Here is a 51174-nt window from a genome sequence, read left to right on the forward strand (position 1 = left end):
CCTCCAGCATGCCGGCCTCCATCGCATCTGCAAGGCTACGACCCATATGGATCGGAGCCGCCATGGCCTGGGCCTTGGCGGCTTCGCCCTTGCAGATGGCGTCGTCCTGCTGGAATTGGGCGACGGCTCCGGCGTCGCTGCGTCCGTCGTAGCGATCGAAGCGCATGGCGGTACGCGGGACGCAGGCGCTGGCGACACAGGCCAGCATGATGGCGATCACAAGAGACGGCCAGCGGTTGCGCCTGGGTTCTAGGCAAGACGTTGTCGAAGACACGGATGTGATCTCTATCGTGCAAAGGGGTCATTGATCGTCGCGACGCCAGCTGGCGGGCTTGGCGAGGGGACGAGAGGCTCTCATCTGGGGTGACGGCCTTGGGAAGCCTCGCGAAAGCAGCGGCCTGATCCCGAGATGGCGGGCTTCGCGCCGCTTGGCTTCGGCGATCGCGGCCAGATCCCGAGCGGTCTTCGCTCCGGGCGCGCGATGACAGCAGTCACGGCCGAGAACGCGCCCGTCCTCGATGGAAAGCTCTCTCGTCTTGTCGAGGATCAGCGCTTCCGGGATGACGTGGTCGAACTCGACGACCTTGCCGGAGACGTTGAGGCCGCAGCCTTCGCAGCGGATGCAGCCACGCGCGTCCATGGCTCGCTTGAGCATGGCGACCTTCTGGCTGCGGGTGAACTCGCGGCGCCCATCCATCAGGCGGCCTCCAGCCGGCCGTAGGCGGCGACCTGCGCGACGATCCGATCGAGTTCCTCGTTGAACTGTGTAACGGCTGTGCTGATCTCGGCGATGAACGCTTCGTCGCGATGGGCTCGGGTGATCATGATCGGCAGGCCTGGCCAATAGATCGAGAGATCGATCCAGTCGCGCTGGGCGATCCAGAGCTGTCCCTGACACTGCGCCTTGTGCTCCGGCGGGAACTCGCCCTTGAGAAACGCCTCGATCAGGAGATGCGATAGCTTGCTCTTGATCTCGAGCAGGCCGTCCTGGCCGATCAGCGCATCGGGTGAGGCGTCCGCTCGCCCGCGTCGCAGGAACCCGATGGTCTCGCAATCCAGGCCGGTGACGAAGCTATAGGCGCTGCGAGCCTCCTCCTCCATCAGCTTGCCGCGTTCCATATGCGCTGAGGTGAAGCCCTCCATCACCTCGCCGGTCAGCCGTTCGCCGGCGAGCTTGTAGAGATAGGTCTGCCGGGTTCGGCTCTCGGTACCGCCGCGTCCCTTGCTCAGGATCGATGCGAACTCTGAAGCTGTGGGAATGCCGAGGCGCGCTTGCGCCCATTCCGGCGTTCCCTAGATGCAGTTGATGATCTCGAGCATGATCAGGCTCGTCCCTTCCTGGCGTTGAGCATCACCAGCGCTTGCCGGAAGCGGCGCGCCGGCAGTTCGGCAAAAGCCTTGATCTTGAAGAAGCGCAGCAGGCCCTCGCGCTCGCCGCCGACCTCGTCGATCAGCGCGAGAAGCTCCCGGGTTTGCTGGCGAGTGATGGTCTCACCGGCTCCTACGGCCTTGCCGTCATCGTCGTCCGCGGCCGCGAGCCCCAACGCTGCCTTCAGCGTCATCCGCTGCAGATAGGTCAGCGTCGATCCGATCGCCTGGATCGCGTTCTTCTCGTCGCTATGATCGGCGCCGGCGCTAAGACTGTTCTCCTCACTATGACCGTCACGGTGCGAGATCACGCAGGTGATGGTCACCCTCTCGCCGTCACTGTTCGAGCGGAAGCGGTAGGCCAGGCCGTGGCGCGCCAGGACCGGGCCGACCGCGCGGGCGATCTCGGCCAGATCCTCATAGCGATAACGCTTTGCTCCGATACTGGCGATCTGGGTCTTCGCGATCACCGGGAGTTCAGCCTTGGCGGCGGCGAGGGCTGCCTCAAAGGCGCGGCGTGCGTCCTCTGCGTAGCTCCGCTCGTGTAGACCGATCAGCTGGGACAACACATGTTCGTCGACACCGCGGTCGAGTGCGGAACTCAACAGGCTCAACGGGGTGATCATAGGGGGAGGGCGCAGCTCGGTGAGCCGAGTGCCTGCGGAGGAGCGCCTAGGGCGCAAGGTGCCCGTCATCGTTTGGTCCCTCCGATGACAGATGCGGTGCGCGCTGATCCGAACCGCCAGGCTCGGTACGCCTGGGCGAGCTCGGCCGGGCTGAGCCGGGAGGTCGAAGGCAGGGGTTCCAGGGGCATTTCGCGAGAGAGCGCCTGCGAGGACATGAGCGGGAGAGGCAAACTGCGGTGCATCGCGACCCCCCTCAGTGCAGCTGCTGATGGGCGAGGGCGGTCGCGGGAGCCGTGCTCGGGGAGGTGATCGCCGCCCCCTTGCTGACATGGTCGCGAAGCAGCAAGGCAGCGCCTGAAGGCGTCAGGGCCTGAAGCCATTGAAGCGCCGCCAGCTCGGCCCTGGCTTCCGCCCATCCGCGCTTAAAGGACTGAGACAGATGCTCGCGTCGTTGGGCCCGGCTTTGCAGCCCTGAAATCCGAGGGCCGGCCTGCCGCATGGCGTAGCGCAGGATGCCCGGCTTGTAGAAAGTGAACTTGTTCTTGAACTCCAGGATCAGGGTCATCATCGTCCTCCAGCGACGAAAATCGTCGGTGACGGACGGTTCCCTTCCTATGGCGCCTCCAGTCAACTGAAATAGTCGACACTCGACGAAAAGCGTTGATCAGGCTATGCCGGCATCATGATCACACCCGCCCAATGCCGCGCCGCCCGCGCGCTCCTCGATTGGAGCCAGCAGGATCTCGCCAAGGCCGCTCATCTCGGCCTCTCAACCATCCGTGACTTCGAAAAGGGCAGGCGCGTGCCGACCCATAACAACCTGCGCGGGATCAAGCTCGCGCTCGAGGAAGCAGGTGTCGAGATCGGGGCGGAGAGATCAAGCGTCGGGCTAAAAACGTGACCTTGGCACAAAATCCGGGTCCCAAAACACGGCTAAGTTGAGTGGCCAAAGTCAAATGGAGCTGCTGCCCGCGGTACGGAAAAGCTTGGTCGAGCTCGACCGATCGCATACGGCCAACTATAAGCCACGCGAACGCCCGGCCCTGCTTCCGGCGGCGTTGATCCGCTTCGATGAGGCTATGGAATGTGCGGCATTTTTGGCTCGGTCGGCTTCGAACCTGATCAGCAGCGGATCGATATCGTTGCCCATCGCGGCCCTGACGGTCGCGGCTGGGAGGTCTTCGACAGCGCGAAGGGCCCGGTGGCGCTTGGCCATCGCCGCCTCGCGATCATCGACGTCTCCGATGCCGGCTTGCAGCCGATGTGCGATGCGTCGCGCCGTTACTGGCTCGTCTTCAACGGCGAGATCTATAATTACGTGGAGTTGCGCGAGGAGCTGGGGGCGAAGGGCGAAATCTTCGTCTCCGAATCCGACTCGGAGGTGCTTCTGCGCGCCTACATGCTCTGGGGCGAGGATGTGCTGCCGCGGTTGCGCGGGATGTTCTCGTTCCTGATCTGGGATGAGCGGGACCGGAAGCTCTTTGCGGCCCGCGACCGCTACGGCATCAAGCCGCTCTATGTGGTGACGACGCCGCGTGGCGTGGCGTTCGGCTCCGAGATCAAGCAATTGCTCGGCCTGCCCGGCGTTTCGGGCCGGATGAATGTCGCCCGAGTCCATGATTTTCTGGCCTCTGGCATTTCCGATCACACCTCGGAGACGATGTTCGAGGGGGTCAGGCAACTACGCGGCGGCGAGTGCGTCATGATTGACGCGAGCGGGCATGGCCCGGTCGCGGTCAATCCGCGGCGCTGGTACCCTGCGGCGGCGGGCGAGCTCTCGATTTCAGAAGGCGACGCTGCGGATCGTTTCCGCGAGCTGTTGACCGAAGCCGTTCGGTTGCACCTGCGATCCGACGTGCCGGTCGGCTCCTGCCTCTCGGGCGGCCTCGATTCCTCGGCGATCGTCTGCCTGATGTCCGGTATGATGGGCTCGGGAGCTGGAGGCGCGCAGGTCAACACGGTCTCGGCCTGCTATGCCGAGAAGAGTGTCGACGAAAAGCCGTTCATGGACATGGTCGTTTCCCACGCCCATACTGTGCCGCATTTCGTTTTCCCGAAAGCTGAGGATGTCTTCCAGCGCGCCTCCGACATCACCTGGCATCAGGACGAGCCTTTCGGTTCGACTTCCATCTTCGCGCAATGGTGTGTCTTCGAGGAAGCGCGTCGCGTCGGCGTTAAGGTAATGCTCGACGGGCAGGGCGCTGACGAGCAGCTATCGGGTTATCACGGCGGCTTTTCCTACTACATGGCCAGCTTGACGCGGCAGTGGCGGTTTCGGCAGTTGCTGCGCACGATGGTCGAGCGCAAGCGCTATCACGGCACGCCGGTTTCCGAGCAGATGCGCCTTCAGTTGCTGCGGCTGTTGCCGCCCGGCGTGATCGGCAGGCTGCGCCGCCAGCATCGGGCGCTGGCCGAGCATGATTGGCTCGGGACGGCACTCCTGCGCGAGTCCGGCAATCCGCGGACCGCACTGCAGCTTGCAAGTGATGAGCTCGGCCTCCCGCCGGTGACCGATATTCGTTCCCTGTGCATGACGCTCACTTATGGTTCCAACCTCGCCATGCTGCTGCACTGGGAGGATCGCAACTCCATGGCGCATTCGATCGAGGCGCGGGTCCCGTTCCTCGACCACCCCCTGGTCGAATTCAGCCTGGCGCTGGGCAACGACCACAAGATCGTCGGCGGCGACACCAAGCGGGTGTTGCGCCGAGGGATGAAGGGCATCCTGCCCGAAGCCGTGCGCGAGCGGCGCGACAAGCTCGGTTTCGCGACACCGGAGCAGATCTGGTTCCGGGGCCCCTTGCGCGGCCTGGTCGAGGACGGCATCGAGAAGACCTTGGCGCGCTATCCCGGGCTGATGAATGCCAGCGGTGTCAGGTCGTTGGCCAAGGAAATGTTCGAGGGCGTGCGCCCGCTGGATTTCACGCTCTGGCGAATCGTGAATCTCGGGATGTGGGGCGAGCGAACCGGGGCGACGCTCTGAAAGTGTCGTTGCGGCTAATACGCGACCACGCTATCGCTCGCGTTGACCGGCGCGAGCCTCGATCGTCGACCAACTGCCGATGTGGCAGTTCCGTGGAGTACAGCCTTGCAGCTCTTGAGTCCGAATTCGCCCACTCTCGTGCTCTGCGCACACCCTGATGACGAGATCGGTTGCGGCGCGCTGGTCAGCATGCTGACTGAGCGTCAGCAGCCGGTTCATTATTGCTATTTCTCGAATTGTGCGGAGAGCACAAAGGCGCTCGGGTTCAACCCGGATCTTCTGATCGAGGAATGCTACGAGAGCTGCTCGGAACTCGGAATCGAGCGTGAGCGCATTCAAGGGTTCGATTTCCCGGTGAGGCATTTTCCGCAGCATCGCCAGGATATTCTCGAAACGCTGGTTCGCTTGCGCAAGGAGATCGATCCAGGGCTAGTGTTGGTCGCCAGTCGCGACGACATCCACCAGGATCATGCGACGCTGACCAATGAAGCTGTCCGTGCCTTCAAGCATTGCAGCATCATCGGGTATGAATTCCCGTGGAACCATATGCACTCGCATCTCGACATGCTGGTCCGGGTTGAGCAGAGGCATATCGAAGCCAAAATTCGGGCTTGGAGCCGCTATAAGACCCAGTCGGTTCGTGCTTATCACGGTGAGAAAGTGCTGGAATCGCTCGCCAGGGTTCGTGGCGTGCAGGCAAGCACCGAATTCGCGGAGAGCTACGAAACAATTCGCATCTTCGTCTGATGGGCAGATCTGAGCGGCAGGGCGGCATGACGATCACGGTACGGAATGTGGCCGATGCGCTCGGCACTCTCGTCGCCCGCGTAGCCGGCGACGAAAGTCGGCCGCTGAGCGCGGCGCGTCCGGCGAATGCGCCGCAGGCGGGAGCCCTGACCTATCTCAAGCCCGGCTTCGTCCGAATCGACGAAGTCCGGGCAAGCTTGATCGGTACGGGGTTGATCTGCTCGGCAGCTCATGCCGATGCGTTGCTGGGGGACGACATCAGCTGCCTCGTTACCGATAATCCGCGGCTCGCATTCATGCGGGCCGTGCGGCAGTTCTTCTCCCGGCCGCGTCCCGCACAGGGCATTCATCCGCGTGCGGTCGTCGATCGGACGGCGCAAGTCGACGACACGGCCAGCGTCGGGGCCAATTGCTTCATCGGCGCAAACTGCGTCGTCGGGGCTCGCTCGATTCTGTACCCTAATGTGACATTGCTGGACGATGTACGCATCGGCGCGGACGTGACCGTCAATAGCGGCACGGTGATCGGGGCGGACGGCTTCGGCTATGAACGCAACGAGGATTTCGAGCTGGAGAAGTTTCCCCATATCGGCGGCGTCGTCATCGAAGACGATGTCGAGATCGGGTCAAATACGTCGATTGATCGCGGCACACTCGGCGATACGCTGATCCGCTCGGGTGCTCGCATCGACAACCAGTGCCATATTTCCCACAATGTGGTGATTGGGCGCCACGCCGCGGTGATCGCGCAAAGTATGGTGGGCGGCAGCGCCGTGGTGGGGGACCAGGGTTGGCTGGCGCCCGCAGCGATCGTCATGAACCAGGCCAAGATCGGTGCACGTGCGACCGTCGGGCTTGGCGCTGTGGTGGTGAAGAACGTGCCTGACGGAATGACCGTCATGGGGTCTCCGGCTGTCCCGGCCGACGAGTTCAGGGCGCAACGCGCGGCCTTGAAGAAGTTGCTCGGCTGAGAGCACGTCGCGGCAACTGACGAAACGGCTTCGGACATGTGTGGTATTTGGACTTCGATCAATCTGGACGCATCGCGCGCTGCGATTGACATCATTGCGCACCGCGGCCCCGATGGTGACGGCTGGCGCGACTTCGCGACTCCGGCCGGACGGCTCTCCTTCGGCCACCGCAGGCTTGCGATCATCGCAACCGGCGCGACCGGGCTTCAGCCGCTGGAACATGAGAATGGCCGCTTTTGGATCGTCTTCAACGGCGAAATCTACAACTACCGCGAATTGCGAGAAGAGCTCGCCGATTACGGCAGGCATTGTCGCACGCTGACCGACACCGAGGTCATTCTGGCCGCTTATGCTTTCTGGGGCGAAAGTTGCCTGCAGAAGTTCAACGGCATGTTTTCCTTCGCGCTTTACGACAAGCAGGAATGCCGGCTGTTGCTGGCCCGCGATCGCTTCGGGGTGAAGCCGCTTTACCTCTATGAGACCGAGCAGGGTTTCGCGGTCGCCTCCGAGATCAAACAGTTCTCGACATTGCCTGGTTTCAGGGCAGTCCTCAATCGGCCGAGGCTGCGGGATTTCTTCCTGTCCGGCGTCATCGACCACACTGCCGAAACATTCTTCGGCGGGGTCCGGCAGTTTCGGGGTGGCGAGTTCGTTCATCTCGATCTCGGCAGGTGGCAGCCCGGAGAGCGGCTCGCCGTCAAGCGCTGGTATCACATGCCGACTCCGGACACCGTTGCGCCATCCCTCGACGAGGCTGTGGAGCGCTTCGATGCATTGATGCGTGATTCCGTCAAGTTGCGGCTCCGTGCAGACGTCTCCGTCGGGTCCTGCCTGTCGGGTGGGCTGGACAGCTCCACCATCGTGTGTCTCGCGAACGAGGTCCGAGGCGGCGATACCGGTCTTGGCCATCACACCTTTACCTGTGCCTTCGACGATCCCGGCCTGGACGAATGGAGCTATGCCAAGGCTGTGATCGAGCAATGTGGCAATGAGAGTCATGTTGTTCGCCCGCAAAGTGCCGATCTGTGGAGCGCGGTCGATGACATGATCTGGCATCAGGACGAGCCCTTCGGTTCGACCTCGATCTTCGCGCAATGGTCGGTGTTTAAGGAAGCTCATGCCCAGCACATCACTGTGATGCTCGACGGGCAGGGAGCGGATGAGACGCTTGCCGGTTATCACACGACCTTCGGAGCGGTATTGGCGGGGCATGTCGAACGTGGCGACATGGGGTTGTTCTGGAGCGACCTGAAGGCGATGCGGCGGCGTCACAATACGACGGTCGACAGGTTGATGCTCCTGGCGGCCGCATCGGCGCCGCAGTTCCAGCCGCTGCTTCCCCTGGTCCGAGCCTTCACCAATAAGGTCGAGGCGGAGCCCATCTGGATCACGGCCGCTTTGTTGAACGACGACCTCGCATCCTATCATGCCGCGACAAATGCACCGCGGCCAAAGCATGCGACGCCGCTCGGTCATCTGTGTTCCGAGCAGCTTTTGAATACCAGCGTTCCGATGCTGCTGCATTTCGAGGACCGGAACTCGATGGCGCATTCGATCGAGGCGCGCGTGCCGTTTCTCGACTATCGCCTGGTAGAGTTTGCGATCGCGCTCGGCGGACTTCACAAGGTTGTCGATGGCGAGACCAAGATTCTGTTGCGGCGGGCGATGGAGAACGTTCTCCCGAAAAGCGTGCAGAACCGTCAGGACAAGCTAGGCTTTCCCACGCCCGAACAACGTTGGTTCCGCGGCGAGCTGAAGGAGCAGGTTCGTGCCGAGTGCCGGCGCACGATCGAGCGTTTCCCGGATATTTTTGATGGGGCGAAAGCGTTAACTATGGTCGATCGCGTGCTCGACGGAAGCCTGCCATTCTCGACCTCGCCCTGGCGGATCCTATGCTTCGGGCGTTGGGTCGACAGGTTCGGCGTCGCCGTCTAAGGGCTTCCGATATTTTGCTGTCACTCGACAAGCCTGATGCTATCGGATACGAGATCGCGCCTGCAGCGGCAGCCTTTTCTCTGATTTCTGGGACGCTTCCGAGCTCGGACGTTGAACCGGGCCAGCTTGCATTGGATAGAGGAAAGCCTTGAATCTCGTCCTAGATCCTTTCCGAACGATCTGGCGGCATCGCTCGATCCTGTTCGGAACGTTGCTGTTGGAGATGCGCAGCATCTATGCCGGCTCGGTGCTCGGCATGTCGTGGATTTTCCTGGCGCCGCTGTTGCTGATGGTGATCTACGCGGCGGTTTATCTCTTGATCTTTCGCGTGCGCCTGCCCGGGTTGCAGCCTGTCGACTACGTCTTCCTGACCTCGACGGGGCTAGCCGCCTATACGACCTTCGGCAATTCGCTCGCGGCTGGAACCAATGCGGTGTTGAAGAACAAGCAGGTGCTGGTGAACGCCGTTTTTCCGGCCGAGCTACTGCCGGTCCGCGCCGTCTTGACCGCTTGTCCAGCGCTGGTTTTCGGCATGACGGCGCTGATGATTCTGGCGCCGATCTTCGGTCAGGGCGGCTGGAAACTGGTCCTGGTTCCAGTGCTCGTCCTGTTCCAGATCATGTTCATGTGCGGCATCGCGTGGGTGCTGTCGCTGCTGACGATCCTCGTCCGGGACATCCAGCACATCCTGCAATACGTCACGACGGTGCTGCTGATCATTACGCCGATCGGGTACACGGTGGAGATGGTTCCGGCCGCTCTGGCTCCGGTCGTTCGGCTGAACCCGCTTGCTCACTACGTGCTTGCCTATCAGGCTCTGATCGTCTTCGATCGCTGGCCGAGCCCATGGCATCTGTGCGCCATCGCGACGCTCGCGCTGACCACCTTCCTCGCTGGCTACTGGATCTTCCAGAAAGCCAAATTCGCATTCTACGACTATGCCTGATCCCGGCGCGATCATCCGGTTGCGCGAGACCGGCAAGGATTATCCGCTTTACGAGAATCCAGGCCAGCGCGCGCTCGATCAGATGGGCTTCTTCAGCCGTCTGCCTCAGGTGTTGCGCCCCAAGATCAAGCTCCACCATGCTCTCGCAGGCGTTTCGATCGATATAGCTGCCGGGGAACGCGTCGGTATCGTCGGCCGCAACGGCGCCGGCAAGACAACCCTGCTCAAGCTCATCACGGGCAGCATCGCACCGACTCGCGGCCAGATCGAGATCAAGGGAGAAGTGCATTCGCTGTTGCAGACCGGTCTCGGCTTTGACCCCGAGTTTACGGGTGCGCAGAACATCCGTGCTTCGCTGAACTACAACAAGCTGCCGCCGGCCGCGCTGGAAGAAGCCTATGCTGATATCGTCAGTTTCTGCGAACTCGGCGACCATCTGCTGCAGCCGTTCAAGACCTATTCGGCGGGCATGTCGTCTCGACTTCAGTTCGCCGCTGCAACCGCGATCCGGCCCGATATCCTCGTCATCGACGAGGTGCTCGGCGCAGGCGACAGCTATTTCCTTCAGAAATCCGCCAAACGGATGGAGGCACTTGCCCTGTCCGGCTGCACGCTACTGCTAGTCTCCCATGCTACCCAGCAGGTGCTTCATTTCTGCGAGCGTTGCATTTGGATCGAGGAGGGGCATGTGGTCATGGATGGCCCAGCCCTCGATGTCTGCAACGCCTATGATGTGTTCCTGGAACGGCGGACGCTGGCTTACAAACTGGATTTGCCGGTGAAGCAGTTCGATCTCTTCGCCGACCGGAAGTCAGCGCGGGATGGCGCTGTGGAAGCCGGCGAGAGCGTTTCGGTGGATGCGGGACAGGCAATGCTGACCCGGCTTGGCGATGGCCGGGAAGTTTTCCGATGGCCGGCCAATTCAGGCGTCAAGATCGACCGGCTCGGCCTGGGTGACGGTGCCCGGCAGAAGGTGGATTTCACGCCCGGCGAGAGACTGGAGATCGATATCGACCTCATCGCGGAGGAGGCCGGTCATTTCGCCTGTCGCTATTTGGTGACTTTCTGGTCGCCGCGGGGCGTGAGGATCGGGCGCATCGAGAATGATGTCGACCGTTTTTCCCTCGATATCGGGCAAATGCACCATGTGCGTTTCACGATCCCGGCGTTGCCGCTCACGCGTGGCGAATATCTGCTGTCGTTTTCCGTGTACGACCTGCAGCTCGAGCGCTCCAGCCGCCATGGCGCGGATGTTCGTTTCGATGTTTTGGCTCACGCACTAAAGCTGCGTATCAATGAAGAGGACGAGACCTCCTATCTCATCCATCACTCGAGCGCCTGGTCGGCTGTTTCGAGTGGGTCAGATGGGACGGTCTCGGAACAGGTACCTGCGTCTCCATGAACATCATTCCGGACTTCATCGCTCGTCGGCTGGTCGGCAATCGTGCGCATTGGCCGAAGGTCGTGCGCTTGTCTGCTTGGCTCAATAGGGTCGGCCTGTATTTCCTTGCGCAGGCTCGAATCAGCCTGCGGCTGATTTATCCAGACGGCCGATATACCTCGGATCATGATTTCATCGTGAGTCAGTATGCGCTGCAGGACAAGATTCGCGCGGTCCTAGCTCGCTATAGAGCCGATGGGAGCGCCTACAAGTATTTCTTCGGTCAGCCTTACCAGGGAATGGGAATGGCTGGAATATTCGGGGATCGTCTGACCGATTATCGTTTTGACGACTACGAGCTGCGGAGGTTCATTAGGTCTGGTGACCGCGTGCTCGACATCGGCTGCAACTGCGGCTTTATCGGTATCCTCGCAAGCTACCGCACTGCCTGCCAGACGACAGGAATCGATATCAATCCCTACATGATCGAGATCGGGCAGCTTGCTGCAGAGCATTTGCGGGTTGCCGATCTTGTAGAACTGCGTGCAGGCCGCCTGCAGGATTACGATCCGGGGCCGGTCTTCGATGTCGTGTTTTCCTTCGCGACCCATTGGACTGACGACAACAACTATCGCGTCTCGATCGACGATCACATGGCCCGTATGGCGAGCTATCTGAAGCCCGGCGGGATGATGATTTTCGAGACACATTGCAACGACGTCGGCAATCCAGAGTTCTATGCGGCGATGGAAGGTGCGAAACGCCTGTTCGCGTTCGATGGTTTTCATAAGATGACGGACAGTGACACGCGCGAGCTTTACTTGATGCAACGCAGGTAGGTCGATGCTCGGCTCGCTGATCGACAAGTTGCGTGGCCGCTTCCGTTCGCGCGAGCGGTGCGTGGACTTCTATTGTTCGACCTGGATCGATGAAATCTGGGTACGCAGTTCGGCTCTTGCCGCGCGAAGGGCGGGTTTTGCTACGCGCCTCATCGTCTCCAACGACCGCGATGGCTGGCCCTTAGATTTCGCGGCTCGCTATGCACGCGCGGGCATCCCGCTTGAATGGGCGCCGAGCGTTGCGAGCCTGCAGGCGTTGGCTTGTCGTGTCGTGGTGACGGCGTCGAGCGGCATACCGCGCGGCTATTTCGGGGAAAGCCTCGTGCGCCTTATCCACATGCCGCATTCGCTGGCGAGCCTGCACGTCATTTACGAACCGAATGCGTTCGACGGCTGTGACACGCTTTTCGCTGCGGGGCCGCACCATGCCCGCGAATTCGAGATCCTCGGCCGTGCGAACGGTCTGGGCAGCCGTCTGAGTTTCCCTGCCGGCTACGGCAAGTTCGACGTGATGCGGGAGGAGGCACCAGCCGTCGAGACGCCTGCGGGCAAGCATGTGCTGATCGCGCCTTCCTGGGGCGAGAACAACCTGCTGAACCTCATTGGGCTGTCGTTGACCGAGCACCTTGTCGGGGCTGGCTGGAACGTGACGCTGCGCCCGCATCCCAGCTTCTTCTTCTCACCGGACGGCCTGCTCGACTCCATTCTGGAGCGGTTCGTCGAAGATCCGCGCGTGAGTGTGGAGAGATCCACCGGAGGCTCCGCGGCGCTCTGGACAGCCGATGCGCTCGTCACGGATTATTCAGGTTTCGCTCTGGAATTCGCTGCGCTGCGACAGCGGCCCTGCCTGTTCGTCGATGGGCCGCGCAAGATACTCAATCCCGGCTGGGGGGCGCTCGGGCAGCCTGCCGCGGAAATCGACTTTCGCGAGCGCCTTGGCCTCGTGGTTGAAACCGGCTCGCAAGCCATCCTCGATGGCCTTGGACGTCTTGCCGCAGCGGGCTCGCTCGGACCAGACGTTCTGGCCGATTTTCTGTATGAAGAGCCTCGTATCGGCGAGCGGGTGCTGGCGCTCCTCGCTAACGACATTCCGGAGGTCAACGGATGAGCCAGTCCGCACCACGCGCCGTGATTCTCGCTGCGGGCTTTGGCTCACGGCTGCGGCCGCTGACCGACAACCATCCCAAATGCCTGACCGACCTGTTCGGGCGCTCGCTTCTCGCGCGGCAGCGTGAGGTGCTGGCGGGAGCAGGTGTTGACGAAGCCACCATCGTCGCCGGGCATATGGCCGAGATGCTGCGCCTGCCTGGGCTCGATCACGTCGTCAACGCGGATTATGCCCGCACCAATATGGTCTCCTCGCTTTTTGCCGCGCGCCATTTGCTCGACGGCAAGCGCGACCTCCTCATCGTCTACGGCGATATCGTCTTCGAGGCGCGCGTCCTGGCAAGTCTGATGGCTGCGCGTCACGAGATTTCGGTGGTGGTGGATCGTGGCTGGCACGCCCTCTGGTCACTGCGGATGGAGGATCCGCTTGCCGACGCGGAAACGCTGAGGATCGGGCCGGACGGTCGTCTTGCCGAACTGGGTGGCAAACCGTCGTCTCTTGCCGATATCGAGGGCCAGTATATCGGCCTGATCAAGCTTACGGCTTCCGTTCAGCCCAAGATCTGCGCGTTCTATGACGGGCTGGATACCCTGGGCCCCTACCTGGGCAAGGACAAGGCCAACATGTTCATGACGACCTTCGTCCAGTTGCTGATCGAGGCACAATTCGATGTAGGTCCTGCCTTTACCAGCAACGGCTGGCTCGAGGTCGACAGTCTTGCCGATCTGGAAGCTTACGAAGCGGCGTATCGCGAGGGGCGCCTAAGGTCGATCTATGATGCGTGACGGCCTCGTAAGCCGCAGTGCGGAGCTGCTGCAAAGATCGATAAGGGCTTTGCCGGTTCCTCAGGGGAGCGAGGGTTTTGCGACGGAGGTATTCATCGCGGGCCTTTCGCCGGATTCGCTCGACCCGGTTCAGGTACGGACCATGGAGAAGCTGGCGAAGAAGGTCGAGGTCGCTCGCAAGCTGTGCCGCGGGTATGCAGGAGAACTGGGCAAGCCGCTCGAAATCGCGCCAATCGCACCGGAATACGTGGAAGTCCTAGCTGCAGCATTCCTCCATCACGGCCTGTCCCGCGAGGACTGGAAGTGGATCAACACGGTGCTGAAGCTCGACTGGGGTATCTTGACGACACCGGAATTCCGTCTGCCGGAAGGCTTGGCGAAGCTGCTCGACGATCTGCTCGGAGAGCACCGATGAAGACTCTCGACCTGTGTGTCATCGCGGATCGCTTTTGCGCGACAAGCCGGACCTATCTGACCTATCTGGCTGCCAACGGCTACAAGGTCCGCAAGATATTACTCGTAGATTTCATCGGCCCTCACGAGCCTACCCGTGGGCTGGCACTGCGGTGGGGGCGCTTCGTGGCGAGCCTTCGCAAGCAGCGAATCCGCTTGCCGGATCGCGACCACGCGCCGGAGTTCCGGGAGCTGTGCGAAAAGGTGCAGGCGAGCCTGCCCGTGAAGGTTAAGTATTTCGAGCCTTTCGATTTCGCCGCCCATGCCGAGAAGCTTGAGCGTTTCGTTGCCGAGAACTTCGACGATCCGGACCTTCATCGCCGCTTGGCGCGTGAGGGGCGCTCGGTATTTCTTTATACCAACGGTGGCCGTGTGCCTCCGGCGGTGCTTGAGCAGGCCGGACAGCGCATCCTGCACATTCACCCGGGAGTCGTGCCGGAGGTTAAGGGGTCGGATTGTCTCTTCTGGTCACTTCTGACGCGCGGCAAGCCTGGCATGAGCTGCTTCTACATGAACGCCGGCATCGATACGGGTGACATCATTCTGACGCGCGAGTTCGAGGCGCCGCATTTCCCCGCTTTGGCCGGCATGTTCGCGCGTGAGCCGGATCTTGCCTACCGGGCTCTGCTGCATGCCTATGACCCCCACCTTCGCGCCATGACGCTACTCGATGTCGTCGCCGCAGCGGGCGGCGCTCCGCTCGATGGTTTGGCGAGCGTGCGTCAGCAGCCCGATGCCGGGCGCTCCTTTTTCTGGATGCACCCGCGGCTTGTTCGCCATGTGCTGACGCAGATATCGGAAGGCACGTCGGCATGAAGACTACGCAGGCTGTCATATTGGGCGCCGGGCGCCCGCTGGGTGGTGTGACGCCGTCGGCTCGCCGGAAGGCTGGGCCGGGGATGAATGCGCTGGAGTGGCAGCTCGCTGCCCTGCGCTCGATGGCAGGCAGCGTTGAATTCGTTGTTGGCTATGGTTCCGACGACGTTGAAGCTCCATTGTCCGTGAAGCTCGTGGTGAATCGGAAATGGCAGAGCAGTGGAGCGGCGCAGTCGCTGTTCCTGTGCGGCCTTGCTCCCGAGCATGACTTGCTGATCTCGTATGCTGATATCCTTTATCGACCGCGAGTGCTGAGCGCCCTGACGGATGCGGGCGATGCAATCGCGATTGCCGTCGATAGCAGCCATTCCGCACCACGCCGGAAGAACCGCGAGATCGTCGAACTCGACGGACACGGTGGGTTGAGGCGTTTCGCGTTGGCTGCCAACGCCGATGGGTCATCGGCGCAAGAGGTTGATCTCGTCGGATTGGCCTGGGTTCCCCTGGCGTTGGTTCCGGCGATCAGGGCCCTGCGCGAGCGCAAGCCGAAAAGCCTGCAGCGTGGGCATCTGGGAGCGCTGTTCGAAGAGCTCCGCATCGCGGGCATACCGATGCGCCTGGTCGATGTTGCAGGTGATTGGACGGATCTTGACGATCCGGGTGCGCTGGCGCGGTTCCTGTTCGGATCCAAGGCGCAGACACTCGCCCGTTTGGGGACGCGGGTCAGACTCTCGCGCGTAGCGCCGCAGGTCAGCTTCCGCGTTCGCCGCTGGCAGCACGAGCCGGCAGCGGTTGTCGCCGAAGTCATGCGTACTTTCCCTGAGCAGGTCCTTGCCGTCCGATCGAGCGCTGTCGGCGAGGACAGTTTCGAAGCCAGCCAGGCAGGTAAGTTTCGCTCTTGCCTCAATGTCGCCAGCAACCCTCCAGCGCTGGAGGAAGCAGTCAGCTCGGTGATCGCCTCCTACGACGATGCGCCGGAGCATCAGGTGCTCGTGCAACCGATGGTGGCTGACGTGGTTGCCAGCGGCGTTATCTTCACTCGGACGCTCGACCAGGGCGCACCCTATTACGTGCTCAACTACAGTCTGGATTCGCGGACCGACATCGTGACTGGCGGCGGCGACGAGACCCGCATCGCCTATGTGCATCGCGGGCTAGAACGTATCCCGCAGGAGCCGGCTTTCATCGCGCCTCTGCTGGCCGCGACCCAGGAAGTCGAACATCTCCTCGATCTCGACACGCTCGATCTTGAGTTTGCGATCAGCTCCGACGGCGTGGTCCATCTGCTGCAGGTGCGGCCGCTGGCCGTTCAGCACGATCGCAGTCGTGAGGACGACACCCGCCTGAATGCTGAACGCGACGCCTCCTTGGCTCTTTACGACGAGCTTTCGCGGCCGGTTCCCCCGGTGCTCGGCCAGCGATCGATCTACGGCGTCATGCCAGACTGGAATCCTGCCGAGATCATCGGAATCGTGCCGCGTCCGCTTGCCGCCTCGCTCTACCGAGCGCTGGTGATGGACGATGCTTGGTCCGCACAGCGGCGCGAATTCGGCTATCGGGACCTGCGAGGAGTCCCGTTGATGCGGCTATTCGCTGGCCATGCTTATGTCGACGTGCGAGCCAGCTTCAATTCATTCGTCCCGGCAGCGGTGCCCGATGCATTGGCGGCGCGCTTGATCGAGGCAGCCCTGGAGCGCCTTTCAGCCAGGCCCGAAGCCCACGACAAGGTCGAATTCGAGATCGTGCCGACCTGCCTGGATTTCGACTTCTCGCGATGGAACGAGGCCCTTTTCCATCCGGCCGGCTTCGGTGCGGATGAGATTGCGGTTCTGCGGGCGGCCTATGCCGATATCAACGCGAATGCGCTGCGCGTCGAGCAGCAGGCCTGGGTGGCCATCCGCCGTTACGAGGCAGAGCTCGATGCCGCCATGCCCGGCGGATTCCCGCGGCTGGACGCTTTGCGCGGGATTCTGGCACGCTGCCGGGTCGAGGGAGTTCTTCCTTTCGCGCATCTGGCACGCTGCGCTTTCGTGGCCATAAGCCTGCTCCGCACCGCTGTTACACGAGGAATCCTCACCGCGGAGCGCGTCGAAGAGCTGCTCGGCTCGATCCGTACGGTCAGCCATCAGCTCGCCGACGATGCCGGGGCCACGGCGAGCGGCGCGATGTCGTTCGATGATTTCGTTCGACGCTGCGGCCACCTGCGCCCGGGCACTTACGACATCACATCGCAGAGCTATGCCGAGGCGCCGGAGCGCTATCTGCGCCCCCTCGTCGATGTGCCGCATGTCGAGACCGCCGATGACGGCTTTGCCTGGACCAATACAGAACGCGCGGCGCTTGCGAGCGCCCTGCCGGAGATCGGCCTCGATATTGCGCCGGATGCGCTGCTCGATTTCATGCGCCACGCCATAACGGGCCGGGAATATGCGAAATTCGTCTTCACGCGTGCGCTGTGGGCGGTGCTGGAGAGCATCGCGGCTTACGGAGCACGGCACGGCCTCTCGCGAGAGGAGTTGTCTTTCCTCGACTACGGTGACATCGAGCGCGTTCTCCTCGGCGTCGATGCGGGCCCAGAGGCGCTGCGCAGGATTGCTGCGGCGAACAAGGCGCGCGCGCGCATTCATGCCTCGATGATCCTCCCGCCGCTGATCGAGGCGCGCGGGGATTTCTATGCCTTCGTAGCGCCGCAGGTTCGGGCCAACTTCGTCGGTTCAGGTAATGTGTCGGCGCCGCTTCGCGTGCTCGACGAGACTGGACATAGCAAGCAGTCGCTGGAAGGAACGGTCGTGCTCATTCAACGCGCTGACCCCGGCTATGAATGGCTGTTCTCTCGCCGGATTGCCGGTTTGATCACAGCTTTTGGCGGCGCCAATTCCCATATGGCGATTCGATGCGCCGAATTCGGGCTGCCGGCCGCGATCGGCATTGGGACCGAGCACTACCAGCGGCTCGCGAAAGCGCGACAGGTGGAACTCGATTGCCAGAAGCAGCAGATTTTGGCGATATGAGTTTGTTGCAGCGCCCGCTCATCGTCATCACGCAGCGTGTCGACGTTGTTCCAAGCTATGGTGAGCGCCGCGACGCGCTCGATCAGAACTGGTTCTCTCTGCTGGACGCCGCCGGGTGCGACGTCGTCCCTCTGCCCAACCATCCGGCAACGGCGCTTTCTCTTGCCCGGCGGCTGAAGCCCGCTCTGGTTATTCTCAGCGGAGGCAATGGCGTCATGCCTGACAATGCCGGCTATGCCCCTGAGCGGAACGCGACGGAGACGGCACTGCTCGATTGGGCAAAGGAGACGGAAACGCCCGTCCTGGGGGTCTGTCGCGGCTTCCAGTTCATGAACGTCTATCTGGGCGGAACGCTGAGCCCGGTGTATGGGCACGTCGCTTGCTCGCACGCGACGCGTTCGCGCGCAGGTGCCTTCGCCGAGGTGAATTCGTACCACGACTACGGTATTGTTCGTGCGGGTCTGGCTGCCTTGCTGGAGGAAGCCGCGACGGCGCCTGACGGAACCATCGAAGGTGCATATCATCGGACGCTGCCTTGGTTGGGGATCATGTGGCATCCTGAACGTGCTATTCCGGATGCAGCCGGAGTTAAGTGGTGGTTGGCCAGCCTGGTCCGCGAGGCCGCGTCAACACGCAGGATTTCGTTCCCGTGATTCAATCAGGCAGATCAATTGCGATCAGCGCGCGCGGCGTAACGAAGCGCTACAAGATGTTTCGCAACGCGCGTCAAATGGTTGCCCATCAGTTTGGCCTGCGAGACCTGCCGTTTTTCACCCGTCGTGAAGTTCCGGAATTCACCGCGCTCGCAGGCGTTACTTTCGATCTTGCCCGAGGGGAGCGCATCGGGTTGATTGGGCGCAACGGCGCCGGCAAGACGACGTTGCTGAAGTTGATAACCCGCAGCCTTGCGCCAACCGATGGTTGCATTGACGTTCATGGTTCGGTGCAGGCACTGATGTCGACGGGTATCGGCTTTCACCCCGAATTCACCGGCCGGCAGAACATCGACGCGACCTTGCAGTATTACGGCCTTCACGGCGATGCTTATGCCGCCGCGATTGATGACGTCATTCGGTTCGTCGAGCTTGGAAAATATCTTGACCAGCCATACAGCACCTATTCGCTCGGGATGCAGTCACGCACGCAATTTGCGGTCGCAACGGCTTTTCATCCCGACATCTTGCTGATTGATGAGGTTTTGGGGGCGGGCGACGGCTATTTCGCCGCCAAGTCAGCTGATCGGATGAAGCGGCTGATCGGATCGGGCTGCACGATGATCATGGTCTCGCACTCCACGGATTTGATCGAGCAGTTCTGCGAGCGTGTGATCTGGCTGCGTGACGGGCATGTCCATCGCGATGGAGAAGCTACGCCGATCCTGGCTGAGTACGAACAGGAAATGGCCGATCTCGCGAGGGCAGGCGCCGGTGCCAGGGCTGCGGCACCGAAGAGCCTGAATCCCTTCTCGCTCCCCGCGATGCTCAGGACTGATTTTGTCGAGCAGCACGTGCGCGCGGCCGAGCCCATCAGCGAACTTTCTGGTGAGGGCGTCGTCGAAAGGCTCGGGGGCGATGCGGAGATCCATCGCTTTCCCGGTCAGCCTGGTGTGCGGATCACAGACGTCTCTCTTTCTCGGGCAGGGGAGGAGAGTGGAGGATTGCAGGTCGGCGAGGAGATCAGGGCGCGAGTTTGCTTGGCGGGGCCAGTTGGGACGATGACTGCGCTGCGCTGTCATCTCTTGGTCTATACGCTTTCCGGGGACAGGCTGGCGAGGGCGAGTGGCGAGGTTGAATGCAGCTTCGACAAATCCGGGGCGGGAGCGGTCGAAGGATTGATCGGGCCGCTGCAGATCGGGCCAGGCCAGTTTGTCGTATCCGTGCTCGTTGAGGATGCACAGCGGCCTGCGTTGTCCGAGAGCGCAAGATACGATTTGTGGTCGCGCTGCGCTGCATTGAGCTACGCGCCGACGAATGAGAGCGATCCACCGCTGATCCTGTTCGATGGGTTTGTGCAGCAAGGCGCTTCGGAACTGGAAAAGACCCGGATGGCGGGAATGGTCTAAGTTGCCGTCTCGGAAGGTGGGCAGAAGCTCCCGGGCAGGAAACGCGATGGAGCGTCGAGTCGCACTTGAACTCAGGCTTCGGGAATGAGCGGGAACAATCCGGGCCTTTCTTGCTAACGAATTCTACTGGCGTAAGACGCGCCATCACGCTGGGTAAGAGGACGAAACGATGTGCGGACTGGTGGCGGTGTTCGGCCCGCAGCCGCTTGAGGCTGGAACGCTGGGGGCGATGCGCGACCGGCTTTGGCATCGCGGCCCGGACGATGCTGGCCTGTGGCTCGGCCGAGCGGGCGAGCATCATGTCGGCCTGGGTTTCCGGCGGCTTGCGATCCAGGATTTGTCTCCGCACGGGGCTCAGCCGATGGCGGCCGCCGAGGAGCGTGTGAGGATCGTCTTCAACGGAGAAATCTACAACTTCGTTGAGCTCAGGAATGAGTTGAAGGCACTTGGCCATTCCTTCCGCTCGACCGGAGATACGGAGGTGCTGCTGGCGGCCTATCTCGAATGGGGTGCGGGCTGCCTGTCGCGCTTCAACGGCCAATTCGCCTTCGTTCTATGGGATGAACGGAGCGGGACTGCCCTGATCGCACGTGATCGTTTTGGTGAGAAGCCGCTTTACTTCACGCGCCTGAGCGGCGGCGGAATCGCCTTCGCATCGGAGATGAAGGCGCTGTTTGCCCACCCGGATATCCGGCCTGAGGTGAACTGGGAGCATATCGGCAAATATACGCAGGGAATTGCCGACTACGGCAGCGAGGCAACCTGCTTCGCCGGAATCGAGCAGTTTCTGGCAGCCCATGCGATGCTGCTGAGGCCTGATGGCTCTGTGCTGAGCTACGAGCGTTACTGGACGCCGCAAACCCGCGAACGCCAGAAGGGGCGCAAGACCGAGGATCTGGTCGGCGAGTTCCGCGAGCGCCTGGCCCGCAGCGTGGCGATGCGGTTGCGGGCGGACGTAACGGTTGGTGCGTGCCTGTCGGGTGGGTTGGATTCCTCCAGCCTCGTCGCGCTGATGGCGCGCGAGGAGACAGGGCACCGCACGCAGTTGTTGCATACGATCTCGGCGCGATTTTCGCAGGATCCGACCATCGACGAAGGTCACTATGTCGATGAAGTTCTGAGCAAGACCTGCATCGCCGGCAAAGCGGCAGAGCTTTCACCTGGTGATTTGGTGGCTCAGTCGCGGGCTCTGCACTGGCATCAGGAAGCCCCAATGATGTCGGCCTCAGCTTATCTGGAGTGGGCGGTTCACCGTGCGGCCCGGGCCGACGGGTTGACAGTCATGATCGATGGGCAGGGCTCGGATGAGCTGTTGGCCGGCTACTCCTACTATTTCGCCATTCGCCAGAACGATTGGATGAATACCGGGCAATGGGCCCCACTCGCCTGGAATACCTGGCTGATGTCCTCGCGTCTTAAGCGGGAGGCGGCCAAATACGAGGATGCAGCGCGCCGATTCAGTCCGCAGGCGGGCAAGCCGATCTCCTTCTATCTGCGCACGGCCCTGGCGAACCAGTGGCGCCAAATGCGAGGCCAGCCATTGCTCGAGCAACCGCTGCAAGCGCCGAAACCAGGCGTTCCGGCGCCGGGAGGCGGCAATTATCTCGGCTATTACGTAGCGAACGGCCTGCTCTATGCAACGATGCCCAATCAATTGGTGGTCTCGGACCGCAATGGCATGGCGTCGAGCGTGGAGACGCGATTCCCGTTCCTCGATCACGACTTCGTCGATTGGTGCCTTGGCTTGCCAGAGGAGGTGCTGATCCGCGGAGGGTGGCTGAAATGGATACTGCGGAAAGCGCTATCAACGGATCTCCCTCCGTCCGTCGCCTGGCGGGTGGACAAGGTCGGTTTCCAGGCTCCGCAGGATGCCTGGTTACGCGGTGAGTTGAAAGATTGGGCCTATCACCTGCTTTTCGAGGGGCCATGCACTCAGCTTGAGCAATACGACAGAGCCGCGTTGGATGCGATCTGGGCGCGCCATCAGGCGGGTGAAGATCTGTCCTGGTCGCTGTGGATCTGGATCAGCCTGAGCGAATGGCTGGCGATGACGCAGGAAGGTGTCTGGTCAGCCGGGTTGGCGGGGCGACAGCCCTCCGTAGGATCGGTTGCAAACATGGTTCAGGCCGCGGGATGATTACGATCATCGATTACCGGATGGGCAATCTCGGCTCCATCTGCAACATGTTCCATCGGCTCGGCATCAAGGCGCGCGTGAGCGCCGACCCGGAGACCATCCGCGCATCGGATAGGCTCATGCTTCCCGGCGTCGGCCATTTCTCCAATGGTGCGCGCCAATTCGCAGAAACCGGTCTGCGCGAGGTGCTCGAGGAGAAAGTCGAGCGTGGCGGTACGCCGCTCCTGGGGATTTGCGTCGGCCAGCAATTGCTGGGATCGGGCAGCGAGGAGGGTGAGGGAGCTGGCCTCGGCTGGATCGCGGGCCGCTGCGTCCGTTTTCGTCCACAGGATGGGGCCAAAGTCCCGCAAATGGGTTGGAACTATGTGCAGCCGGCGCGCCCCCATCCCGTGATCGCGGATATTGGCGACGAGCCGCGCTTTTATTTCGCCAATTCTTTCTGGCTGAAAAGCGAGAAGCGCGACGAGGTCCTGCTTGAATCCATTTACGGCGGCGAACGCTTCACCGCTGGGGTCGCGCGCGACAGCATCGTCGCTTTTCAATTCCATCCGGAGAAAAGCCACCGCTTCGGCATGCGCATCCTCGAGAACTTTGCGAAATGGAGCCCATGACCGCCGAAGCTGCCTTGCCGCCGCTGCTCCTGCCGAAGCGGCGGCCGCGCGTCATCCCCACCCTGCTGCTGAAGGATGGGCTGCTCTACAAGCCTGTTCGTTTCAAGGCGCCGAAATATGTCGGTGATCCGCGCGTTGCAGTGAAGATATTCAACGACAAGGGGGCGGACGAACTCGTTCTCGCCGACATGACGGCCACCATCGAGCGACGCGAGCCGGACTACGAGCTGATCAAGGAAATCGCTACGGAAAGCTTCATGCCGATCGCATATGGTGGCGGCATCAACAGTTATGATCAGGCCGCGCGAATCCTTGAACTCGGCGTCGAAAAAATCGTGCTGAATACGGCTCTGGCCAGCACCCCGGCGCTCTCTGAAAAAATTGCCGGTGTTTTCGGCGCGCAGAGCGTGATCGGTTGTCTGGATTGCCGAAAATCCCTGCTCGGGGGCTATTCTGTCTATGTCGAAGCTGGGCGGCGGCGAATGGGCGGCAAGCCCGAGGACATTGCCCAACGGATCGTCGGGCAAGGCGTGGGCGAGATCATGCTTCAGTCGATCGATCGCGAAGGCACGGGGCAGGGCTATGATCTGGCGCTCGTGCGGCGCGTGGCTGGGGCGGTGGACGTGCCGGTGATCGCCCTTGGTGGAGCAGGCAATGTCGACCATTTTCGCGATGCGATTGGAGCCGGCGCGGCTGCCGTGGCAGCCGGCTCGATGTTTGTCTTCACCGGGCCGCACCGCGCCGTTCTCATCACTTATCCGCCGGATGAGCAACTGCACCGCGCCTTTGGAACGCGATAGGCTTGACCTCCCGAACAACTTCTTCGATTGCTCGCCCCCTGCGCTCGCCCAGCCGGGGCGTTCAGCTGCTTTCTGGTGACCGACGTGGCTCGTAAGTCCATCTGCATTTTTTCGCTGTCCACGATCGCGGATGATCCGCGTGTGCGGCGCCAGGGCCAGGCTTTTCACGATGCGGGTTGGGACGTTGTTGCCGTCGGCATCGGCACCGCCCGGTCGCCGGCCCCTTCATGGCGAATCATCCAGGCTGACGCACTGGTGCCCGCTGCCCGTGCGGACAATGAAGCCATCTCGACGGAGCAACATGCGAGCGCTCCGGCTCTCGCCCCGGAAGGACGCAAGGCAAAGCTCGTCGCTTTGGGCCGCAGGCTGATTCCCGAACGCCACCGGTACCTGCTTCGGCCTGCGATCCGCACAGGGTTTGTCCTGGTCAATGCTTCATTGAGGACCATAAGGGCGGCGCGCTCCGTTGTGCGGAGCGCTGCGGAGCTCATGGCTGCGCGCAACCGGCAGTCCGCTCGAAGAATCGGCTCGTCGGCATTGCAGGCACAGGGTGCTGCAACTGCCGTTGAGGCCATGGCGCCATTGCCCGCACCGATGGATGCGGATGCTGCCGAGCGCGCCTATCTCGCCGTCTTCGAGATTGCGCGGATGTATGAAGCGGGGCGGGGGATAAAGGCGGACTTCTATCTCGCCAATGACTGGCACATGCTGCCGGTGGTGCGTCGTCTCGCCCAGGAACACGGTACCCGCTTCGGCTACGATACGCATGAATATGCGGTCGAGGAGTATCGCTACAAGCCGGACTTCTTGACCACCAAGGTGCCGATGGTCCGCGCGATCGAAGCGCGCGGTCTGAAGGAGGCCGCTGTCACGACCGCAGTCTCTGCCGGTATTGCCAGGGATATGGCGGCGTTGCACGAGGTCGAGCGCGTGCCTGTCGAGATTCGCAATGTGCCGAACCGAGTCTCAGATCTCTCGCCGTTAGAGCCGACGCGCAAGCGCATGCGCGTTTACTTTCACGGAATCATCACCTTCGATCGTGGCCTTGAAGAATGCATTCGTTCGGTTCCGTTGTGGCGGAATGAGTTCGTGTTCCAGCTGCGCGGTCCGATTCGGCCCGAGTTCATGCCCGTGCTCAAGTCCGAGATCGTTAAGGCGGGGGTCTGGGACAGGGTCGAGATTCTGCCGGAGGTGGCGATGGTCGATCTCGTTCACGCCGCCGCCGAGGCCGATATCGGGATCTCGACACCGCCCTCCACGTCGAAACACAATATCTACGCGCTGCCGAACAAGTTCTTCGAGTATATCCAGGCCGGCCTGGCCATGTGTGTGGCAGACCTGCCGGACATGCAGCGGATCATGGCGCATTACGATCTCGGCGTGCCGATCCGGGCGGTGACACCGCAGGCCATTGCCGACGCCGTGAACAGTTTCACGCCCGAGATCGTCGACCGCTTCAAGGCCAATGCCCGTAAGGCTGCAGCTGAGCTCAATTGGGAAGTGGAGCAGGCTCGTCTGGTCGATCTCTACGAGCAGGCGCTGAAGACCAGCTGACGGTCAAAAATGTTTGGGCCACCCCCTGGGGCGGCGTGGCAGCGCTCGGCCGGCCGCGCGGAGCCCTGCCCCTGACGCTCGGCTCGGTCTGTTTTGCCGCTCTGCTGCGGCTTCTAGGCTGGCCAAGCCGTAAGCTGCGACCATCCGTTCCTGCTCGCGCTCCCAGCACAGATCTCGCGCCAGCGCTAACGAAGCATGTTTTGCCGCATCGATGGCCGGGCGGTCGAAGCTATTGATCGCCGTTGCGATCGCCTCGGGAGTAAACTCTTCGATAAGGCGCCCGATGCCGGTCGCGCGTACTGTCGGGGCCAGATCTGGGAAATCCATAACGACGAGAGCGAGCCCCGCCATGACGTATTCGAAGAATTTGTTAGGCGATACAAATTGCCTCTGACGCGAGAAGTTCATGAGTGCCAGATACCCGATATCGGCACGATTGGCTGTCATCACGATCTCGTCGAACGGCACCGGCGGTTCGATGGACAAGCGATCTTCGACACCGAGTTCGGCCGCCAGCGTCTTGAGCGTCTCGATGTAATCTTCTGGCCCCGGCCCGCGAATGGTGAGCCTGAACTCGGGTCGCCATAGCGGCAAGCTGCGGATGCCGACTTCGAGGTGGCGCGATCCATTGACCAGGCCGTGATACATGACCTCGATGACCTCGCCTGTCGGATGGAAGGGGTGCTCATTGTAGAAGGGGGTCGAGCGGATGACGGTAGGCGCCACCGGCAAGGCGTAGTCGATCTGAATTTGGCGGCTGATGCCTTCGCTGACGGCGCTGAGCGCTCGTGCTTTCGGGAAGTAGTCCCGATGCAGGGCCTCGATCATCGGCCGTGTGACATGGCTGAAATAGCGCTCTTCGGCCGAATTTCGTTCGAAATGATACTGTTCTACCGCATATTCGTGGATGTCGACCACGAAAGAAGCTTGCATCCGCTCTGCGAGCGGTCCCGCAAACGGCATCGTCATATAGTCATGTGCGATGACCAGATCGGCTTGCGGCACCGCGCCTGTCACCTTGTCGCGGATAAATGCGTTCTGGGTCGTCGCGAAGAATATCTCGTGGGCTTCCGCGGAGGAGAGTTGTCGTGGCCGCTCGAGTTCGTAGAGGGTCTCGGCCAGCGAGCGGCGCGCGCTTTGGACGTTGGCGTCGGCCACAGTGCCGTTCTGGCGCCAGCGGTGCGCCAGTCTGCAGAGTTCGGTCCAGATGGTGCGTGCGCTGCGCGCGCATGGCTGTGCTGCGCGCCAATAGATAAAGGCAGCCAGCTTTGCGAGGAATGAGCGACCGTTCTTCGCTGCAGGGACGACGGGTTCTGCAGGGGCTTCGGACGCTGCCGTTTCGGGTAGGATGACCGCAGGCATCGTGATGTCGTGGAAATCCCAGCTCTCCGGCACGGGAAGACGACCGGGAAAGCCCACCACCGAAACCTGCCAACCGCGTTCCTGAAACGTGCGAATCTGCCTCAGAACCCGCGGTTCCTGTGTGACATAGGTTGCCGAGACGATGCAGACGCGCACCGCGTTCAGCGCTTCACGGCGCGCAGCAGGCGGCGCAGCACGCGCCAGGCCAGCCGGAACGGCAACTTCGCCAGGATGCGAATCCAGAGCCAGGTGGACTGTGCGCTCCGGCTGATCCATCCGCCCGTTCTCCTGAGGAGCACGCGGCGCGGCTCTCGCAGCAAGTCGAGATTCTGCAGCGCCCAATGATAGGCCTTGTCCGGGAAATACTTCTCGTCGCTCTCGAAATCCCAATAGGTTTTCGGAGGCTGGGCCAGGATGCCGCGGTATTCATCCTGGCTGATGCCCAGTTTCTTGAGCACGAACTCCCGATCCGTTGCCGCGATGTCCTCGTCGATGGGGGGCTTCTGCAACGTGGCGAGAGCCTCCTCCCGTGTCATGCGGTTGTCGTTGATGAGGCAGGACAGGTGAGGCCGGCGCTTGTCGGCACCGAATTTATCGATGAGATACTGTGTCTGATAGAAGCGCGTATAGATCGACTCGTGATGCTTGTCTCCATAGGAGACCCAGCCCAGCTCCTTCTTCATCAGCTCGATTGCATCGAATTTGTTGTATTCGATATAGTTCAGGACATAGATCATTCGCATTTCGCGGATGTATGGCCAGTAGATCGCGTGCTCCCAGAACGTGTAGTGTGGATAGGAGCGGATTTCGCTTTTGCCGAATTGATTGTGCAGGGAACGGATATAGCGCCAGTCGCCGTGCCCCGATGACCAGGTACGCGGAACCATCTGTTCGGTGGCAAGGTTCGAGCCGCCGATGATAAAGCGAACGTCGTTTTCGATCGCGGTTCGGTAGAGGATGGCACCGATGGCGTGATCCGTCGGAATCTCGCAATCGGTGACGCCTGCCCTTACGAAGCTGGCTTGCAGATCCTTGAACTGATTCCAGTCCAGGACGACCGTATGGAGATCGATGCCGAGTCTGGTGACGATATTCTCGATGTTCCGGACGGCAATCTCTGTATTCCAACCATTGTCCATGTGGACAGCCAGCGGGCGCAGGCCGAGCTTCTTGACGAGATAGGCGACGTAGGTGCTGTCCACGCCTCCGCTCAGACCGATGATGCAATCATAGCGCTTGCCCTCTCCCTCCTTGCGGACGGTGGCTGCGATCTCTTCCATCTCCCGCCAGCCGGCGGCATCCCGCTTGACGTAGGTCGCGATCTGCTTGTCGTAGGAGTGGCAGTGGTGGCAGACGCCGTGCTCATCGAAGGTGATCTCCGGGTCGCTCGAGTCCATCACGCAGCGTTGGCAGATCTGATAGCGGGTTTGACGCTCCTCGCTGGGGCGATGGGCGGGAGGCTGATAACGGGTGCTGATCTCGGTGCCAAAATGGGTTGCCGAGTAGCGATCGAACATGTCGATCAGCTTCTGGCGCAAGGTCGGCTTCTCGAAGGACGTCATGGCAGGGTCAAATTCTCGGGAGCGCGCAGCGAGGGTATCGAACCCGATACGCGAATGCGCATTCGTACGACAGAGGAAACCGGCTTTTGCGATGGGATATCTGACGCGCTCAGGGCGGTCAAACGCAACGCAACGCGTCTTCGACGGTGGGGCCATGCGCTTCGTCGAAAGGCGACCGGGTTGCGGCGCCGGTTGAACTCAAGCGTCATCATGAATGGCGATCTGATAATCGATTGACAAGTCTGGGTCGTCGCGAGACCACTCCGCCCGGTTGCATGGATCGGCTGCGCTCCCAGCTGACTGCAGGCGCATGCCTGTCCCGAGGGTTATGTTGATGACGGCTGGTACGGCTACGCGGATGCCGCGTATCGGATTGATTTGCGTCTCCGCGATCCCGGACGATCCGCGTGTGCGCCGACAGGGTGATCTCTTTCACGCGCGAGGCTGGGGGGTCGTTGCGGTAGGGCTGCCGGGGGCGCTGTCGAGCCCGCCGGAATGGCCCTGTCACGCGATTAGTGTCGAACAAGCAACGACGCCGAGTGACACGTCATTGGAGCTCGGAGGGAAGGGCGGCTGTGGTTCTGCTCCCCCGGTGCCGCGGTCCGCGATTCATCGCACCGCTGCGCGGGTGCTCAGGTCTGTGGCTCACCGTACCAGACGCGCTAAGGATACGGCTCTGGTCTACCTCAACCCCAGATACGCGGAGACGGCTTATTGGGCTCTGCATAGTCGTTTTGAGCAACTCTATGCGCTGGCTCGCAGTGAACGGGTCGACATCTGGCTCGCCAATGATTGGACGGCGCTGCCGATCGCACGGCGGCTTGCGGCGGAGCAGGGGGTTCCCTACGCCTACGATACGCATGAACTCGCCGTCGATGAATACGCCCAGCGCATGATCTGGCGGTTGACGCAGCGCCCTGTCATCGCTGGGATTGAACGCGAAGGCATTGCTGGGGCTGCGGTAACGAGTTGCGTTTCGCAAGGTATCGTTGATCGCTTGCACGGCCTCTACGGTCTGTCGAAGAAGCCGCTGTTGATCCGCAACATGCCACGTTACGAGCCGCATGCGCACAGGTCCTGCGGTGATGCGATCGAGGTGCTCTACCACGGCGTCGTCAATGTCGGGCGCGGGCTCGAGGCCTGTATCGACAGCGTCGCACTCTGGCGTCCGGAGTTTCGGCTGACGATCCGTGGACCGGGACCGGGCGAATATCTTGCGGCGCTTGCAGCCCGGATACAGAAAGCCGGCCTTGGCGAGCGGGTCGTGCTGGCGCCGCCCGTGCCGATGATCGACTTGGTGGAAGAAGCCGCCCGCTTCGATGTCGGTCTGTTCGCCCTGCCCGGTCATTCGAAGCAGAATCTTCACGTTCTGCCGAACAAGTTCTTCGAATACACCATGGCGGGGCTTGCGCTCTGCGTCTCCGACTTGCCCGAGATGAGCGCATTGCTGCGGCAACATGAGCTCGGCCGTTTGATATCTGATGTGACGCCGCGAGCCATAGCGGAGGCGATCAATGGCTTCGATCGTGACGAGATCGACGCCTGCAAGCGACGTGCGCTCGAGGCGGCGAAGACGTTGAACTGGGAGGCGGAAGCGGATCGCCTTTTTGCTGCGATCGAGGAGGCGGTATCTGTCGCGAGGGCGAAAGCCGCAGCGTAGTCGCCTTCGTAGCTCCCGAAGCACTCAAGCTATTCGATCGAAGGCGTCACGGCTTTCGACACGAGCGCCAGGAGTTTGGTGCCTTCGCCCTCGAAATTGAGATCGCGTGCCCGTACAAGGGCTGCGCGTTTATGGGCGTCGATCTGAGCCGGGCCGAGGCGCGCCAGGCAGGTGGCGATCACCTGTGGCGTATCGCTTGACAGCAATACGCCACAGCCGGAGATCTCGATTGTCTTACGAATCTCCGGCAGGTCGCTGCTGATCACCATGAGCCCCGCCTGCATGTATTCGAAGATCTTGTTGGGCATCGCGAAGCGCGCATGCGTCGTGCTGTTCGACAGGAGGAAGATGCCGATATCGGCTTGCGCAGCGGTGGATATTAGTTGATCGGGCGGAACCGCCGGTTCCAGGGCAATGCGCTCTCCGAATGGAGCGGCAAGATTGCGCAGATGTTGGTCGAAACCGCCCTGGGCCGGGCCGCGGATCACGAGCCGAAATTCAGCCGGCCAAAGCGGAGCGCTTTCGATCAGGATTTCCAGGCCGCGGCGGGGCACCACTGCGCCATGGTAGAGCACGGTGACGGGGCGCGCGGTCGGGCGGAAAGCGGTCTCCTGCCAGGCGGGTGTGTTGGAAATCACGGTCGGCCGCGTCAAGCCATAGCGCTGGGCGAGCGCATCGGCGATGCCATCGCTGACCGTCGCGACGGCATCGGCTTCGCGGATATAGCGATCCTCGATCCTCACGACATGCTGCCGGGCGAGAAGGCGCCAGCGCCAGCTATCCGCGAATTCCTCCGGGGCGAATTCGTGACTGTCATAGATGATGCGGGCGCCGCAACCGCGCTTGGCCGCGAAGGCGAGGGGGAGCGCCCGCCAGTCATTGGCGATAACCAGGTCGGGCTTGAAGCGGAGCAGGTCGCTACGTGTCGTCAATCGGCTTGGGGACAGCCAATAGAGGAGGTCCGCGCTGGCCGGGACAAGGGAAGCCGGCGCCTGACGGAGCACCATGCCGAGGCGGACGCGCGTGTCGCTGCCTGGGCCGGGGATCACGGTGACGGGGGCAGGCGGTACGGCGGGCAAGGGAGCTTGCGCGAAGATGCGTACGTCATAGCCGGCGCCGACAAGCAGCGCCGCATGGCGCAGCACGCGCGAATCGTGCTGCAGAGGCGAGACGCAGACGAGCGCAATCCGTGTCATGGCTGGGGCCGGATCCGTTCGGTGGAAGGCGCCGGCTTGGGGGCGAGGGCAGTCATGTCGGCGCAGCCGTTCCCTCGGTCCACTGTTCTGACGTTCTTGAGCAAGATCGGTTGGCGCTATCACTTTCCGGGCGCAATGCAATCCTGATTTGCAGAATATGCGCCGAAGGTGGAGGATGTCTCAAGAAATCCACATCGAGCAGAGGCTCAAATCGCGCTCGTGATTTACTGTGAGATGACCGAGCGTAGCAAGCGATCGATCTCCTGACTGCGATGGTGCCAGCTCGCCTCGCGAGCGACATAGGCCGCGCCGTTGCGGCCCAGAATCCGGGCTTTTTCGGGGGCGTCGGCGAGGCTCTTCACGGCAGAAGCGATAGCTGGCGCAACCGCTGGCGGCACGATCAGACCGGCCTCGGCATCGCGGACGAGATCGGTCTGGAACGGAAGGTCGCTGGCGATGACGGGAACGCCGCATGCCATGGCCTCGAACAGCTTCAACGGTGCGACGCCCGATGACGAGCGACCGTCTTGGTTTTCGATGACGCACAGCGATGCCAGGGCGCCGCGCACGATTGCCGGAACGGCGTCGTAAGGCTGCCGGCCCAGCCAAAGCAGCTTTCGATCGGCGAGCGCCTGTTCGACCTTGCCGCGCTCGATGCCATCGCCGACGATCACCAGCCGCAGATCAGCTGGCCAGCCTGGCTCCTTCAGGGCGGCCAGCATGGTGCCGATGCCGTGCCAGGCGACGAGGCCGCCGACGAAGATCACATATCGGCCCTCGACCGGGCTGGGCGCCCCTTCCGGCTTGAACAGATCGGTGTTGGCGCCGTTTGAAACCAGAGTGACGCGGCGGTGCCCGGCAAAGGTCTCGACCCAGTCCACGAGCCCGGGCGTCACCGCGAGCAGATGTGCGGCGCGCCGATATTGCGTGCGGTAAAGCCAGGAGAAGAGCGGGGAGAGCGGCTTCAGCCAACGGTAGGTCACGCCGATATCGGCGGGCGTACCATTTATCTCGTGAACCACCGGAATGCTGTGCCAGCGTGCCCATAGCGTCAGCGGCAGCGCCATGAAGTGCGAGCGGATGAAAACGGCGTCGAACTCGGGCAAGCGTTTGCCAAGTTTGATCTGCGTACGGCCATAACCAAGGAGACGGCGCAGGAGCGAGGAGCGTGTGCTCGCACCACCGCTGCTCGTCGCAAACAGCTCGACCTGCCAGCCGCAATCCCGCAGGCCGGCAATGATCTCGTCGATATGGGTCTGCGATGCCTGGCCCGGCCGCGGCGTCTCCAGGGAGAGATAAGCCAGCCGCAGCGGCCGGCTCATGCGACCGCGGCAGCCGGTTCGGCCAAAGCCTCGAGCACCGCCGCGATGATATAATCCTGCGTCTCTTCGTCGAGATAGGGATGCATCGGCAGCGCGACGACCTCCTGCGCGACGCGCTCGGAGATCGGCAGGCCGTTTCCGGCGACGGGATAGTGCTTGTAGGCGGTCTGCTGGTGCAGGGGCTTCGGGTAATAGACCGTGGTCGGCACGCCCTTGGCCTTCAGCGCCGCCTGGAAAGCGTCGCGGCGGTCGGCGGCGACGCGGATCGTGTATTGGGCCCAGGTCGAGACGCAATCGGCCATGACATGCGGCGTGACCACGACATCCTTGAGCGCGGCGGTGTAGCGCTGCGCCACCACCTGCCGCTTCTCGATCTCCTCGGCATAGACCTTGAGCTTCTCGATCAGCACGGCCGCCTGGATGGTGTCGAGCCGGGAGTTCACGCCGACGCGGACATTGTCGTATTTGTACGAGCCCTTGCCGTGGAAGCGCAGCGACATCAGCAGCGCGGCATGCTCGTCATTGTCGGTCAGGATCGCGCCGCCATCGCCATAGCAGCCCAGCGGCTTGGCCGGGAAGAAGCTGGTGGTCGCGAAATCGCCGATCGCGCCGGCGACGCGGCCGTTGTAGCGCGCGCCATAGCCCTGCGCCGAATCCGAGATCAGGATGAGGCCGTTCTGCTTGCAGAAGGCTTCGATCGGCTCGTAATCGCAGGCCTGGCCGAAGAGATCGACGCTGATCAGGGCGCGGGGATTGAGCTTGTGCTGCTTCGCGGTTTCGAGCGCGGCGCCCAGGCTCTTCGGGTCGATATTGTAGGTCGCTTCGTCGATCTCGGCGAAGACCGGGGTCGCGCCCATCCAGGCCACGACCTCGGCGGTCGCCGCGAAGGTGAAGCTCGGGCAGATCACCGCATCGCCGGAGCCGATGCCGAGAGCTTCCAGCACGAGGATCAGTGCGTCCGTGCCGTTGGCAACGCCGATCGCGTGCTTGGCTCCGCAGAAGGCGGCGAGCTCGGTCTCGAACTGCTGGACCTGCTGGCCGAGGATGTAGTTGCCGTCATGGACGACCTTGAGGATCGCCTCGTCCATGGCCTTGCCGATGTGCTGGCGCTGGGCCTTGAGGTCGATGAACTCGATCACAGGACGTTCGCTCATCAGGCAATCTCCTCCAGAAGCTCCGGGCCGGTTTCCCGGTAGCGCGCTCCGGTCAGCGGGCAGGTCAGGTCGGGTCCGAGCTTTTCGCCGGCCTTGCTCATCCAGCCGATCCGGCGCGCCGGCACCCCGGCCATCAGAGCATAATCCGGCACGTCCTTGGTCACCACCGCGCCGGCGGCAATGAAGCAATACGCCCCGAGCGTATGTCCGCAGACGATGGTCGCATTGGCCCCGATGCTCGCGCCGCGCTTCACCAGCGTGCGGCGGAACTCGGCCTTGCGGTTCATGAAGGCGCGCGGGTTATTGACATTGGTGAAGACGCAGGATGGGCCGCAGAACACGTCCGCCTCCAGCTCGACGCCGTCATAGAGCGCGACATTGTTCTGGATCTTGCAGCCGTCGCCGATCGTGACCCGCGGTCCGGCCATGACATTCTGGCCGAGCACGCAGTCGCGGCCGACCGTGGTCTGGCCCAGCACATGCACGAAATGCCAGACCTTGCTGCCGGCGCCGAGCGTCGCGCCCTCGTCGACATAGGCGCTCTCATGGACGAGCGCGCCGGGAAAGCGCGGGTCTTCCCGCATCTGCGACGCGCCGGCCATGTTCAGCCCTTGATGTATTTCGCGGCAAAGGGGTGCTTTTCGCCGCTGGTGACCACAGGCAGCTGGCGGAACTGCGAGACGACTTCGATCGAGAAGCGCACGTCCTCCAGCCCGTAGCCTTTGCCGGCGAGGATCTCCTCGTAGCTGCGGGTGTGCAGATCGGTGAAACCGTCCGAGAACTCCACCTCTTCGCCATCGACGGTGATTGAGCGGAAAGTGGTCTTCTGACCCTTCACGCCATCGGGCAGATCGTCCGAGTCGACCGAGAGGAACCAGCGCACATCGGCCTTCTCGTAGGAGAGCAGGCCGCCGGCGCGCGCGCCCTCGCGCAGATTGGCGGTCTGCGATTGCAGCGGGCCGAAGACGAAGGCCAGCATGTCGAAGAAATGCACGCCGATATTGGTCGCGACACCGCCCGACTTCGAGTCGTCGCCCTTCCAGGAGGCGTGGTACCAGCGCCCACGCGAGGTGATGTAGGTCAGGTCGACGGAATGGCGCTGGTTGGAGGCCGCGACGCGGTCACGCAGCGCGATGATCGCCGGGTGCAGGCGCAGCTGCAGGATGGTGTTGACCTTGCGGCCGGAGTCGCGCTCGATCTCGATCAGCCCATCGATGTTCCAGGGGTTGAGGACGAGGGGCTTCTCGCAGATCACGTCGCTGCCGGCGCGCAGGCCGAAGCGGATATGGGCGTCGTGCAGGTAGTTAGGCGAGCAGATGCTGACGAAATCGATGTGCTCGCCACGGCGGTGCAGCTTGTCGACATGCCGGTCGAAGCGCTCGAACTCGGTGAAGAAATGGGCCTGCGGGAAATGGCTGTCGATGATCCCGACGGAATCGTTGGGATCGAAGGCGACCTTGAGGTCGCCGCTGACGGCCTTTATGGCCTTCATATGGCGCGGCGCGATATAGCCGGCGGCACCGATCAGCGCGAATGACGTCATGATGTGGTCTCTGGCGTTTCCTGGGGCGTCCCGGCTCAGGCCTTGACGATATTGTCGCCGGTCAGGCCGGCCTTGGCGCAGGCATTGCGCGTATCAACGACGAGGCGGGCGGCAGCGACGAGCGCCTTGTAGTCGACTGCGTCATGGTCCGTCGCGATCAGCACGGCGTCATAGCCCTTGATCGTCTCGGGTGAAAGCACGGCCGAGACGCGGCCGGTCAGGTTGGCATGCTCGCGGGTCGGCGGGATCACCGGCACATGCGGATCATGGTAGTCGGCCTTGGCGCCGCGCTCCTCGAGCAACTCGATCAGGCGCAGCGAGGGGCTCTCGCGCATGTCGTCGATGTTCTTCTTGTAGGCGATACCCATCACCAGGATCTTCGCCTTGCTCAGGCCACGGCCCTGCTGGCGGTCGAGCGCCTCGGCGACGCGGTCGATCACCCAATGCGGCATCGCCGTGTTGATCTGGCCGGCAAGCTCGATGAAGCGGGTGGTGACGTCGAACTCGCGCGCCTTCCAGGTCAGGTAGAACGGGTCGATCGGGATGCAGTGCCCGCCGAGGCCGGGACCCGGGTAGAACGGCATGAAGCCGAAGGGCTTGGTCTTGGCGGCGTCGATCACCTCCCAGACATCGATGCCCATCTTGCCGTAGATCACCTTGAGCTCGTTCACGAGCGCGATGTTGACGGCGCGGAAGATGTTCTCGGTCAGCTTGACCGCCTCGGCCGTGGCCGAGGAGGAGACGGGAACAGTCTTGACCACGAGGGCGCTGTAGACCGCGTTGGCGAGCTCCAGCGCATCCGCACCGTCGCCGCCGACGACCTTGGGGATGGTCGAGGTGCCGAAATCCGGATTGCCGGGGTCCTCGCGCTCGGGCGAGAAGGCGAGGTAGAAATCGACGCCGCTCTTCAGGCCGGTCTTCTCGAAGATCGGGCGCATGATCTCGTCGGTCGTGCCGGGCCAGGTCGTCGATTCCAGCACGACGAGATGGCCCTTGCGCAGGCGGGGCGCGATCGCACGTGCCGTCGCCTCGACATAGCTGAGATCGGGTTCGCGATGCTTGGTCAATGGCGTCGGCACGGCGATGATGATGGCATCGACGTCGCGGAGTTCGTCGAAATCGATCGTGGCCCGGAAGCGTCCTTCCTGGCGAGCCGCAGCGATGGCCTCGGTCGGGATATGCTTGATGAAGCTCTCGCCGCGATTGATCTGGTCCACGCGCTTGGCGTCGATGTCGAAGCCGACGACCCTGAAACCGGCTTTGCAGGCGGTCAGAGCCAGCGGAATGCCGACATAGCCGAGGCCGATGATGCCAATCCGGTAGTCCTTGGTGGTAATGCGCGCGAGTTGCTCGGTCAGCTTCTCCGTCCTGTCGGAAACAGGCGACGCAATCGGCGATGAGGACATGACCGGCTTTCTGAGTGAGATGGCGCCGTGGAGCGCGGCAAGCAGCGTTTGCCGGTGGCTTTGCCGCTGCCTTAGAAAGATGTCAACCAGCGACAACCATCCGATACGGCGAAGCGATGTAAACGTTGCTGAACGATCGGCCCAGTTTCAACAGCGCGCAGTTGCTCCCGTGGTATCCGAAGTTCAGCCCTTATCCGGTCGATTCGGGCTGAAACGTCGATTGCTTGATGGCAATGGCGATATGGTCGTGACTACCAGCGCGACCCACGGGCAGGCCGGAGAGGGCGGCAGCCACGACGGTTGCAGGTACTTTCCCAGACGCGCCCGTTCCCGTCGATGCAGCGGCTCGGGTTGCAGTCAAAGCCTTCTCCGCCATAACCACCACCCCACTGGCGCGGCGGGGGAGGCGGAGGAGCGCCATAACCTGGCACGCCGCCGTAGCCTCCCCCGCCATATCCTCCACCGCCCCCGATGCGGCCGACAGGTCCGCTGCTTGGTCGGCAGCCATAGCGATCGCACGTCGATTGCGTGTAGACGCCGGTCCGAGGATCGATGCAGCTTGCCGCCGTGCACTGGAGTTGGACCTGCGTGACGCCGGAATCGACCTGCATCGCGGTAATTGGCAAGGCGTTCGCTTGCGCCGCCCAGAATGCGAATACCGCAAGGGCGATGGCTCGCAGAAATGATCGCATGGTCGTGACTCCTTCAGCACCGAAGATACGCGTGCGATTCTGAACAGTTCCCTGCTGAAGATCGAGCATGCTTCATATATGCAGCCTTGTCCCGACGAAGCAGCTCTGCCGGTAGCCGGGTGGACAGCCTATGATGATGCCTACTTTGCTCGGCGGACGATCGCGGAGCGGGGTTCGCTGTGAGAGGACTGCATGAGTTTCCGCAACATCCACGCTCACGGTCTCGTTCGCATCGCTTGCGCTGCGCCGCGCTTGAAGGTGGCCGATCCGGCCTTCAACGTCGCCGAGACCATTGCCCTGCTGCGGCGGGCGGAAGAGGGCGGCGCTTCGCTCTGCCTGTTCCCGGAGCTCGGCATCAGCGCCTATGCGATCGACGACCTGCTGCAGCAGAACGCCCTGCTCGATGCGGTCAAGGAGGCCTTGGCGCGGCTCGTCGCGGAAAGCCGGAGTATGCGTTGCATCGCAGTGGTCGGCGCGCCCTTGCGGGTCGATGGGCGGCTGTTCAATTGCGCGATCGCGATCCATCGCGGCCGCATCCTCGCGGCCACGCCGAAAACCTATCTGCCGAACTACCGCGAATTCTATGAGCGCCGCCAGTTCGCTTCGGGCGAGCGGGCTGCCGCGCTCTATATCGAGCTCTGCGGCCAGGAGGTGCCTTTCGGCACCGACATTCTGCTGACGGCGACCGACATTCCCGATCTCACCGTCCATATGGAGATCTGCGAGGATGTCTGGACGCCGATTCCGCCCTCGTCCTATGCCGCGCTTGCCGGCGCGACACTGCTGCTCAATCTCTCGGCCTCGAACGTCACCATCGGCAAGTCCGATTGGCGTCACGCCCTTTGCAAGGCCCATTCCGGCCGCTGCATCGCGGCTTACGCCTACTCTGCCGCGAGCACGGGTGAATCGACCACCGATCTCGCCTGGGACGGGCAGGCGATGATCTACGAGAACGGCGCGCTCCTGGCCGAGGCTGAGCGTTTCGCCGCAGAGCCGCAGCTCATCCTCGCCGATATCGATCTCGAACGGCTGGCGATGGACCGCATCCGCCAGAACACCTTCGGCGACAGTGCCGATCTCAACCGTGACCGGCTCGGCTTCCGCCGCATCGAGTTCGCGCTGGAGCCTGATCGCGACAGTGATCTCGGCCTTGCCCGCGAGGTCGATCGCTTCCCCTTCGTGCCCAACGACGACGCAAGGCTGAACGAACTGTGCTTCGAGGCCTACAACATCCAGTCGCATGGCCTGCGCAAGCGGCTGGAGAGCACGCGGTTGGAAAAGGTGGTGATCGGCGTCTCCGGCGGCCTCGATTCGACGCAGGCCCTGATCGTCGCGGCCCATACCTTCGATGCGCTCGGCCTGCCCCGCGAAAACATCCTCGCCTATACCCTGCCGGCCTTCGCCACCAGCAAGGACACCAAGGACAATGCCTGGCGCCTGATGCGGGCGCTCGGTGTCAGCGCCGAGGAGATCGACATGACGCCGGCCTGCCGGCAGATGCTGGTCGATATCGGGCATCCTTTCGCCGCGGGCGAGCCCGTCTACGATATTACATTCGAGAACGTGCAGGCCGGTGCGCGCACCTCCGTGCTCTTCCGTCTCGCCAACCGACATAATGCGCTGGTGATGGGCACGGGCGATCTGTCGGAGCTGGCGCTTGGCTGGTGCACCTATGGCGTCGGCGATCACATGTCGCACTACAACGTCAACGGCTCGGTGCCGAAGACGCTGATCCAGCATCTGATCCGCTGGGTCGCCCAGTCCGGCCGCTTCGGGGCGGAGGCGTCGGACGTCATGCTCGACATCCTCGCGACCGAAATCTCGCCGGAGCTGGTGCCGGGCGACGGCGACAAGCCCGCGCAGAAGACCGAGGATTTCGTCGGCCCCTATGCGCTGCAGGATTTCAACCTGTTCTACACGACGCGCTACGGCTTTAGGCCCAGCAAGATCGCCTTTCTCTCCGAGCATGCCTGGCGCGATGCCGGGGCAGGGGACTGGCCGCCGAACATGGAGGCGGCCAAGCGCGTCGCCTATGACCTGCCGGTGATCAAGCGCTGGCTCGGCGTCTTCATCCGCCGCTTCTTCGAGACCAGCCAGTTCAAGCGCTCGGCCGTGCCGAACGGTCCGAAGGTGTCGTCCGGCGGCTCGCTCTCGCCGCGCGGCGACTGGCGCGCGCCGAGCGACGCGTCGGCCGCACCCTGGCTCAAGGATTGGGAGCGCATCCCGGACTAAATGCCGGGAGGCTCTTGTCGCCTTCTCCGCGAACGTATTACCGTAACCGCGTTCTCAGGGCGGGGCGAAATTCCCCACCGGCGGTATGCGGCCTCGGCCGTGAGCCCGCGAGCGCCCTCCTTCGGGAGGGGTCAGCAGATCAGGTGCGAGGCCTGAGCCGACGGTCACAGTCCGGATGAAAGAGAACGTGTCCGCCGTCCGCGCCTTCCGGCGCGGCGCTGGCTCGTGATCGCCTTGGGTGACGTGTCTGTCGCGAAAGGAGATCACCATGACACTCGCCCGTTACGCCTTCATCAAAGCCGCCTGGCACGCCGATATCGTCGATCAGGCGCTCAAGGGCTTTTGTGAGGTTATTCCCGCCGATCAGGTCGATGTCTTCGACGTGCCTGGCGCCTTCGAGATGCCGCTGCTGGCCCGCGACCTCGCAAACACGGGTCGCTATGCGGCCGTCGCCGCAGCGGCGCTGGTTGTCGATGGTGGCATCTACCGCCACGAATTCGTCGCGCAGGCCGTGGTCGATGGCCTGATGCGCGCTGGCCTGGACTCGGGCGTGCCGGTCCTGTCGGTCTCGCTGACCCCGCATCATTATCGCGACGGCGCGCATCACGGCGACATCTACCGGGCGCATTTCGTCACCAAGGGTCGCGAGGCCGCGGAGGCGGCGTTGATGATCTTGCGCACCCGCGCGCGCCTCGCCGCCTGATCCGGTCGAAAGGCGACAGCTGCCCGGCGAAAGGCTCGCCACTCAGCCGGAGCATGGTCAAGCCCACGAGAAAGCCCGCGGCTTGCGCCGCGGGTTGATCCTGTCGAATGTCCGCGGTGCAGCCGCTCGCGCTCAGGCAATGCCGAGCAGGCGGATGAGCCCGAGGCTGATGGCCGTCAGCGCGATCAGGGACAGGGTGACCGCCGCGGTGACCCGCCCGCCGGCACGGGCGACGACACGGACGTCCACGCCCAGGCCCAGGGCCGCCATCGAGATGATGGTGAAAATGCCAGCGGTCTTGGCGATCGGGGCAAGCATGACCTCCGGGATCAGGCCATGGCTGCGCAAGGCCGCCATGCCGAGGAAGGCGATGATGAACCAGGGCACGAGCTTGTTGACGGCCAGCCGCCGCGAAGCCGGCCGAGCGCCGCTTGCCTCGGTGTCTTCCCGCAAACGATGCCCCAGCACGGAGAGCGCAAGCACGACGGGTCCCAGCATGAGGACACGGACGAGCTTCACCAGGGTCCCGATCTGGACGCTCGCCGCCGCAACCGGCGCGGTCGCGGCCAGGACCTGCGGAACGGCATAGACCGTGAGGCCGGCGAGAACGCCATACTGGGTCTCGGTCAGGCTCAGGATCGGAACCAGAAGCGGCAGCCCGAGCACGACCAGGACGCCGAGCACCGCGGTGAAGGCGATGGAGGCCGCGACATCCTTGCCGTCGGCGCCGATCACCGGCGCGACGGCGGCGATGGCGGAATTGCCGCAGATCGAATTGCCGCAGGCGACCAGAACGGCCATGCGCTTCGGCAGCCCGAGCGCCCGGCCGAGCAGGAAGCTGGAGACGAGCGCCATCGCGACCACGACCGCGATCCCGGCGAGCAGGGCAGGCCCGGCGGCGATGATCATCGCCACGTTCAGGGAGGCGCCGAGCAGCACGATGGCGATTTCCAGAACCATCTTCGCCGAGAAGGCGATGCCCGGGCGCCAACGATCGGAGGGCGTCCAGACGGTACGGATGGCCGTGCCGATCAGGATCGCCAGCACCAGGGCCTCCAGCCAGGCGCGGCCTGTGGCGAGGGCTTCGAGATGCTCCAGCCCGAAGGCGACGGTGCTGATGCAAGCGCAGAGCGCGAAGCCGGGCAGGATGCGTCCCGCGCTCCGCAGAAGAGAGCTGGACGGTGCGGGCAAGGGAGCGGGGGAGTGGATGGACATAGGAGAACCTTCTTCTCCTCCGACCTAGTCGGAGAAGGATTATGCTGTCCATCGCATTATGCTGATTGCTCTGTTCGAGTGGGTCGAACGGTCGTGCAGAAAAGCCTTACACAACGAGGCCTTTGAGCAGTCTCCGTGTGGTAGCCTCGGAGAGCGACATGCGCGATATCTGGCAACGCCCCTTGCAGGCCATGTTTCACGCTGCAAGGGAAGTGGACTGAGTATTTCTGCAGTCTAACTCTGTAAGCATTTGATTCTAAATAATTTTTACAAAAAAGCGCGGGCCAACCTTTCGGGTCTGCACGTTAGCCCGCACAACAAAAAGCCCGCGGCGTGAGCCGCGGGCTGATCGTTTCGGGCTTTGGAAGGCTCAGGCCGCGATCGCGGCCGGGTCCTTCTTCTCCCATTCCTCGCCCCAGATCATCACGGCATGGCCCGGCGAGACCTCGCGGTACTGGCGCACCGGCGGGACGTAGTCGGCGGGACGGACCGGGCTCTTGATCTCGTCGTTCGAGACCGGGCGCTTCTGCAGGCGTCGGGCCGGATCGGCGATCGGCACCGCCGCGAGCAGGCGCTTGGTGTAGGGATGCTGCGGGTTCTGGAAGATCGCCTCGCGCGGGCCGATCTCGACGATCTCGCCGAGATACATCACCGCGACGCGATGGCTGACGCGCTCCACCACCGCCATGTCGTGCGAGATGAAGAGATAGCCCAGCCCCATGCGGGCCTGCAGGTCGAGCATCAGGTTGACCACCTGCGCCTTCACCGAGACGTCAAGCGCGGAGACCGCCTCGTCCGCCACGATCAGGCGCGGCTCGACCGCGAGCGCACGCGCGATGCAGATGCGCTGGCGCTGGCCGCCCGAGAACTCGTGCGGGAAGCGGTTGGCCATGTCCGGCTGCAGGCCGACGCGCTTGAGCAGGTCGGCGACCTTGTCGCGCGCTTCCGAACGGCTGGCGAGGTTGTTGATCAGCAGCGGCTCGGCGACCGCCGTGCCCACGTTCATCCGCGGGTTCAGCGAGGCGAACGGGTCCTGGAAGATCATCTGCATGCGCTTGCGCTGCTCGCGCAGGTCATGCTGGCTGAGCTTGAGCACGTCGACGCCGTCGAGCAGCACCGAGCCCGCGAGCGGCTCGATCAGGCGCATCACCGAGCGGCCGGTCGTCGACTTGCCGCAGCCGGATTCGCCGACCAGCGCCAGCGTCTCGCCGGCCATCAGGCTGAAGGAGACGTTCTCGACCGCATGCACCCGGCCCTTGACCGAGGAGAGCAGGCCGCCGCGGATCTCGAAGCGCGTGGTCAGGCCGGCGACTTCGAGCACCGGGCGTTCGGCCGCCTTGACGGTATCGGGAACCTCGACCGGCACGTCGGACTCGCCGGTATTGCGGTCGACGACCGGGAAGCGCATCGGGCGCTCCTTGCCGATCATCGAGCCGAGCCGCGGCACGGCCGAGATCAGCGCCTTGGTGTAGGGCTTCTTCGGGTTGCGGAAGATGTCTTCGGTCGCGCCGGTCTCGACCTCATCGCCATTGTACATGACGACCGTGCGGTCGGCGATCTCGGCGACGACGCCCATGTCGTGGGTGATGAAGAGGACGGACATGCCTTCCTCCTCCTGCAGCGTCTTGATCAGCTCCAGCGTCTGCGCCTGGATGGTCACGTCGAGCGCGGTGGTCGGCTCGTCGGCGATCAGCAGCTTCGGCTTGCAGGCCAGCGCCATCGCGATCATCACGCGCTGGCGCATGCCGCCCGAGAAGCGGTGCGGATATTCGTGAAAGCGCGACTTCGCCGCGGGAATCCGGACCTTCTCCAGCAGGCGGATCGTCTCGGCCTCGGCTTCCGAGCGCGACAGGCCGCGATGCAGGATCAGGGCTTCCGCGATCTGGAAGCCGATGGTCAGCACGGGGTTCAGCGAGGTCATCGGCTCCTGGAAGATCATCGCGATCTCGTTGCCGCGGATATGGCGCATATCCGCATCCGGCAGGGTCAGGAGTTCCTTGCCGTTGAGCTTGATCGAACCCTCGATCTTGCTCGACTGCGGCGGGGTCAGGCGCATGATCGACAGCGCGGTCACGCTCTTGCCGGAGCCGGACTCGCCGACGACGGCCAGCGTTTCCTTCGGCTTGATGTCGAAGGAGATGTTGCGGACGACCGACTTCCACTTGCCCTCGACCCGGAAGGAGGTCGTGAGGTTCGAAACGGTCAGGATCGGTGAGGTCATGTCTAGCCCTTCCCTGGATTAGATGACGCGACGCGGGTCGAGCGCATCGCGCAGGCCGTCGCCGATGAAGTTGATCGAGAGCACGGTAAGGAAGATCGCGGCGCCTGGGAACAGCGCCCAGTGCGGGGCGGTGTCGAGCTGGTCCTTGGCGTCGAACAGCAGACGTCCCCAGGTCGGGATGTCCGGCGGGAAGCCGAGACCGAGGAAGGAGAGGGTCGATTCGGCGATGATCGCCGAGGACACCTCGATCGTCGCGGCGACGATGACCGGGCCGAGCGCGTTGGGCAGGATGTGGTTGAACATCTGGCGCGCCTTGGTCGCGCCATGGGCGCGGGCCGCCTCGACGAATTCCTTCTCGCGCAGCGAGAGGAACTGCGCGCGCACCAGACGGGCCACCGGCATCCAGCGCAGGCCGCCGATGACGACGACGATCAGCACGAAGACGCCGCCCTCGACGCCGAACACCGCCTTGAGCTGCTCGCGGAAGAGATAGATCACCAGGAGCAGCAGGGGCAGCTGCGGCAGCGACAGGAACAGGTCCGTCACCCACATCAGCACGGGGTCGGCATATTTGCGCGACATGCCGGCGAGCGCGCCGATGATGACGCCGACCGTGGTCGCGACGATCATCGCCGCGAGGCCGACGGCGAGCGAGATGCGCCCGCCATACATCATGCGCGCCAGGATATCCTGGCCGAGATCGTCGGTTCCGAACGGGTGCGCCCAGGACGGGCCTTGAAGCTGCGCCGAGAAGTCGATGTCGTTGATCGCCACCGGCCAGAGCCAGGGGCCGACGATGACGCCCAGCACCAGCAGGCCGAGCACGACCGTGCTTGCCATGGCGAGCTTGTGACGGCGGAAGCGCCGCCAGGTTTCACGCGCCGGCGAGACCGATACGGCGGCCGCGGCGGCGCCTCCGGCCGGATTAGCCGAAGGAGATGCGAGGGTCGAGCCAGCCATAAAGAAGGTCCGCGATGAGATTGAACATAACGACCAGGCAGGAGAAGACGAAAGTCACTGCCATGATCACCGGGGTGTCGTTAGCGAGGATCGCGTCGATCAGAAGCGATCCGATGCCCGGAATACGGAAGATTTGCTCGGTCACGATGGCGCCGCCGAACACGGCCGGCATCTGCAGCGCGACCAGCGTCACGACCGGGATCAGCGCGTTGCGCGTGATGTGCCGGAGCGTGACCTTGCGCTCGCTGAGGCCCTTGGCGCGCGCCGTGGTGACGTAATCGAGCCGGATGACGTCGAGCACGGCCGAGCGGACATAGCGCGTATAGGATGCCGCCTGGAACAGGCCGAGCACCATGATGGGCATGATCGCCTGGCGGAACATCTCCCAGTACCAGCGCCAGCCCGTCGCCGCGACGTCGGAGCGGTAGACGAAGGGGAACCAGTCGAGCGTGACTGAGAAAAGCAGGATGAACAGCAGGCCGGTGAAGAAGGTCGGCAGCGAGAAGCCGACGAAGGCGAGCGTGTTGGCGATCTGGTCGAAGACCGAATAGGGCCGCGTCGCCGCATAGATGCCGACCGGCAGCGCGATGCACAGCGCCAGGATCTGCGAGGAGCCGACGACGAAGAGCGTGGTCGGGACGCGCTGCAGGATGAGCTGGTCGACATTGATGCGGCTGGCGAAGGAGAAGCCCCAGTCGCCATGCGCCATGTTCGACAGCCAGCGCAGATAACGCACGAAGATCGGGTCGTTCAGGCCGAAGCTGGCGCGGATGGCCTCGCGCACCTCGGGAGGCACGTTCGGATTGGTCGCCATTTCCGAGAAGGGGTCGCCCGGCGCCAGCGCCAGGATCGTGAACAGGATCACGCTGATCCCGAGCAGGCTGGGGATGGCTATCAGCAACCGCCTCAACAGATATGTCGCCATGAAGTCGTCCTGTGCGCGGCCAGGCCGCGGTCAATGCGAAGAAGAAACTGCCGGCCTGCATGGTCGGGTGAGCGACAGCGGTGCAGGCCGGCAGGTCATCGTGCTGCCGCGCGCCGGGGCGCTCGGCAGGAGCGGTCCTTAATGATCAGGTGCGATACCAGCTGGCAAGGTTCCAGGTGTCGCAATCCCAGCCGGAAGTCTGCGGCTTGAGGTTGTTCGCCGCCGCCACGACGCGTGGGCGCGACAGGATCGGCAGCAGGATATTGGCCTCGCAGAAGATCTCGTTGACCTTGATCAGCAGCGCGGCGCGCTTCGCCGGATCGAGCTCCGTCTTGGCCGCGTTATAGGCCTTGTCGGCCTCGGGATCCGAGTAGCGGGAGACGTTGCGGCCCAGCCACTTGTTCTCCTTGTTGCAGATCTCCCAGGACACGCACTGGTTCAGGAACAGCCCGGTATCCGGCTGCGTCTGCGTCGTCGTATACATCTCGATGTCGCAGTACAGCTTGGTGTAGGTGTCGGGATTGGCGACGTCCGACGAGAAGAACACCGAAGCGGTGACCGACTTCAGCTCCAGATCGATGCCGGCGCGCTGGCAGGCCTGCTTGATGATGGCCTGGGTCTTCTGACGCGGCGCGTTGATCGAGGTCTGGTAGACGTATTTGAGCTTCTTGCCGTCCTTTTCGCGGATGCCGTCGGAGCCCTTCTTCCAGCCGGCGTCGTCGAGGATCTTGTTGGCCTTGTCGACGTTGAACTCGTACTTGAGCTTCTCCGACTTGAAGCGCTTCGGCTCGTTGGTAAAGCTCGCGGTTGCGGTGCCGCCGCGGCCGTAGATGAACTTCTGGATCGATTCGCGGTCGATCAGCAGGTTGATCGCCTGGCGCACGGCCGGGTCCGTCAGGGTCGGGTGCTTGGTCTTGACGCTGGAGCGCTCGCCATCGACCTCGGTCCACGGATCCGTCGTGTTCAGGATGATGAACTCGATATCGCCCGCCGGCGCGGTGAGGACGCGGCCGCGGCCGCCGGCTTCCATGCGCTTGAGGACCTCGTCCTCGACCTGGAGATTCCAGGCGTAGTCGTATTCGCCGGTCTGGAGCACTGCGCGGGCCGCGGAGACCGCATCGCCGCCGCCCTTGGCTTCGACCGTGTCGAATGCCGGCTTGTTCTTGACGTGGTAGTTCTCGTTACGCGTGCCGGTCAGGATGTCGCCCGGCTTGAAATCGGCGAACTTGTAGGGACCGGTGCCGACGGGCTTCAGGTTGGCCGGGGCTTCGCGCGACTTGGCGCCCTTGTACTCGCCGAAATGATGTTTCGGGATGATCATGCCGGCGACGCCGACGAAGGCGTCGGCCCAGAACGGCGTCGGCTCCTTGAAGATCACCTTGATGGTGTGATCGTCGACCTTCTCGACCTTGATGTCCTTGTAGGAGCCGGTCGTATAGGCGGCGGTTGCCGGGTCGGCGGCATATTCCCAGGTGAAGACGGCGTCGTCGGCCGTCAGCGGCTTGCCGTCATGCCACTTCACGTCCTTCTTCAGCTTCCAGGTGACGGACTTGCCGTCAGCGGCCAGGCCACCGTTCTCCTTGCTGGGGATCTCGGCCGCGAGCTGCGGGATCAGGTTGCCGTCCTCGTCCCAGCCGGCGAGCGGTTCGTAGAAGATGCGGGACGCGATCTGGTCCTTGGTGCCCGAGGCGAAATGCGGGTTGAGCAGGGTTGGGGCCTGCCAGAGCAGGATCTTCAGGGCGCCGGCGCCGCCGGCCTTGGTCGGCTTGTAGTCGTCGGCCGGCTGGGCCATCGCGACGTCGTTCCAGACCAGAATCTGGCTGGCGAGCGGTGCGCTGATGCCCACCGCCATCATCTTTTGCATGAAGGAGCGCCGCGACAGCGCACCATCCTTCACATCCGCGACCAAGCCGCGGATTTCCTGCTCTTTCATCGAAGCCTCCACCGATAAGACAAAATTCATCCCCGGCGCCTTCGCGCCGTGTTCTCGTTGATGCCTCAGCAAGGCATGTGCCAACGAAAGCGTCAACTGTGCAGCGCGGGACAGATGCGCGCCTGCCGGGTTCCAGAACACCGGTCATTGCATGAATGTGCCGCATTTTACTCAGCGGTTGCAACATTATGCTGGTCGAGCGGAGAAGACGACAGTTTTCTTTCCGTTGAGAATGTTGCGCAGCTCCAAAAAATGGAGGCCCGGCCCGGCCGCTCCCCCGCGCGAGGCGGTGGTTTCGCAATGATCCGTTGAGGCGGATTCTGTCATGCACGCGTGGCGGGCATTGGGTTTGACAGGCCGATGATCGCCTCGGCTTGACTCGGTCATGCCGAGAATGGAATATTTATTCCAACTAGCGGGAGGTCTAAAAAATTCCTGCCGTTTCGCGTCGGGAGGCGGGTCGTTGTCGCAAGCTGGTTCGTTCGGCCGTGATCTTCACGGCAGGGTTGCCATCGTTACCGGGGGCAGCCAGGGGCTGGGCGAGGCGATCGCTCGCGAATTTGCCTCACGTGGTGCGCGCGGGCTCCTGCTCACCGGGCGCAATGCGGCGCGGGGCGAGGCCGTTGCGGAAAGCCTGCGCGCTGCGGGCTGCGATGCGCGCTTCCATCAGGTCGATCTTGCCGATCTCGATGCGGTCCGGCAGGTCGTGCCGGCGGCCGAGCAGGCCTTCGGCCATCTCGACATTCTCGTGAATGCCGCCGGTGATACCGATCGCGGCACGATCTTCGACACGTCGCCCGCGCTCTACGAGCGCATCATGGCGGTGAATCTGCGTGCGCCCTTCTTCCTGATTCAGGGCACGGCCGATCTGATGCGTCGGCAGGACGTGCCCGGCGCCGTCGTCAATATCCAGTCGATGTCGGCCCATGGCGGCCAGCCTTTCCTCTCGGCCTACAGCGTCTCGAAGGCGGCCCTGGCCGCGCTGACGAAGAATGCGGCCTATGGGCTCCTGAAGCACCGCATCCGCGTCAACGGCCTCAATATCGGCTGGATGGCGACGCCGGGCGAGGATGCGATCATGAAGCTGCGCCACGACGCCAAGGATGGCTGGCTGGAGGAGGCCAATGCCTCGCAGCCCTTCGGCCGCCTCATCGATCCGCGCGAGGTTGCCAAGGCGGTCGCCTATCTCGCTTCCGCGGAGTCGGGGCTGATGACCGGCTCGAATATCGATTTCGACCAGACCATTCTGGGCGCACACGACTAGCCGGCGGATCAGAGCCGCATCGGCCCCCTTCTAATAGAGACGCGACGACGGGAATGACGAAGACCATGAAGATCGGATTGCTGGGCGCCGGCCGCATCGGGCGCATCCATGGGCTGAACGTCGCCGCGCGCGGCGATGCCGAGCTTGTCGCGGTCACCGACGCGATGCCGGAGGCCGCCGCCTCGCTGGCCGCTGCTGCCGGCGCGAAGGCGACGACGACGGAGGCGATCCTGGCAGATGCCGCGATCGACGCCGTGCTGATCTGCACGCCGACCGACACCCATGCCGACCTCATCGAACAGGCGGTTTCCGCTGGCAAGGCGGTGTTCTGCGAGAAGCCGGTCGATCTCGATACGGCTCGCATCCGCCGCTGCCTCGCGACGGTGGAAAAATCCGGCAAGCCGCTGATGATCGGCTTCAACCGCCGCTTCGACCCGAATTTCGCCGCGCTGGAGAAGCGTCTGCGTGCGGGTGAGGCCGGCGCGATCGAGATCGTCACCGTGATCTCGCGCGATCCCGCGCCGCCGCCGGTCGATTACGTCAAGCGCTCGGGCGGGCTCTTCCGCGACATGATGATCCATGATTTCGACATGGCCCGCTTCCTCCTGGCCGAGGAGCCGATCGAGGTCTTCGCGCTCGGCTCGGCCCTCGTCGACAAGGCGATCGGCGAGGCCGGCGACGTCGACACCGCCGCCGTGATCATGAAGACGGCTTCCGGCCGCATCGCCCAGATCTCCAATTCGCGCCGCGCCACCTATGGCTACGACCAGCGCATCGAGGTCCACGGCTCCAAGGGCATGCTGCGTGCCGGCAATATCCACGAGACCACGGTCGAGATCGCGACGGGGCAGGGCTTCCGGGCCGATCCCGTGCAGAACTTCTTTCTGGAGCGCTATGCCGCGGCCTACCGGGCCGAGCTCGATGCCTTCATCGCCGCCTGCCACGGCAAGGCTGCAGCCTCGCCGACCGGTCTCGACGGCCTGAAGGCGCAGATTCTGGCCGATGCCGCGACCGAATCCGCGCAGACCGGCAAGCCGGTTCGTGTCGACCTGGGAGCGAAGTGATGAGCCCGGCCGAACGCGATCTGCGCTATTACGCGGCGCTCGGGCTCGCCAGCGAGGCGAGCCATCTGGCGCTGGGCTATTTCACCAGGCGCGAGTCGCTCGGCATCACCATGAAGGGCGTGCAGGACTGGCTGACCGTCGCCGACGGCAAGGTCGAGGATTTCCTCCGCCGCCGGCTCTCGGAGCTCTTCCCGAATGACACCGTCATCGGCGAGGAGGGCGGCGGCCAGGCGTCCGATGCCGTCTGGATCCTCGATCCGATCGACGGCACCGCGAATTTCGCCCATGGCGACCGCAACTGGTGCATTTCCATCGGCTTCCTGGTGAACCGCAAGCCGGAGATCGGCGTCGTCGCCGCGCCGGCCCTGGGGGAGGTCTATGCCGCCCGCCGCGGCGCCGGCGCGACCCTGAACGGCGACCCGATCAAGGTCTCCGGCGCGACCGATATCGCCCGTGCCTCGGTCGAGCTCGGCTGGTCGACCCGCATCCCCGCGCAGAACTATCTCAAGGTGATCGAGCGCGGCTATGCGGCGGGCGCAGCGATGAAGCGCGGCGGCTCGGGCACGCTCGGCCTCTGCCATGTCGCCAATGGCTCGAGCGACGCCTATGGCGAGCTTCATATCAATGCCTGGGACGTCGCCGCCGGCATCGCCATCGCCGGCGAGGCGGGCGCCCATATCAACGATTTCTTCGCCGGCGAGGGGATCGCCAAGGGCAATCCGATCCTGTGCTGCACGCCGGGGCTGGCCAAGCCGCTGCAGGAGATCACCGGGATTCTTTAGCCAGCACGATATTCCATTGATCTTTCGCAAAAATTCATCTCAGCTTCGTCTCAAGCGACAAGAAACGAAAGATCCGAACAGGGAGGTTCACATGCACACGAAATCCTGGCTCAAGGCGGGGCTCTTCGCCGCGCTTGCCACGGCGGCCTTCGCCGCCACGCCGGCCCGCGCTCAGGGCTCGCTCGTCATGTATTGCGGCGTCCAGGAGGAATGGTGCCGCGCGATGTCGAACGCCTTCGAGAAGGAGACCGGCATCAAGGTTGCGATGACCCGCAAGTCGGCGGGCGAGATCTATGCTCAGCTCAAGGCCGAATCTTCCAATCCGCGCGGCGATATCTGGTGGGGTGGCACGGGCGACCCGCATCTCCAGGCGGCCGAAGAGGGGCTGACCCAGGAATATGAATCGCCCAAGAACAAGGAGCTGCACAGCTGGGCGATCGACCAGTGGAAGGCGGCCAAGCAGCGCTCGGTCGGCATCTATGCCGGCGCGCTCGGTTTCGGCTTCAACACCGAGCAGATCAAGGCCAAGGGCATCCCGGAGCCGAAATGCTGGGCCGACCTGCTCAACCCCAAGCTGAAGGACGACGTCCAGGTCGCCGACCCCAACTCGTCGGGCACCGCCTACAATCTGCTCGCCACCGTCGTGCAGCTGATGGGCGAGGAGAAGGGCTTCGATTATCTCAAGGCCCTGCACAAGAACATCAGCCAGTACACCAAGTCCGGCGCCGCCCCGGCCAAGGCCGCGAGCCTCGGCGAGACCGCTGTCGGCATCGTCTTCATTCATGACGCGGTGGTCTTCGCCGTGCAGGGCGACCCGATCAAGCCGGTCGCGCCTTGCGAGGGCA

General features: G+C 63.2%; 43 protein-coding genes, 1 pseudogene and 1 riboswitch. Of the genes and pseudogenes, 26 read left to right on the forward strand and 18 right to left on the reverse strand.

Annotation, left to right across the window (positions count from 1 at the left end; genetic code table 11):
• The 5 genes and pseudogenes from Q0Q36_RS18535 to Q0Q36_RS18555 form a co-directional block, all read right to left on the reverse strand.
• Positions 1 to 208 (reverse strand): hypothetical protein (locus Q0Q36_RS18535; protein WP_293800192.1); only part of this gene is annotated, 208 nt, incomplete at its 3' end.
• A gap of 93 nt (positions 209 to 301) precedes the next feature.
• Positions 302 to 697: a hypothetical protein gene (locus Q0Q36_RS18540; RefSeq protein ID WP_293800194.1), complete on the reverse strand. Its 396-nt coding sequence runs from the start codon at positions 695 to 697 to the stop codon at positions 302 to 304.
• Positions 697 to 1272: pseudogene (locus Q0Q36_RS18545) on the reverse strand (lambda exonuclease family protein); the annotation flags it as partial. The pseudogene Q0Q36_RS18545 and the gene Q0Q36_RS18540, both read right to left, overlap by 1 nt.
• A gap of 50 nt (positions 1273 to 1322) precedes the next feature.
• Positions 1323 to 1994: an ERF family protein gene (locus Q0Q36_RS18550; protein WP_293800196.1), complete on the reverse strand. Its 672-nt coding sequence runs from the start codon at positions 1992 to 1994 to the stop codon at positions 1323 to 1325.
• 253 nt (positions 1995 to 2247) lie between these two features.
• The gene (locus tag Q0Q36_RS18555; RefSeq protein ID WP_293800198.1) at positions 2248 to 2559 is read right to left on the reverse strand and encodes a hypothetical protein; all 312 of its coding nucleotides are present in this window, start codon (positions 2557 to 2559) and stop codon (positions 2248 to 2250) included.
• A gap of 117 nt (positions 2560 to 2676) precedes the next feature.
• Here Q0Q36_RS18555 and Q0Q36_RS18560 point away from each other — a divergent pair, with 117 nt between their 5' ends.
• The 19 genes from Q0Q36_RS18560 (at position 2677) to Q0Q36_RS18650 (ending at position 25133) form a co-directional block, all read left to right on the forward strand.
• Positions 2677 to 2895, forward strand: coding sequence for a helix-turn-helix transcriptional regulator (locus Q0Q36_RS18560; protein ID WP_293800200.1), 219 nt, complete (start codon positions 2677 to 2679; stop codon positions 2893 to 2895).
• Positions 2896 to 3078: 183 nt separating this feature from the next.
• A complete protein-coding gene (gene asnB / locus Q0Q36_RS18565; protein ID WP_293800201.1) occupies positions 3079 to 4977 on the forward strand; it encodes an asparagine synthase (glutamine-hydrolyzing) in 1899 nt (632 codons plus the stop codon).
• Positions 4978 to 5082: 105 nt separating this feature from the next.
• On the forward strand, positions 5083 to 5724 hold the full coding sequence (locus Q0Q36_RS18570; RefSeq protein ID WP_293800203.1) for a PIG-L family deacetylase: 642 nt from the start codon (positions 5083 to 5085) through the stop codon (positions 5722 to 5724).
• A gap of 26 nt (positions 5725 to 5750) precedes the next feature.
• Positions 5751 to 6695: a UDP-3-O-(3-hydroxymyristoyl)glucosamine N-acyltransferase gene (locus tag Q0Q36_RS18575; RefSeq protein WP_293800205.1), complete on the forward strand. Its 945-nt coding sequence runs from the start codon at positions 5751 to 5753 to the stop codon at positions 6693 to 6695.
• A gap of 36 nt (positions 6696 to 6731) precedes the next feature.
• Entirely contained in the window at positions 6732 to 8630 is a 1899-nt protein-coding gene (asnB, locus tag Q0Q36_RS18580; protein WP_293800207.1) for an asparagine synthase (glutamine-hydrolyzing), read from the forward strand.
• 148 nt (positions 8631 to 8778) lie between these two features.
• Complete coding sequence (locus Q0Q36_RS18585; RefSeq protein WP_293800209.1) at positions 8779 to 9576, forward strand: ABC transporter permease; 798 nt, start codon at positions 8779 to 8781, stop codon at positions 9574 to 9576.
• Positions 9569 to 10978: an ABC transporter ATP-binding protein gene (locus tag Q0Q36_RS18590; RefSeq protein WP_293800211.1), complete on the forward strand. Its 1410-nt coding sequence runs from the start codon at positions 9569 to 9571 to the stop codon at positions 10976 to 10978. Before Q0Q36_RS18585 ends, Q0Q36_RS18590 begins: the two co-directional genes overlap by 8 nt.
• Positions 10975 to 11796, forward strand: coding sequence for a bifunctional 2-polyprenyl-6-hydroxyphenol methylase/3-demethylubiquinol 3-O-methyltransferase UbiG (locus tag Q0Q36_RS18595; protein WP_293800213.1), 822 nt, complete (start codon positions 10975 to 10977; stop codon positions 11794 to 11796). The genes Q0Q36_RS18590 and Q0Q36_RS18595 overlap by 4 nt, the downstream gene beginning before the upstream one ends.
• A 4-nt stretch (positions 11797 to 11800) precedes the next feature.
• Positions 11801 to 12904 carry a hypothetical protein gene (locus Q0Q36_RS18600; RefSeq protein WP_293800215.1) on the forward strand — a complete coding sequence of 368 codons (1104 nt, stop codon included), beginning with the start codon at positions 11801 to 11803 and terminating at the stop codon, positions 12902 to 12904.
• On the forward strand, positions 12901 to 13689 hold the full coding sequence (locus tag Q0Q36_RS18605) for a phosphocholine cytidylyltransferase family protein (protein WP_293800217.1): 789 nt from the start codon (positions 12901 to 12903) through the stop codon (positions 13687 to 13689). The genes Q0Q36_RS18600 and Q0Q36_RS18605 overlap by 4 nt, the downstream gene beginning before the upstream one ends.
• A complete protein-coding gene (locus tag Q0Q36_RS18610; protein ID WP_293800219.1) occupies positions 13679 to 14104 on the forward strand; it encodes a hypothetical protein in 426 nt (141 codons plus the stop codon). The genes Q0Q36_RS18605 and Q0Q36_RS18610 overlap by 11 nt, the downstream gene beginning before the upstream one ends.
• Positions 14101 to 14958 (forward strand): formyltransferase family protein, encoded by an 858-nt coding sequence (locus Q0Q36_RS18615; RefSeq protein WP_293800221.1) that lies wholly within the window; start codon positions 14101 to 14103, stop codon positions 14956 to 14958. Before Q0Q36_RS18610 ends, Q0Q36_RS18615 begins: the two co-directional genes overlap by 4 nt.
• 83 nt (positions 14959 to 15041) lie before the next feature.
• Entirely contained in the window at positions 15042 to 17969 is a 2928-nt protein-coding gene (locus Q0Q36_RS18620) for a PEP/pyruvate-binding domain-containing protein (protein WP_293800223.1), read from the forward strand.
• Positions 17966 to 18622 (forward strand): gamma-glutamyl-gamma-aminobutyrate hydrolase family protein, encoded by a 657-nt coding sequence (locus Q0Q36_RS18625; protein ID WP_293800225.1) that lies wholly within the window; start codon positions 17966 to 17968, stop codon positions 18620 to 18622. Before Q0Q36_RS18620 ends, Q0Q36_RS18625 begins: the two co-directional genes overlap by 4 nt.
• Positions 18565 to 20031, forward strand: coding sequence for an ABC transporter ATP-binding protein (locus Q0Q36_RS18630; RefSeq protein WP_293800227.1), 1467 nt, complete (start codon positions 18565 to 18567; stop codon positions 20029 to 20031). Before Q0Q36_RS18625 ends, Q0Q36_RS18630 begins: the two co-directional genes overlap by 58 nt.
• A gap of 169 nt (positions 20032 to 20200) precedes the next feature.
• The gene (asnB, locus tag Q0Q36_RS18635) at positions 20201 to 22168 is read left to right on the forward strand and encodes an asparagine synthase (glutamine-hydrolyzing) (protein ID WP_293800229.1); all 1968 of its coding nucleotides are present in this window, start codon (positions 20201 to 20203) and stop codon (positions 22166 to 22168) included.
• A complete protein-coding gene (gene hisH, locus Q0Q36_RS18640) occupies positions 22165 to 22779 on the forward strand; it encodes an imidazole glycerol phosphate synthase subunit HisH (RefSeq protein WP_293800231.1) in 615 nt (204 codons plus the stop codon). The genes asnB (Q0Q36_RS18635) and hisH overlap by 4 nt, the downstream gene beginning before the upstream one ends.
• On the forward strand, positions 22776 to 23579 hold the full coding sequence (locus Q0Q36_RS18645) for an AglZ/HisF2 family acetamidino modification protein (protein ID WP_293800233.1): 804 nt from the start codon (positions 22776 to 22778) through the stop codon (positions 23577 to 23579). Before hisH ends, Q0Q36_RS18645 begins: the two co-directional genes overlap by 4 nt.
• A 75-nt stretch (positions 23580 to 23654) precedes the next feature.
• Positions 23655 to 25133 carry a hypothetical protein gene (locus Q0Q36_RS18650; protein WP_293800235.1) on the forward strand — a complete coding sequence of 493 codons (1479 nt, stop codon included), beginning with the start codon at positions 23655 to 23657 and terminating at the stop codon, positions 25131 to 25133.
• Between the two features lie 3 nt (positions 25134 to 25136).
• On the opposite strand, the gene Q0Q36_RS18655 is transcribed toward Q0Q36_RS18650, so the two are convergent.
• Both Q0Q36_RS18655 and Q0Q36_RS18660 read right to left on the reverse strand, forming a co-directional pair.
• The gene (locus Q0Q36_RS18655) at positions 25137 to 26771 is read right to left on the reverse strand and encodes a glycosyltransferase (RefSeq protein WP_293800237.1); all 1635 of its coding nucleotides are present in this window, start codon (positions 26769 to 26771) and stop codon (positions 25137 to 25139) included.
• Positions 26657 to 28057 carry an N-acetyl sugar amidotransferase gene (locus Q0Q36_RS18660; protein ID WP_293800239.1) on the reverse strand — a complete coding sequence of 467 codons (1401 nt, stop codon included), beginning with the start codon at positions 28055 to 28057 and terminating at the stop codon, positions 26657 to 26659. The genes Q0Q36_RS18655 and Q0Q36_RS18660 overlap by 115 nt, the downstream gene beginning before the upstream one ends.
• 358 nt (positions 28058 to 28415) lie before the next feature.
• Here Q0Q36_RS18660 and Q0Q36_RS18665 point away from each other — a divergent pair, with 358 nt between their 5' ends.
• Complete coding sequence (locus tag Q0Q36_RS18665; protein WP_293800241.1) at positions 28416 to 29717, forward strand: glycosyltransferase; 1302 nt, start codon at positions 28416 to 28418, stop codon at positions 29715 to 29717.
• 29 nt (positions 29718 to 29746) lie between these two features.
• Here the strand turns inward: Q0Q36_RS18665 and Q0Q36_RS18670 are convergent, their stop codons facing one another.
• The 6 genes from Q0Q36_RS18670 to Q0Q36_RS18695 form a co-directional block, all read right to left on the reverse strand.
• On the reverse strand, positions 29747 to 30913 hold the full coding sequence (locus Q0Q36_RS18670) for a glycosyltransferase (RefSeq protein ID WP_293800243.1): 1167 nt from the start codon (positions 30911 to 30913) through the stop codon (positions 29747 to 29749).
• Between the two features lie 224 nt (positions 30914 to 31137).
• Entirely contained in the window at positions 31138 to 32235 is a 1098-nt protein-coding gene (locus tag Q0Q36_RS18675; protein ID WP_293800245.1) for a glycosyltransferase family 4 protein, read from the reverse strand.
• Positions 32232 to 33389 carry a DegT/DnrJ/EryC1/StrS aminotransferase family protein gene (locus Q0Q36_RS18680; RefSeq protein WP_293800247.1) on the reverse strand — a complete coding sequence of 386 codons (1158 nt, stop codon included), beginning with the start codon at positions 33387 to 33389 and terminating at the stop codon, positions 32232 to 32234. The genes Q0Q36_RS18675 and Q0Q36_RS18680 overlap by 4 nt, the downstream gene beginning before the upstream one ends.
• Positions 33389 to 33991 carry an acyltransferase gene (locus Q0Q36_RS18685; protein ID WP_293800249.1) on the reverse strand — a complete coding sequence of 201 codons (603 nt, stop codon included), beginning with the start codon at positions 33989 to 33991 and terminating at the stop codon, positions 33389 to 33391. Before Q0Q36_RS18685 ends, Q0Q36_RS18680 begins: the two co-directional genes overlap by 1 nt.
• A 2-nt stretch (positions 33992 to 33993) precedes the next feature.
• Entirely contained in the window at positions 33994 to 34932 is a 939-nt protein-coding gene (locus Q0Q36_RS18690; RefSeq protein WP_293800251.1) for a Gfo/Idh/MocA family oxidoreductase, read from the reverse strand.
• A 35-nt stretch (positions 34933 to 34967) separates the two neighbouring features.
• The gene (locus Q0Q36_RS18695) at positions 34968 to 36338 is read right to left on the reverse strand and encodes a nucleotide sugar dehydrogenase (protein WP_293800253.1); all 1371 of its coding nucleotides are present in this window, start codon (positions 36336 to 36338) and stop codon (positions 34968 to 34970) included.
• Positions 36339 to 37222: 884 nt separating this feature from the next.
• Here Q0Q36_RS18695 and Q0Q36_RS18700 point away from each other — a divergent pair.
• Positions 37223 to 39262 (forward strand): NAD(+) synthase, encoded by a 2040-nt coding sequence (locus Q0Q36_RS18700; RefSeq protein ID WP_293800255.1) that lies wholly within the window; start codon positions 37223 to 37225, stop codon positions 39260 to 39262.
• A 46-nt stretch (positions 39263 to 39308) separates the two neighbouring features.
• A riboswitch (FMN riboswitch) is annotated at positions 39309 to 39453 on the forward strand.
• A gap of 77 nt (positions 39454 to 39530) precedes the next feature.
• Entirely contained in the window at positions 39531 to 39965 is a 435-nt protein-coding gene (locus tag Q0Q36_RS18705) for a 6,7-dimethyl-8-ribityllumazine synthase (RefSeq protein WP_293800257.1), read from the forward strand.
• 132 nt (positions 39966 to 40097) lie between these two features.
• Here the strand turns inward: Q0Q36_RS18705 and Q0Q36_RS18710 are convergent, their stop codons facing one another.
• The 5 genes from Q0Q36_RS18710 to Q0Q36_RS18730 form a co-directional block, all read right to left on the reverse strand.
• Complete coding sequence (locus Q0Q36_RS18710; RefSeq protein WP_293800259.1) at positions 40098 to 41180, reverse strand: putative sulfate exporter family transporter; 1083 nt, start codon at positions 41178 to 41180, stop codon at positions 40098 to 40100.
• A 370-nt stretch (positions 41181 to 41550) separates the two neighbouring features.
• Positions 41551 to 43401: an ABC transporter ATP-binding protein gene (locus Q0Q36_RS18715; protein WP_293800261.1), complete on the reverse strand. Its 1851-nt coding sequence runs from the start codon at positions 43399 to 43401 to the stop codon at positions 41551 to 41553.
• 18 nt (positions 43402 to 43419) lie between these two features.
• Complete coding sequence (locus Q0Q36_RS18720; protein ID WP_265057678.1) at positions 43420 to 44361, reverse strand: ABC transporter permease; 942 nt, start codon at positions 44359 to 44361, stop codon at positions 43420 to 43422.
• The gene (locus Q0Q36_RS18725) at positions 44327 to 45286 is read right to left on the reverse strand and encodes an ABC transporter permease (RefSeq protein WP_265057679.1); all 960 of its coding nucleotides are present in this window, start codon (positions 45284 to 45286) and stop codon (positions 44327 to 44329) included. Before Q0Q36_RS18725 ends, Q0Q36_RS18720 begins: the two co-directional genes overlap by 35 nt.
• A 145-nt stretch (positions 45287 to 45431) precedes the next feature.
• Positions 45432 to 47219, reverse strand: a complete 1788-nt coding sequence (locus Q0Q36_RS18730) for a peptide ABC transporter substrate-binding protein (RefSeq protein ID WP_293800263.1) — start codon at positions 47217 to 47219, stop codon at positions 45432 to 45434.
• A gap of 463 nt (positions 47220 to 47682) precedes the next feature.
• Here Q0Q36_RS18730 and Q0Q36_RS18735 point away from each other — a divergent pair, with 463 nt between their 5' ends.
• From Q0Q36_RS18735 to Q0Q36_RS18750, 4 genes are all read left to right on the forward strand, one after another.
• Entirely contained in the window at positions 47683 to 48483 is an 801-nt protein-coding gene (locus Q0Q36_RS18735; RefSeq protein WP_293800265.1) for an SDR family oxidoreductase, read from the forward strand.
• A 53-nt stretch (positions 48484 to 48536) separates the two neighbouring features.
• On the forward strand, positions 48537 to 49547 hold the full coding sequence (gene iolG / locus Q0Q36_RS18740; protein ID WP_293800267.1) for an inositol 2-dehydrogenase: 1011 nt from the start codon (positions 48537 to 48539) through the stop codon (positions 49545 to 49547).
• Positions 49547 to 50329: an inositol monophosphatase gene (locus tag Q0Q36_RS18745; protein ID WP_293800269.1), complete on the forward strand. Its 783-nt coding sequence runs from the start codon at positions 49547 to 49549 to the stop codon at positions 50327 to 50329. The genes iolG and Q0Q36_RS18745 overlap by 1 nt, the downstream gene beginning before the upstream one ends.
• Positions 50330 to 50516: 187 nt before the next feature.
• Positions 50517 to 51174, forward strand: a 658-nt coding sequence (locus tag Q0Q36_RS18750) for an ABC transporter substrate-binding protein (protein WP_293800271.1), incomplete at its 3' end; no start/stop codon positions are given.

It is taken from the genome of uncultured Allobosea sp. (genome assembly GCF_945957345.1).
GTDB lineage: Bacteria > Pseudomonadota > Alphaproteobacteria > Rhizobiales > Beijerinckiaceae > Allobosea.

Excerpts from the sequence above, each read along its gene's own strand:
- Q0Q36_RS18695 (WP_293800253.1), bottom strand. The coding sequence starts at position 36,338 with ATGTCCTCATCGCCGATTGCGTCGCCTGTTTCCGACAGGACGGAGAAG.
- Q0Q36_RS18595 (WP_293800213.1), top strand. The coding sequence starts at position 10,975 with ATGAACATCATTCCGGACTTCATCGCTCGTCGGCTGGTCGGCAATCGT.
- Q0Q36_RS18710 (WP_293800259.1), bottom strand. The coding sequence starts at position 41,180 with ATGTCCATCCACTCCCCCGCTCCCTTGCCCGCACCGTCCAGCTCTCTT.
- Q0Q36_RS18655 (WP_293800237.1), bottom strand. The coding sequence starts at position 26,771 with ATGGATCAGCCGGAGCGCACAGTCCACCTGGCTCTGGATTCGCATCCT.
- Q0Q36_RS18550 (WP_293800196.1), bottom strand. The coding sequence starts at position 1,994 with ATGATCACCCCGTTGAGCCTGTTGAGTTCCGCACTCGACCGCGGTGTC.
- Q0Q36_RS18680 (WP_293800247.1), bottom strand. The coding sequence starts at position 33,389 with ATGAGCGAACGTCCTGTGATCGAGTTCATCGACCTCAAGGCCCAGCGC.
- Q0Q36_RS18685 (WP_293800249.1), bottom strand. The coding sequence starts at position 33,991 with ATGGCCGGCGCGTCGCAGATGCGGGAAGACCCGCGCTTTCCCGGCGCG.
- Q0Q36_RS18625 (WP_293800225.1), top strand. The coding sequence starts at position 17,966 with ATGAGTTTGTTGCAGCGCCCGCTCATCGTCATCACGCAGCGTGTCGAC.
- Q0Q36_RS18605 (WP_293800217.1), top strand. The coding sequence starts at position 12,901 with ATGAGCCAGTCCGCACCACGCGCCGTGATTCTCGCTGCGGGCTTTGGC.
- Q0Q36_RS18555 (WP_293800198.1), bottom strand. The coding sequence starts at position 2,559 with ATGACCCTGATCCTGGAGTTCAAGAACAAGTTCACTTTCTACAAGCCG.
- Q0Q36_RS18645 (WP_293800233.1), top strand. The coding sequence starts at position 22,776 with ATGACCGCCGAAGCTGCCTTGCCGCCGCTGCTCCTGCCGAAGCGGCGG.
- Q0Q36_RS18610 (WP_293800219.1), top strand. The coding sequence starts at position 13,679 with ATGATGCGTGACGGCCTCGTAAGCCGCAGTGCGGAGCTGCTGCAAAGA.
- Q0Q36_RS18590 (WP_293800211.1), top strand. The coding sequence starts at position 9,569 with ATGCCTGATCCCGGCGCGATCATCCGGTTGCGCGAGACCGGCAAGGAT.
- Q0Q36_RS18615 (WP_293800221.1), top strand. The coding sequence starts at position 14,101 with ATGAAGACTCTCGACCTGTGTGTCATCGCGGATCGCTTTTGCGCGACA.
- Q0Q36_RS18675 (WP_293800245.1), bottom strand. The coding sequence starts at position 32,235 with ATGAGCCGGCCGCTGCGGCTGGCTTATCTCTCCCTGGAGACGCCGCGG.
- Q0Q36_RS18665 (WP_293800241.1), top strand. The coding sequence starts at position 28,416 with ATGCCGCGTATCGGATTGATTTGCGTCTCCGCGATCCCGGACGATCCG.
- Q0Q36_RS18660 (WP_293800239.1), bottom strand. The coding sequence starts at position 28,057 with ATGACGTCCTTCGAGAAGCCGACCTTGCGCCAGAAGCTGATCGACATG.
- Q0Q36_RS18745 (WP_293800269.1), top strand. The coding sequence starts at position 49,547 with ATGAGCCCGGCCGAACGCGATCTGCGCTATTACGCGGCGCTCGGGCTC.
- Q0Q36_RS18575 (WP_293800205.1), top strand. The coding sequence starts at position 5,751 with ATGACGATCACGGTACGGAATGTGGCCGATGCGCTCGGCACTCTCGTC.
- Q0Q36_RS18620 (WP_293800223.1), top strand. The coding sequence starts at position 15,042 with ATGAATGCGCTGGAGTGGCAGCTCGCTGCCCTGCGCTCGATGGCAGGC.
- Q0Q36_RS18720 (WP_265057678.1), bottom strand. The coding sequence starts at position 44,361 with ATGGCTGGCTCGACCCTCGCATCTCCTTCGGCTAATCCGGCCGGAGGC.
- Q0Q36_RS18560 (WP_293800200.1), top strand. The coding sequence starts at position 2,677 with ATGATCACACCCGCCCAATGCCGCGCCGCCCGCGCGCTCCTCGATTGG.
- asnB (WP_293800201.1), top strand. The coding sequence starts at position 3,079 with ATGTGCGGCATTTTTGGCTCGGTCGGCTTCGAACCTGATCAGCAGCGG.
- asnB (WP_293800207.1), top strand. The coding sequence starts at position 6,732 with ATGTGTGGTATTTGGACTTCGATCAATCTGGACGCATCGCGCGCTGCG.
- Q0Q36_RS18705 (WP_293800257.1), top strand. The coding sequence starts at position 39,531 with ATGACACTCGCCCGTTACGCCTTCATCAAAGCCGCCTGGCACGCCGAT.
- Q0Q36_RS18690 (WP_293800251.1), bottom strand. The coding sequence starts at position 34,932 with ATGACGTCATTCGCGCTGATCGGTGCCGCCGGCTATATCGCGCCGCGC.
- asnB (WP_293800229.1), top strand. The coding sequence starts at position 20,201 with ATGTGCGGACTGGTGGCGGTGTTCGGCCCGCAGCCGCTTGAGGCTGGA.
- Q0Q36_RS18730 (WP_293800263.1), bottom strand. The coding sequence starts at position 47,219 with ATGAAAGAGCAGGAAATCCGCGGCTTGGTCGCGGATGTGAAGGATGGT.
- Q0Q36_RS18670 (WP_293800243.1), bottom strand. The coding sequence starts at position 30,913 with ATGACACGGATTGCGCTCGTCTGCGTCTCGCCTCTGCAGCACGATTCG.
- Q0Q36_RS18700 (WP_293800255.1), top strand. The coding sequence starts at position 37,223 with ATGAGTTTCCGCAACATCCACGCTCACGGTCTCGTTCGCATCGCTTGC.
- Q0Q36_RS18540 (WP_293800194.1), bottom strand. The coding sequence starts at position 697 with ATGGATGGGCGCCGCGAGTTCACCCGCAGCCAGAAGGTCGCCATGCTC.
- Q0Q36_RS18715 (WP_293800261.1), bottom strand. The coding sequence starts at position 43,401 with ATGACCTCACCGATCCTGACCGTTTCGAACCTCACGACCTCCTTCCGG.
- Q0Q36_RS18725 (WP_265057679.1), bottom strand. The coding sequence starts at position 45,286 with ATGGCGACATATCTGTTGAGGCGGTTGCTGATAGCCATCCCCAGCCTG.
- iolG (WP_293800267.1), top strand. The coding sequence starts at position 48,537 with ATGACGAAGACCATGAAGATCGGATTGCTGGGCGCCGGCCGCATCGGG.
- hisH (WP_293800231.1), top strand. The coding sequence starts at position 22,165 with ATGATTACGATCATCGATTACCGGATGGGCAATCTCGGCTCCATCTGC.
- Q0Q36_RS18600 (WP_293800215.1), top strand. The coding sequence starts at position 11,801 with ATGCTCGGCTCGCTGATCGACAAGTTGCGTGGCCGCTTCCGTTCGCGC.